Source organism: Streptomyces sp. NPDC056835 (genome assembly GCF_042789485.1).
Taxonomy (GTDB): domain Bacteria; phylum Actinomycetota; class Actinomycetes; order Streptomycetales; family Streptomycetaceae; genus Streptomyces.
Map to the genome: position 1 here is coordinate 170,167 of NZ_JBHUBB010000011.1, position 56,271 is coordinate 226,437.

Here is a 56,271-nt window from a genome sequence, read left to right on the forward strand (position 1 = left end):
GGACACGGGGTGTGGTGACGGCCTGCTGGGCCCAGCCGTCCCAGGACCGGATGTGCAGGTCGGTTCCGCAGATGCCGGTACGGAGCACCTTGATCAGTACGTCACCGTCCCCGTACTCCGGCTCGGGCACATCCATGAGCCACAGCCCCGGCTCGGCCTTCTGTTTGACAAGTGCCTTCATGGGCGCGGCTCCCGGAGGGTGGTGGTGCGTGGTGCATGGCTCTGAGCGGTGATCACTGTTCGGTGGTCGGGCACCAATGTGCCGAGCGGCGGCCGTTCAGTCCATCGAGGATTTCTTAAGCGGCCCAACAGCGCAGCTTCACGCGCCGCGGCGCGCCGGGAAGACGACCGGGTGGCGGGCGGGAGGGACACCTCCGGCCGTCGGTGCGCGCGGCTGTCCGCGCGGGGCTGTCGGTACGTCTATCCGTACGCCTAGCGGTAAGTGGAGTCCCCGCGACGACGCGCGCACCGGCGCTCCCGGAGCGCCCGCCGGGATCTCAGGGGGTGCGGTCGCCAGGACGTCCGCGCCGCGAGCGGGCCGGGCAGCGGGCCGGGGATCGGGCCGCCCTGCGCGGGTACGCGCGCGCCCGGCCATCCGTCCTCGGCGGCGGGGACGGCGGACCGCTGCCCGGGCACCCGAGCCGTGGGCGTCACCGCCGCCGTCACCGTCACCGCCGCCGCTGTCGGTGTCGCGGGTGCGGCCACCGCCGTACGGGTCAGCAGCACCACGCCGCGTGCGGCGAGCACCGCGCCGAGGAGCGCCGCCGTCACACCCAGGACGCCGCCCTGCAGGCGCTCCCCCAGCAGGGTCAGACCGATGACCGCCGCCGCGAGCGGGTTGGCCAGGGTCAGGACGGCGAGCGGGGCTCCGAGTCCGCCGCGGTAGGCACGCTGGGACAGCAGCAGACCGCCCGAAGCGAAGGCCGCGACCACCAGCGCGACGGCCACCACCTGCCACATCGGCAGCGCGTCCGCGTCGCGCGCGGTGGCGGCGACCGTCACCGTCTGGGTGAGGGCCGAGGCGACGCCCGAGGTGATGCCGGAGGCCGCCGCGTGCCGGAGGCCGGACCCGGCTCCCGGCCCGGTCAGCAGGGCGACCAGCGCCATCGCCACGCCCGCGACGCCGAGCGCCTGCGGCAGGCTGAGCGTCTCGTCGGGGGAACTGCCGGCCGCCGCCAGCAGGATGGCCGCGAGGCCGACCAGGGTGAAGGCGGTGCCGCGCCATTCGCCCCGGGTAACCTGCCGCCCGGCGCGCCGGGCGCCCAGCGGCACGGCCGCGACGAGGGTGAGCGCGCCCAGCGGCTGGACGACCGTGAGCGGTCCGTAGGTCAGCGCCACGACATGCAGCAGCGCGCCGGTCGCGTTCAGCCCGACCGACCACCACCAGGCGCCGCGGGTCAGCAGGGTGAACAGCCCGGTGTCCGGTGCCGTACGGGCCGCTAGCCGCTCCTGTGCCACCGCGGCGGAGGCGTACGCGACGGCCGAGACCAGCGACAGCACCACGGCCACGGCCGTCGCCCCGTTCATCGGCCGATCCCTGACGCGACGGGGGCGACAGGTGACACCGGCGGGGCCTGTGCGACGGCGGAGCGCGCGACCAGGGAGCCGCGCCGCGGGGACCCGGAACGTGGTGCCCCGATGACCGCCACGGCGCCCGTGAGCAGGGCGACGGCCACGAGGGCGTCGAGCCAGTAGTGGTTGGCGGTGCCTATGACCACGAGCAGCGTCAGCAGCGGATGGAGCAGCCAGAGCCACCGCCACCGTGACCGCGTGGCGGCGATGAGCCCCACGGCCACCATCAGGGCCCAGCCGACATGCAGCGACGGCATCGCCGCGAACTGGTTCGCCAGCGCGTCGGTGCCGGGGCTCTCGCCGTACACCGACGGCCCGTACACCTGGCCGGTGTCCACCAGATCGGACGAGGCGAGCAGCCGCGGTGGGGCGAGGGGCATCAGCAGATGCAGTGCGAGGGCGGCCCCGGTCAGTACCGACAGGACGCGCCTGGCCCACAGGTAGTGGCCGGGCCGGCGCCAGTAGAGCCAGCCGAGGAAGAGGACCGTCGCCGGGAAGTGCACCGTCGCGTAGTACGTGTTCGCCAGGTGGACCAGCGTCCCGCTGTCCAGCAGTACGCCCTGTACGGCGCCCTCGCCCGGCAGATGGAGGGCGCGCTCCCAGTCCCAGACCCGGTCGGCGTTCCGGAAGGCCTCGCCGGTCCGGCCGGTGGCGGCCTGCCTGCCGAGCTTGTAGAGGAGAAAGAGTCCGGCGACGAGCGACAGCTCGCGCACGAGGGGCGGTCGGGCGGAAGTTTCCGGCTTCCGTGCGGCGGGCCCGGTGCGGGCGTGTATCACCCGACCCCCTTACCTGGTACCTGGACAACACGGCGCGGCGGAACGTCGTGGCGGTGCGGCGGCGCGGTCTGGATCACGCCCTATCGATACGCCAGTGTACCGATACGGATCCGTATCGGTACACTGGCGTATCGGTACACCGACGTATCGCCGCCGGAGCCGCATCGGACCGAGCGACGGAGACGGGGAGAGACGATGACGCCGCAGCGCCGCTCCAAGATCACGCCGGAACGGGAGCTGGAACTCTACGAAGCCGCCCTGGACCTGCTCAGGGAGAGCGGCTACGAGGCACTGACCATGGAGGGCGTCGCCGCCCGTTCCCGCTGCGGCAAGTCCACGCTCTACCGTCAGTGGGGCACGAAACCGCAACTGGTCGCGGCGGCGCTGCGCGGCACGCGCTGCGTCAAGCTCGCGGATGTCGACACGGGCAGCCTCGCCGGGGACCTACGGGCGGCGGCCTGTGCGGCGGTGGAGGGCGCGGGCCGCGACACCGCGCTGATGCACGCGCTCAGCCACGCGGCCTTCCAGAATCCGGAGCTGCTGTGCGCCCTGCGCGAGAACCTCATCGAACCGGAGGTCGCGGCGATCAACGCCATGGTCGAACGCGCCGTGGCACGCGGCGAGATCGCGCCCGACAACCCCGCGGCGGAGTTCGTGGCCGCCCAGCTGATGGGCGTCATGCGTGCCCGGCAGATGGTGGAGGGCCGGCAGGCCGACGAGGCGTATCTCCACCGCTTCCTTGAGGCCGCGGTCTTTCCGGCGCTCGGCCTGCGGGCCACCTCGCGAGTCGCCTCGCACCCCTGACCGGTGGGCCGTCGTCCGAGCGGATGACGACGACTCACCGGCGCCGCACCGTGGGGACGGGAGCGGCGCACTCCATGCCTGTGGGCCTCTTCTCCGGAGGGGGCCCACAGGCATGCCGGGACCGGTACGGGGGCGGCGGACAGCGGGCAGCGGGCAGCCTCGTACATTCGTCTCCGTGCGTCACCGCTCAATGACGTAGTGACAACGATCAGAATGGCGACGGCATCCGGGAGGATCCGTATACGAGCCGTGACGAAAACACCCGGCCGGTAGCGCGCGGCAGGGGCTCGGGGAGGCCGGTGGGCGGCGGCGGAGTGGTGTGGACCACCCGTGCACGACGCGCGTGCGGCCGGTGCGCGAGCTCTGTGGGACTTGTGCGCGGTTGCCGCGGCTCTCGATCGGCGTTGATCAAGTCAGTTCACAATCAGTCAATTTCAGCCAGTGGCACGCCAGTTGCCCTGTTGTTGACGTTCCGACATGGACAGATACGCTCCACCCGAACGGCATCGCCCCTCACCCCCGCAACGTATTGCGCCCTTGCCGCATCAGGAGGCCGATCATGACCTGTGTCTCGGAACAGCGCTTGGTCCAACAGCTTCCGGCTGTGCCGTTCTACTGCCCCGTACCGCCCGCCAGACATCCCTCGGTCGAGGTCCTCAACGACCGGACCGTGCGATGGATGCTCCAACAGCGCCTCGACAGCGACGAGCACCAACTCAAACGCCTGGCTGTCTGCGACTTCGGCGGCCTCGCCGCCTCGACCATGCCGTACGGAGTGCTCGAACCGCTCACGCTGATGGCCAAATTCCACGCCGTACTCTTCTCGCTCGACGACGGCGTGTGCGACGAGTCCGAGGCCACGGCCGATCTGCTGGCCCAGGAGACCTCGCGCATGATGCGCGCCGTGGAGGCGCCGACCGCGCGGGCGCTCGGGGACTCACCGCACACCGCCGCGCTGCGCAGGCTGCGGCTGGAACTGGAGCAGTACGCGTCGCCGCGTCAGGTACGCCGTTTGACGGAGGCCATGCGCGTCTACACCTCGGGGCTGGTGTGGGAGGCGTCCTGGCGCCGTAACGCGGAACTTCCCTCGCTCGACGACTACATCACGCTGTGGATGCGGGCCATCGGGATGGCGCCCTCCACGGCGATGATCGAGGTGGTCGGCGGCTTCTCCGTGGCGGACGAGGACATGCAGGACTCCCGGGTACGCGCGCTCACGGAGATCACCTGGACGCTGGTCAGCTGGGACAACGACCTCTACTCCCGTAACAAGGAGCTGCTGCGCGCCGACGACAATCTGAATCTGATCGACGTCCTCTGCCAGGAGCAGCACTGCGACCCGCGTCGCGCACTCGTACGGGTGGTGGCGATGCGGGACCGCGTGATGGTGCTGTTCGACCGGCTGGCCCAGCAGGTGCTGAAGGAGGCGGACGACGGTCTGCGCCGCTATGTGCGGGGGCTCGGTCAGTTCGTCCGGGGGCATCTCGACTGGGCGTCGATCTGCCCCCGCTACTCCGTGCCGTCGAGTCCGCGGGCGACCCCGGGCGGGTGGTGGAAGGAGCAGCCGGCCGACAACAGCCTGGAACCGCTTCCGATCCCGACGATCGCCTGGTGGTGGGACCAGCTCGCCCCGGCGCGCTGACCGGCCGGTGCGCCGACGCTCCGTCAGTGGCCGTGCCACCAGCGTGTCACTGCCCGCCAGGCCCGTCGCGGGGCGCTGCCCGCGGGCTGTTCCGGGATCACCCCCGTTGCCCGCGCGGGTGTCCCCGCCGCGCCGGTCCCGGCCTCCGCGGCTGACGGGACCGCGGCCTGAGGCCGCGGTCGCACCGCGTCGGGGCGGGGCGAATCCACCTGCCACCGCGGGCGCGGTACGGCGGCCGACGCGTTCGGCGGACCGGTGACATCCTGCGGCGGACGCGGTGCGAAGGACACCGGAAGCTCCAGCAGCTGACGGGACATCAACGCGCCCTCGTACCGCAGTTCACGCTCCTCCACGGCGAGCTGGATGTCGGGCAGCCGCAGCAGCAGCGCGTCGATCCCGGTGTCGGCGATCGCCCGCCCGATGTCCTGCCCCGGGCACTCGTGCGGGCCACCGCTGAAGGCGAGATGGGCCCGGTTGCCCTGCATCGAGGCGTTGAGATCGGGCCGTACCACCGGGTCCACATTGGCCGCCGCGATCCCGACCACCAGCGCGTCCCCCGCCTTGATGCGCTGCCCGCCGAGTTCGGTGTCGCCGACCGCCCAGCGGCCGAAGATGGTGGTGAAGGGTGGCTCGTCCCAGAGTGTCTGCTCGACCGCCTCCGGCAGGGTCATATGGCCACCGCTCAGCTGCGCGCGGAAGCGGGGATCGGTGAGCACCATGCGCAGCACATTGGCGATGAGGTTCGCGGTGGTCTCGTACGCGGCGATGAGCACCAGCCGCAGATGCTGGCTGACCTCGTCGTCGGTGAGTCCGGCCGGGTGTTCGGTGAGCCAGGTCGCGAAGTCCTCCTCGGGTGCGATACGGCGGCGCTTCACCAGCCTGGTCAGTGTGGTCATCACATACGCGTTGCTCTCGTTGGCGGTCGCGGTGCCCTTGATCATGTCGCGGGCGGCCTGCACGAGGCGTTCGTTGTACTCCTCCGGCATACCGAGGATCTGCGCCATCACCATCATCGGCAGATGCTCGGCGAACCTGCTGACCAGATCCGCCCTGCCGGCCCGGCAGAAGTCGTTGACCAGTCGGTTGCTGTAGCGGTTGATATAGCGCCGGACGCCCCGGTGGTCGATTCGCGCGATCGAGTCGGTGACCGCGCCGCGCAGTCGCTCATGGTCCGCGCCGTCGGCGAAGACGCAGATGGGCTGCCAGGTGAAGATGGGCGCGAGGGGATGGTCGGGGGGCGCGGTGCCGTCGTGCAGCGCGCGCCAGCGCCGGGAGTCCCGCGAGAACTGCGACGGCGTGCGCGTCATATGCAGATTGTCGCTGTGGCCGAGCACAAGCCAGGCGGGTACGTCGCCGTGGAGCAGCACGGGCGCGACGGAGCCGTGTTCGGCGCGCAGCTTCTCGTACAGACCCATGGGGTCGTTCTCGGCCTCGGGGCCGTAGAGCCGCCGCAGCCCACTGGCGGCGCGGCCGTCCAGCGCGGTCCCTATGGTGTCCTGGCCGCCGCTCGGGCCACGGGAGTTCAGTTCGCCGGCGGTCATGCCATGGGCCGGGCAGCCGGGGGGCGGCGCCATGGGGCCGTCCGGCCCGGTTCGGTGGGGATAAGGGGTGGTCACGGTCGCTCGCTCCAGGGATCAGGCCGGAAGATGTACGTGCCGGAAGATGTGCGTGGACGTGTGCGTGGACGTGTACGTGGACGTGTACGTGGACGTGTACGTGTACGTGGACGTGTACGCGGGTGGCGCTCGGCGCCTCGGTACGCGTAAGGCCGGGCGCGGTCGGGCGCGGTCGGTCAGGCGGTCGGCAGCGCCAGCGAGTGCAGGTAGTGCATCAGCGTCAGCAGCACATCGCGGCTCGACGCCCGCAGCCGTGCGTCGCAGTCGACCATCGGGACCTCTTCGGGCAGGTCCAGGGCGGTACGCAACGCCTCGACGGGGTGGTGGGGCGCGTCCGGAAAGGTGTTGACCGCGACGACGAATGGTACGCCGCGCTCCTCCAGCCGTCCGATCACATCGAAGCTGACTTCGAGGCGGCGGGTGTCGACGAGCACCACGGCCCCCAGGGCGCCCTCGAAGAGGCCGTTCCACAGGAACCAGAAGCGCTCCTGGCCGGGGGTGCCGAAGAGATAGAGCACCAGCTGTTCGGTGATGCTGATCCGGCCGAAGTCCATGGCGACGGTGGTGGCGGTCTTGGTCTCCACACCGGAGTTGTCGTCCACCCCCACCCCGGCCTGGGTCATGGTCTCTTCGGTGGTGAGCGGACGGATCTCGCTGACCGAGCCCACCATCGTCGTCTTGCCGACGCCGAATCCGCCCACGATCACGACCTTCACCGCGGAGGTGGCCGTGGTGGGCAGGACGTCCTCGCTCCTGGGCCCCGTGATCGTGTCAGAGTTTCTGAAGTCCATGCATCACCGCTTCGAGAAGGGACCGGTCGGGAAGTGCGGCGCGGACGATGGGCGCGCGCGATTCGACCAGCTCGGTCGCGAGGAGTTCGGTCAGCAGCGCGGTCACCACGCTGAAGGGGAGGCTGAGGTAGGCGGAGATCTCGGCCACGGACAGCGGTGCCCGGCAGAGCCGCAGAATGGCGGCCTGTTCCGGCTGCACCGTCGGCGAGGGTTCGTCGCGGGCCACGATCATGGTGACCAGATCGAGCGGCGCCCGCTCGGCGCCGTCGGGGCCGCCAGTGATCACGTACAGCCGTTCCGGATCCCCCACATCCGCCTCGGGGCGTCGGCGTTCTCGTCGGGGAGGCGTGATCATCCGGCCTGCCCGTCATGGCGCGGCGGACTCGTCAGATGCGCTCCGATCCGGACCACCATGTCCCGCATTCGCGCCCCCACCAGCCCCGCGTCCACGGTCTCGTCGGCGAGGACGGCGAGATACGCGCCCGCTCCGGCCTCCATCAGATAGAAGAAGCCGCCCCCGATCTCAATGACGACGAGCCGCATCCGGCCGTCGCTGGAGGGGATTTCGGCGGCGACGGCCGCGGCCAGACTCTGCAGTCCGGCGCAGGCGGCGGCCAGCCGGTCGGCGACATCCGGGTCGCCGCCGTGCCGGGCGATCCGGAGTCCGTCCGCGGAGAGCACCACGATCTGCTGGATCTGCGGTACTCCGTCGGCCAGTTCCTTGAGCATCCAGTCCATGTTCGCCCGCTGCTGGATCACTTCAGATCTCCCTTGCCCCACACATCGTCGGATTCGCCCTGGTCACCGGGGTGGCCCGGCTCCTCCCCCGTCCCGGTCGACGGCTCACGCGGAGTGCCGTTGACCGCCTTGGTGAACGCTTCGAGCCAGATGCCGGGACCAGGCTTCTTCTCCGGCGTACCGCCGTCGCGCTGTGCGCCGTCCGGCGTGCGCCCCGGTACGTCGCCGCGCCCACCGTTGTAGCCGCCGCCGTACCCATTGCTCCCGCTCCGGCCGTTGGCCGGGCCATTGGCCTGGGGCCGGCTGTCGCTCCGGGCGTCGCCCCGTGCGGCGGCCGGCGCGCGGCCGGTGTTCTGGAGGCCGAGGTTGTGCGAGCCGAGCGGGGCGCGGCCCCGGCTGCGGCGCTGCGGCAGCCCGTTCTCCGTCCACTCCGTCACCACGGGAATGTCGTCCTCCATGGGCCCCGCGACCGGGGCCGACGGCTGTGGACCGGTGGCCGGCCGCGGCACCCGGTCCGCGGGCCGCAGTACGTCCGTCGTGGGCAGTCCGGCACCACTGCCGCGGGGCAGCGCCGAGGCGCCGATGCCATGGGCGATACCGGGCGCGGGTCCGGTGGTGATGACATCGCGCGGCACGATGAGAACGGCCCGGACACCGCCGTACGCCGACTGCCTCAACGAGACCTGGAGGTTGTACATCTGGCAGAGCCGGCCGACCACGGCCATACCGAGCCGGGGAGTCTCGCCCAGGTCATTGAGGTCGATACCGGCCTGGGCCCGCGCGAGCATGGTCTCGGCCCGCGCCCGTGCCTCCTCGCTGAGGCTGACGCCGCCGTCCTCGATCTCGATCGCGATCCCGGTCTGCACCTCGACGGCGGTGACATGGACACGGGTCTGCGGTGGCGAGTATCGGGTCGCGTTGTCGAGGAGTTCGGCACAGGCGTGGATGAGCGGTTCCACGGCCGTGCCGATGATGGCGACCTTGGCGATGGAGTGCAGATCGACGCGCTGGTACTCCAGGATCCGGGACATCGCGCCGCGCAACACGCTGAACAGCGGTACGGGCTTGGGCCATTGGCGACCCGGGCGGGCCTTGCCGAGCACGGCGATACTGTCCGCGAGCCGGCCGATCAGCGCGGTGCCGTGGTCGATGCGCAGCAGGTCGTCGAAGACCTCGGGATTGTGGCCGTGCGCCTCTTCCATCTCCCGCAGCTCGCTGGCCTGCTGGTGCACGATGGACTGGACGCGGCGGGCGATGTTCACGAAGGAACGCTGCGCGGACTCGCGCATGGCTTCCTCGTCGTCCACGATCTTCAGTACGGAGCGGAGCAAGGACCGCTGCGCGGTGGGGAGTTCGCGGTAGCGCTCGTCCCCGTTCACCACAGCGCGGATGACTTCATCGGGCGATTCGCCCTGTCGCAGCCGGTGGATCGCGGCCGGCATCAGTTCCTTGCCGAGCCGTACGGTCTCCTCGTCGTGCTGGGCGAGACGCTGTTCCAGCTGCGCGAGGCGGTACGCGTAGTGCTCGTGCAGCGTGCTGACGGTCCTCGCGCGCCGGGACAGTTCACCGGCGCACCAGATGACGACGATCGTCGCGACCGCGCCGTATACCACGAGCGGTATCCGGGCGGCGTCGGGAACGAGGCCCACCGCGCCGGCTGTGGCCGCCACGATCAGGACGGCGGGGAGTACAAGCGCGCGGACGGACGGGGATGCTTGATCACTCGGGGGTGCTTCAACACGAACCATGTAAGCCCTCTGGCGGTCGATTCAGATCAGATAATTCACACGATCAAGGCACATGGGGAACAAGTGCCTTATTACGTATCAACTCGGCGCGCTCCGCGAGAGCTTAGCCCGACGAAATCGGCGCATCGGCATATTCACGCAACCTCGTGCGCGGGCAATGCCGTTGGGCATAGACTCGCGCGTTCGCACGCTGAGCCTCCATGGAGGCACGAAGAGTAACGGAGCTGAGGCATGACAATCGGCCTGATATCGGTGATCATCGGGTGATCGCGCTCGTACGACAGGCTCGCCCGCAGGAGATCGGACAGGGTGAGGCTCCGCGGACCGACCGAGAGATCGCCAACGATCTTCACCCTCAGGGGTGGTTATCGTGGCGGGTCGGAACAGGCGGCGTCGACGCGGCGGCCACAAGGCGGAACGGGGGAACACGGACAGTGGGCGAGGGGCGGGTCGGCTGGGTCCGGGTGCCGGTGGGGGCCGACTCGGCGCGCTGGGCGACCCGGGGGCGTTGCAAGCTCGTGCTGTTCGTCGTGCACAACGTGACCTCGGCGACCCGGCTGCTGGATGTCCTGCCACTGTTCCGCGACGATCTGCGGGTGCAACTGCTCGCCACCTGGACCGGTTCGTCACCCTTCCGGGCCGGGGTCGCCGAGTTGCTGGCGGAGACCGGCGTACCGGTACTGCCATGGGAGCAGGCGCTCGAACTCCCGGTGGATCTGGCGATCTCGGCCAGCTTCGGCGGTCAACTTCACGCGCTTTCGAAGAAGTTGATCGTTCTCTCCCATGGCGTTGGCTACAATAAGAGGCTGGCAACACCGGACACCGGACACCGGACACCGGACACCGGACACCGGACACCGGACACCGGATGCCCTTCGCCCGAAGCGGGAAGCCCTACGCCCGGTACCGGGCAGCCGCCCGTCTTCGGGCTCTCCCCTGACTGGCTGCTCGTCGACGGCTCGCCCGTCGCCGACGCGCTGGTCCTCTCCCACCCGGAACAGCTGGAGCGGCTGCGCGCCGCGTGCCCCGAGGCGGTGCCCACCGCCGTACTCGCCGGGGACCCGTGTTACGACCGGATACTGGCGGGCCTCCCGTATCGCGAGCGCTTCCGCCGGGCCCTCGACGTACGGCCGGGGCAGCGGCTCGTCCTGCTGAACTCGACCTGGAACCCCGACTCCCTCTTCGGGGACGGCGGCGAGGACATCCTACCGTCGCTGCTACCACGGCTCACCGCCGAACTGCCCGCCGACGAGTACCGGTCGGCGGCCGTACTGCACCCCAATATCTGGCACGGTCACGGGCCCGGCCAGATCCGCGTCTGGCTGGACCGGGCCCGGCGGGGCGGGCTGGCGCTGGTGGATCCGCTGGACGGATGGCGGCAGGCGCTCATCGCGGCCGATGTGGTCATCGGGGACGCCGGCTCGGTCAGCTACTACGCGGCGGCTCTCGGCACCCCCGTGCTGATGGGCGCGGCTTCGCCGGACGGGCTCGACGCGCGGTCGCCGGTGGCCGCGTTCGTACGGCAGGCTCCCCGGCTCTCGCCGTACGCCCCGCTGCGGGCCCAACTGGACGCGCTGCTCGACGGAGCGGAACGCCGTCGGTCAGGGACCGGCCCCGGTCCCGGTCCCGGTCCCGCCGAGCTGGTCTCCTCGGCTCCGGGCGAGGCGGCGGCACTGCTGCGCCGCCACTTCTACCGGCTCATCGGTATCCCCGAGCCCCAGGAACCCGCGCTGCTGGACCCGCTGCCGCTCCCTCCGTACGAGCGGGTGACACGGACGTCCCCGATGCGGGTGGTGACCCGGCTGCTCGGGACCGGTGAGATCGAGGTGAGCCGGTACGCGGATCCCCGGTCCGAGCCGACGGGTGACGGAGACGCGCATACGGCCGTGCACGAAGACACCCTGGACCCGGACAGACGCGCGCTCGCCGATGTGATCTTCCGGTACGGCACGGCGGACGATCCCCGGTACGGCACGCCGGAGGAGTGGACGGCGGAGGTACTGGCCCGTCATCCCTACTGTGCGCTGGCCGCGCTGGTCACCGGTCCCGGCAGCTGTACGGTCCGTACGCGCAACGGCACACTGCTGCGGCTTTCCCGCACCCCCGCCGCCGCCGACCCCGCCGCGTATGTCTCGGCCCTGTACGCCTGGCTGGCCGCGGGCAAGACGTGGGAGGAGCTGGCGGCGGGCGGGATGACCGTACGCACCGGCGGCAGCGGCCCGCACCATGTGTCGGTCACACCAGCCACACCCGTCACGCCGGGTGGTCCGGGTGGTCCGAGCTCCCCCCTCACTCCCGCGAGCTGAGGCAGCGCTCCCGCAGCGCCCGCAGATGCGCGAGATGGTAGGCGGCCTTCTCGGCGTCAAGCGCGGCTTCCGCCTCATCGATCAGCGGCAGCGCGCCCCCCGGGTCCCCCTCGGCCAGACAGGTCTCGGCGAGGTCGGTCAGCGTCCTGGCCGTGTTGTACGACTCCTCGGCGATGTCGCGGAAGAACACCAGCGCGGTGTCCAGCCGCTCGTGGGCCTCGGCGTACCGGCCGAGACCGCGCAGGGCCCGTCCCCGGTGCCGGTGCAGCAGGGCACGGGCGCGCGGCAGGTCCCGGGCGCCCTCGTCCCCGGCACCGATGCCGTCGAGAATCGCCCCCGCCTCGTCGAAGCGGTCGTACGCCTCATGGAAGCGCCACTGCCGAAGTCTCAGCAGCCCCAACGACTCGACGCAGGAGGCATGTCCGCGCAGATGCCCGGACCGCTCCTCGGCCCGTGCGGCGGCGGCCAGTTCATGCTCGGTCTCCTCGTAGCGCCGTAGCTCCATCAGATCCAGCGCCAGCAGCAGATGCGTACGCCCGGCCATCCGGGATCCGGGGTCATGGGCGTCGGCGACGCGCGCGCCCGCCCGCAGCGCGGGGAGCAGTTCGTCGTGGTACCCCGCCTTCAGCTGGAGCGGCCAGAGGGCCTGGCACAGTTGGTAGACCGCGTCGGGCCGGCCGAACTCCTCGGCCGCGTGGACCGCCTGGACCAGATTGCCCAGCTCGGCCACCAGCGCGGAAAGCGCCTCGCCCTCGTTGGCGTACGGACCGGGGGTCCGCGCCAGCTCCTCGTAGAGCGCGCCGATGCCCCAGCTCCCCGGCAGGGCGGCGAGCCTGGCCCGTACGGCGAAGCGCAGATACCAGTCCACCGTTCGCTGGACCGCCGCGGAGAACGCCGGGATGCCGTCCACGCGGACGGCGGTCTCCTCGGCATGGCCGCGGACCACGGGACGGTAGCGGTAGCGGTCCGTGTCCACGGACTCCAGCAGCCCGCGACCGACCAGTTCGCCGAGGATACGGACGGCCTCGGCCTCCGGCAGGGATACGGTGGCCGCGACGGCCGCCGGGCCGAACGCGGGCCACTCGCGCAGTGACATCAGCCGATAGACCCGGGCGGCGGCGGGCTCCAGCTCGCGGTACAAGCCCTCGACGGCGGTACGGACCGGGTCGCTGTCGGACACGGTGGGCTCCTCCTCCTGCCGGTTCGGGCCGGGACCCGTGCCGGACAGCCCGTGCGGCTCGGCCAGCTGTGGTGCCACCGCCCGCAGCGCGTACGGCGAACCACCGCACCGCTCCAGCACCCGCGGCAGTACGGCGCGGGCGGCCGCCACCGTCTCCCGGCCCGCGAGGTCGGTGAGCAGCCGACGCGCGTCCTTGTCGGAGAGCGGCCCGACGGGGACCCGCAGGGCGTCCAGACCGCGCAGCGGCCTGGCCGCGACCACGACCGTGAACACCTCCGGCGCGGCCGTCAGCAGGGGCCGGACCTGCGCCGCCGACTGGGCGTGGTCCAGCACGACGAGCAGCCGCCTGCTCGCGACAGCGCGCCGGAACGACTCGCGCCGGCCCGCCGCGTCCGGCGGAATCTCGTCCCGCGCCATCCCCAGCTGGACGAGCAGGCTCCGCAGCACCGTGGACGCGTCCAGCGCGGTGCTCGCGGAGGCGCCGCGCAGATCCGCGTACAGCTGCCCGCCAGGGAAGAGACGCTCCGCTTCCCGGCACCCCCAGTGGATGGCGAGCGCGCTGGTGCCGATGCCCTCGGGACCATGGATCAGCGCGACGCGGGGCCGCCCGTCCGCCGTGCGCGAGGCCTCGCGCTCCAGGAGCTTCATCGGTCCCTGACGGTCCCTGAAGAACCGTATGGAGGCGGGCAGCGCCGGCACGGCGTCGGCCGTCCCCGGGACAGGAGCGGTGCGGGCGAACGTCTCCCAGGCGCGGGCGAGCGCGGGATCGGTCCGTACCGCCTCATGGATCCGCTCGGCCACGGCCGCCAGCTCGGCCGGGTCCGCGGGCGCCGTCACCTCCTGGCCGACGATGCGCCGCACCAGGCCACCGGCCGACTCCCAGGCCCACTTCCCGGCCTCATTGGCCATTCCCGCGCCCACGGCGCTCAGCACCGCGGCGATCGCCGCCAGTGACATCGGCTCCAGCATTCCCGCTCCCCCACTCCCCGTTCTCCGGTCCCCGCTCCAGGTCCCCAGGCACCAGGCCCGGTCCCCCGGTACGATCCGCCGGGCCTGGTCCCCGCGCCCCGGCGAAGGTCCATGGCGAGGCGCCGACGGAGGCCACGCGCCACGTTCCGGATCAACCGTAATCGCGATCACGGCGGTACGGGTGCGGTTGGCGACTACTCGCAACCCCTGTTGCCGAGGGGGACGTTCGGGGAAGGGGCGACCGGTCGGCCGGATGTCACGGCGGGGGCGGCGGGGGCCCTTCGGGAGGGTGGTTCCGGAGGGGGTGCCGGGGGCGCTCCCGGCGGCGGTACCGGGCGCTATCAGGCGGTTGCCGCCGTACGCGCTGATACTGACCCCATGACCCGACACGGAGAGCTGGGCACGGCCCTGCACCGCTGGCGTGACCGGATCGCCCCGGCCGAGGCCGGGCTGCCCGCGGGCGAGCCCGGCCGCGAGGCCGGGCTGCGGCATGAGGAGCTGGCCCAGCTGACCGGTCTGTCCGTGGACTATCTCGTCCGGCTGGAAGAGGGGCGGGCGACCTCTCCCTCGGTCCAGGTCCTGACCTCGCTGGCCCGCGCCCTGCGGCTCTCCGACGACGAGCGCAGACATCTGTTCCTGCTCGCCGGGCAGTCCCCGCCCGCCCTCGGACGGGTCTCGGACCATATCCCGCCCAGTGTGCGGCGGCTGCTCGGACGGCTCCCGGGGACCCCGCTGGGGGTCCACGACGCCGCCTGGAACCTGATCACCTGGAACCCGCTCTGGGCCGCGCTGCTCGGGGATCCGGCGGCGGTCCCCGGGCGGGGCCGCAACGCCGCCTGGCTGCACTTCACGGGCCAGCCGGGAAGGGTCAGCCAGACCGTGGAGCAGGAGGCGCGGTTCGAGGCGGCGCTCGTCGCCGATCTGCGGTCGGCGACGGTCCACTACCCCACCGATGTACGGCTGCGCTTCCTCATCGGGGAGCTGCGCCGGGTCAGCGGCCGGTTCGCGGTGCTGTGGAAATCCCGTATCACCGACTCCCACGACACCGGCACCAGAACCATCCATCACCCGGATGTCGGACCGGTGATCGTGGACTGCGACACCCTCACCGTTCCGGGCTGCGATCTCCGTATCGCCGCGTACTCCGCCGCCCCGGGCACGGACGCCGCCGACAAGCTCAGGCTGCTCGATGTCATCGGCACGGAGATGACCGGGATGATCGAGATGACGGGCGTGACCGGGATGACGCAGGAGCCCGCCCCGGCCGCCGCCACTCCGGCCGCGGCCACGGCCACCGGCTCCGTTCTCGACGACCCCGGCCCCGACCCCGGCCCCGATCCCCGTTCCGGGCCTGGTCCTGGTCCCAGCCCGGCCGCCGCGCCGGAGCCCGCCGACCGATGAGGACGAACAAGGTCTGCACCGGCGCCAGCATGTCGCTCGACGGCTATATCGCGGGCCCGGAGGAGACGGGCTTCGACAAGCTGTTCCCGTGGTACGGCAACGGTACGGTGCGCGTGCCGACCGCCCGTGACGACCTCACTTTCACCATGTCCCCGGTGAGCGTGGAGGCGTGGCGAGCCACGGTCGAGCGCACCGGCGCGCTGGTCATCGGCCGGCGGCTCTTCGATCTCACCTCGGGCTGGGAGGGAAATCACCCGATCGGGTGCCCGGTGGTCGTGCTCACGCACCACGTACCGGAGGACTGGCCGTACGTGGACGCGCCCTTCACGTTCGTCACGGACGGTATCGAGAGCGCCGTGGAACGGGCCAAGGAGCTGGCGGGGCCCGGCAGAACGGTCACCGTCAACGGCGGCACGATCGCGCGGCAGTGCCTGGACGCGCGGTTGCTCGACGAGGTGTGGATCGATCTCGTACCGGTGCTGCTCGGCGCCGGGACGCCGTTCTTCGGTCAGCTGAAGAACGTCCCGGTGGAGCTGGAGGGGCCGCTGTCGACGGCCCAGGGCATCGGCGTCACCCATTTGCGCTATCGGGTCCGCTATCCGTGACGGGTGCGCGCCGGCCGAAACCCGGAAGGGCCGACCGGACAGTAGTACACCCGCTCGGCTCATGTGAGGGGCGCGGGACGCGGTCCGTTCCTACCGTGGCTGAATGATCATCAGATCCGTGACGCGCTCCGCGCTCTCCGGCACGGTGGCTCTCGCCACCGGCCTGCTGGTCCTTCTGCCGCCGTCCCCGCCGGCCGCCGCGGACTCCCGCAGCGATCCGGCCGTACGGGCTCCGGGCCTGCCCCGAGTCCCCGCGGTCGCCGGCTCCCCCGGCGTCCATGGCTCAGCCGGATCTCCCGGGACTTCCGGGGCTCCCGGAACTCATGGATCTCCCGGAGCTCACCGATCTCCCGGGGCTCATGGATCCCCCCGGTCCGTCTCCGCCGCGCACGGGCCGGCCGCCGGCGCCCATGGTCCCGCGAGCGCCCCGGGAGCCGATATCGACCGCGCGCTGCTGTACCGGCCGGGTACACATGCGCGGCCCAAGCCCGGCGTCCCCGCTCCGCCGGAGCTGTCGGCGATGTCCTGGCTGGTCGCGGACGCCGGTACGGGCGAAGTGCTCGCCGCGCGCGAGGCGCATCTCAAACTGCCTCCGGCCTCCACCCTCAAGACGCTCTTCGCCGTCACCGCGCTGCCGCGCCTGGCCGAACACTCCAAGCACACCGTCAAAGAGGAGGAGCTGGACGACATCGGCCCCGGCAGCAGCACCGTGGGAATCGTCAGCGGAGAGTCGTACGAAGTGGCCGATCTGTGGCGGGGCGTGTTCCTCAGCTCCGGCAATGACGCGGTGCGGGCGCTCTCCGCGATGAACGGCGGCTGGGACTCGACGGTCGCTCAGATGCGGAAGAAGGCCAAGCAGCTGGGCGCGCTGGACACCCATGTCGTGTCCCCGGACGGCTATGACGCTCCCGGTCAGGTGTCGTCGGCGTACGACCTGTCGGTCTTCGCCCGTGCGGGGCTGGCCTCCCCGGAGTTCGTACGGTACAGCTCGACCGTCGACGCCGAGTTCCCCGGCGAAGGCGGCATCGTCAACACCAACCGGCTGCTGAGCGGCGAGGACGGCGTCGAGCCCTATCCGGGGCTGATCGGCGTCAAGAACGGCTTCACCTCCGAGGCCGGCTACACCCTGATCGCGGCGGCCAAGCGCGGCGGCCGCACGCTGCTGGTGACGGTGATGAACCCGCAGTGGGGCGGTGTCCACGCGGTGTACGAGGAGGCCAGGGAGCTGCTGGACTGGGGCTTCGCCGCGGGGAAGCGGGTCGTTCCGGTGGGCACGCTCAAGCCGCCACCCCCGCCCGTCCCGCCGATGCCTCCGACCTCGCCCGCACCGGCGGGTCCGGGGTCGAGTCCGATGGCGAAGGTGGCGGGGGCAGCGCCGGGAGCGCGGTCCGTGAGCGTCGCGCGGGCGGAGGGCGATGGTTCCGGGGCGGGCTATCTGGTGCCCGCGGCCTTCGTGAGCTCGGCGTGTCTCGCGGCCGTCGGACTCTTCGTCGTACGGCGTTCGGGCCGGCGGCGGCCGGAGGAGGAAGAGATCATCCACTGAGCGCGATACTCGGCGGGGAGCCGGACACCCGCCCGTCGAGAGGGGCCTGAGCGTTGAGCGGGGCCTACCAGTGAGCGGGGCGGGTGAGTGCCGGCGGGAGTCTGGTCGCGGCGTCCCCCTTCGCCGCGTTGACCTGGGTCTGGACGAGGAAGATGCTGCCGGTCAGATCGGCGCCCCGCAGATCCGCGTCCCTCAGGTCGGCGCCGATCAGATCGGCCAGGCGCAGATCGGCCCCCCGCAGATCGGCGGCGATCAGATACGCCCCGCGCAGATCGGCGCCGCGCAGATCCGCGCCCTTGAGCTTCGCGCCGAAGAGGTCGGCGCCCCTGCGGTTCTTCCGCCTGCCCCGGATCTGGGCCCGCACCAGCTCGCTCGTACGCAGCAGCAGGGTGTTGACGGCCGCGCGCCGCGCCGCCACGTCCAGTTCGAGCAGGGCCTCGGGGGCGCTTCGGGTAAGGCGCTCGGTCTCGTCCAGGGCGCGGCGGATCGCGTCGTGAAGGGTACGGGCGGGTTCGAGCGCGAGGGCTTCGTCGAGGTACCAGAGCAGTTCCTGGAGCTGCCGCATCACGGGAAGCGCGGCGAACATCCGCTCCGCGGTCTCCGGCGCCTGCCGCCAGTCCCGTCCGCCGAAGGTGCGCTGCGAGACCTTCTGGCCCGCGCCGAAACAGTCGTAGACCGTGCACCCCTGGAAGCCCCGCTCCCGCAGGGTGCGGTGGACCCCGCAGCGGAAGTCCGTCCGCAGATTGCGGCAGGGCTCTCCGGCGTCCTTGTCGACGGGGAAGTCCGCCGAGACCGAGAAGGTCAGCGCGACACAGCAGAGCCCGAAGCAGTTCGCGCAGTCGGCCCTTAGATCGAGGCCGGAAGGACCGGGGCCGTGAGCGCCCTCGCGGAGGGCGGAGTCCGAGGGGTCGGGTAGCTCTGACAAGGGGTCCGGTCTCCTGTACGTACGTGACGGCGGTCGCCCGAGGGAGCGTACCTTCCGACGTCGACGCGGGGCCCGCGATCCTCAAGGGACGTCAGCGGGGCGCCGGGCGGGGGTCCATCGCCCGGCGCGCCCGGTCAGCCAGACCGTCCGCGCCACAGCTCTCGGCCAGTTCGAGCCCACAGGCCAGCTCGGCCGGGAAACCGGCGGCGATGCCGTACTCCACCCGGGCGACGGCGAGTTCGTACGCGGAGGGTGAGGCTTCCAGATGAGCGACGGCCTGCGCCAGCAGCCCGACCTTCTCCGCGCCCTCCTTCAGGGACGCGGCGCAGCACAGCGCGACCCCGATGGCGGTGTGCGTGCCGAAGCGTTCCGCCCGGTCCCTGGCGTACGAGGCGAGATGGGCCGCGCGGCGCGGATCGTCGTCGGCGACCGCACGCGCGAGGTCGCACGCCCAGGGAGCCATGACGATGTTGTGACGGCCACGGGCCATCAACGCCTGCCCGGCCGCTTCCAGTTCGACGACGGCCTCCTTCGTACGGCCGAGGGCGAGCAGCAGCCGGCCCCGGACGCACGGCGCGTCGGGGATGACGATCGAGGAGGAGTACGGCGGGGCGAACGCGTGCCGTTCGGCCGCCTCCAGGGCCTTGTCGACATGGCCGCGTGCGAGCAGTGTGTCGATCAGCATGCACGCCGCGTCCCAGTGCATCGGCAGACCGTTGCCGACCCGGTCGGCCAGCCGCAGGCTCTCGCGCAGATACGTCTCGGCGTCCGCGAGCCGGCCGCGTCTGCGGTGGCCGTAGCCGACGAGGGCATGGGCGAAGGCCAGATGGCCACCGCTCCAGCCGGAGATCTCGAAGGCCCGCAGCCCTTCCTGGAACAGGCTCTCGGCGCGGTCGAGCCGGTCGGCGAAGGCATACGAGAGACCGAGCAGCGCCGGTGGCTCGAAGCCCCACGCCGTGTCGGCCCAGCCGACGCCGGGCGGCAACCGGCCGTCGATCAGGGCGCGTTCACCGATCTGGACGTTCTCCTCCGCGCTCTCGCCCCGGGCCGTACCGTCGAACGCGCGCAGCATCAGCAGGACCCGTTCGGTGTTGTCACGTCCCGTGAGGCCGTCCGCCAGCCGGGCGAGCCGGCGTGAGCGCTCAGGGCCGTTCTCCTCGATGGCCTGCACGCCCTCCCACAGGAAGTGTGCGCCCTGGAGCCGCATCCTGGCGGGTCCTTCTTCGGTGCGCGCGACCTCGGTGGCCACCACATGCGCGGCGTCACCGGTCTGGTTGTTGTGTGTCAGCGCCTGGGCGAGCCGGAACACCACATCCACGCGCAGGCCCGCGTCCAGCTGCGCGGTGTCGAGCGCGGCGCGCAGATGTCCGACCGTGGTGGCCGGTGAGGTGAGCAGCGTGGCACAGCCCAGCTCGTACAGCACCTGTGGCCGTACGGACTCCAACGGCGGTTCCGTCAGGGCGCGTTCGAGGCAGCGCCGGGCGGCGTCCGGCGCTCCCACCGCGAGATGTTCGGCGGCGGCTTCGCGCAGCTGCTCGACCAGTTCGGGGTCGCCGTCCGGATGCACTTCGAGGAGGTGCGGCGCGGCCGCCGCGGATCCCCGGCCGCTGCGGGAGACCGCCCAGGCGGCGAGTCCGTGCATCGCGGTGCGCACGCCCGGCGGGATCGCCCGGTAGACGGCGCCCGCGATCAGCGGGTGGACGAACTCCAGCGGGTCCATGCCCACGAGGATGCGCGCGGCCCGCAGCCGTTCCGCGCACTCGGCGGCCTCTTCGTGGCTCATCCCCGACAGTGAGATCGCCAGATCGAGTGAGATGTCGGTGCCCAGGATGGCGGCGGCCCAGGCGAAGCGGGTGGTGGCCGTGCCCAGCTCCTCCAGCCGGGCGATGAGACCGGTGCCGCGTGCCGAAGCGCCGAGGGCGCGCAGCTCGCCGGCGAACTCCTCGACGGGTTCGAGGCCGCTGTCCCGCACCTTGGCGAGCAGTTCGACGGTCTCGTACGCGTTGCCGCCGGTCACCGCCCAGACCTCACGGCAGAACGGATCGTCCGCGTGCTCGCCGAGGGCGGCGCGGGCCAGTTCGGCCGTCGCGTCGGAGGTCAGCTCGCTCAGCGTGACGAGCAGCTTCGCCGCCGCTCCGATCTTCTGGAGAAACCATTCGGTCTCGCCGATGGCCTCCTCGGTGCGGTACGCGACGACGATGAGGACGGGCAGCCCGCCGGCCGGGCGCTCGGCGAAGGAGGCGAGCCAGGCGAGGGTCTCCAGGTCGGCCCACTGCGCGTCGTCCACGAGGAGGACGAGTGGTCCGTGGACCGCGGCGAGCCGTTCCACCAGGGCGTCCAGCCCGTCCCTGACCCCTTGCGGGTCGGCGTGCTGTTCGCCCGGTGGCGCTATACCGAGGGCCGGGCCGACGATCTCGTACCGGTCGCCGAGCAGTTCCCGCGCGTCCGCGGGACCGTCCGCCGGTCCTGACGCCGGTCCTGACGCCGGTTCGGAAGCCGCTCCGGCGTCCGTCAGCGCGGGCTGGAGCAGTTGCCGTACGACATGGAAGGGGACGGAGGTGACGGTCTCGCCGCCGCGCGCGGACCACACCGCGCAACGCCCCGTGGCGAGTCGGCGCACTTCGGAGAGCAGCGCCGTCTTACCGAGTCCGGCGGCGCCCCGGTAGACGAGCAGCCCGCCGGAACGTTTACTTCCGCACAGTGCGTCCACGGCGTTGGCCGCCGCGGCGAGTTCGGGTTCACGCTCCAGCAGCGGGAGGGCGACCGAGTCATCCGGCAGATACACCGGCATCCCTCGCTTTCTCGAACAGTGCGCAGGTCAAGTGTTGAGGGTAGCCCCGGAGCGCCCCGAGTGGACCCGAATCAGCACGAATTCGGCCGTTCGACTGCGCGACGGCGCTTCAAGGAGTAACGAAATTCGACGGCGTGCCGTCCGGACCGGCTGGGAGGATGGCGCCATGGAGATCATGGATCCGGTCCTGGCGGCACGGGAATTGGTGGCCGAGCGCCACCCACGGGCCCATGCCGCCTTTCTCGGCGGCAGCGTGCTCACCCCGAGGCGTACGGCCCTCTCCGATCTGGACGTCGTCGTCCTGCTCGCGGACGGCGCCGACCCGTACCGCGAGTCCCTGCGGTTCGCCGGATGGCCGGCCGAACTCTTCGTCCACACCCGGGACAGCTGGGAAGGCTATGTGGAGCGCGAGATCCTTGAGCGGCGCTCGCCCCTGCTCTTCATGTGCGCGGCGGGCACGCTCCTGGTGGACCGCGACGGCGCGGGTGCGAGCCTCCAGGAGTACGCGCGCCGCCTGGTGACGACGGGGCCGCCGAGGGCCACGGCCGCCGAACTGGACGACCGCCGCTACCCCCTGACGGACCTTCTGGACGATCTGGCCGGCTGCGGCGACCCGGGCGAGCGGCTGTTCATCGTCACCGAAGTGGCCCGCCGCACGGCCGAGTTCGTCCTGCTGGCGGAGGGGGCGTGGCTGGGCGGCGGGAAGTGGCTGTCGCGGCGCCTGGCCGAGGCACGGCCGGGGCTGCCGGAGCGGCTGGCGGCGGCGGTGCGCTCGGCTCTCGACGGGGACGCGGACGCGCTGGTCGCGCTGGCGGAGGAGGTGCTGGCACCGGCGGGCGGGCGGCTGTGGGCGGGCTACCGGCGGCAGGGTGTCACGAGGCGCTGAGCACGCGTTCGCGGGAGGTGACGCGGGCCCTCGAACTCACCCGTCTCAGGCCGGTCGTCGTACGGCGCGCGGTGTGCCGCAGGCCGGGCAGTCCGGTCTGCGCTCGTACCGTTCCTCCACGGGTTCGGAGAGCGCCATCAGATTGAGACCGAAGCGGAAGCCGGGTTCCATCTCGGGTACGCCCGTGAGCAGCGCGATCGCCGCGTGGACCAGGAGATGGCCGGAGAGACCGGCGGTCACGGCGTTGACGGGGTTCCACTCCATCCGGGGCGAGGCGGCCTCCTCGTCCTGTCCGGCGGCGAGCCGCAGATCGCGGCGGTCGACCTCGCCCGCGCGGTGGCACTCCCAGCACGCCCCCCGGCCGGGCGCGTGGACCCCGACCGTGACAAGTGGTCCGCGATAGCCGGCGTCGAGCCACGGGACTCCGGCGGCCAGACAGACGCGGTTGGCCCAGCGGCGGATCTCCGGCGGCCGGTCGGCGCAGAGCAGCAGCAGATCGTAGCCCGGCGCGAGGAGCGCGGCGATGTCATCGGGACCGCGGACCGCGCGGTGTTCCGTGCTCAGCGCCACCCGCGAGTTGACCGCCCGCAGAGCCGCGTCGGCGGCGGTGGCCTTGGACCGGCCGATGTCGCTCTCGTGATAGAGGGGCTGCCGGTTGAGATTGGACAGTTCCACGACATCGCCGTCCACGCAGTGCATCCGGCCCACGCCCGACGCGACCAGGCCCTGGGCGGCGAAGCCTCCGGTTCCGCCGAGGCCGAGCAGCAGGACACGGGCCGAGCGCAGCCGGGCCTGTAACTCCCAGGCGGTGGCGTGCGGTGACAGATCCATCCACCGCAGCAGCGTCACCCCGCGGCTGTACCGTACGCGGTCCTCGTCGGTGAGGGTGTCCGGCGGCTCCGCCTCGGCGTCCTCCAGGAACCCGGCCTCGTACAGCTCGGCGATCGCCTGGAACACCGCGCCCCGTTCGACGCCCGGGTGACGGGCGAGCACCGCGTCGACCGACTCGGCCCGGCCGCGGGTCCCGTCGAGCGCCTCGGTCAGCGTCCAGATCCAGCCGTCGGGGTCGGCGACCTCGGCCCCGATCCCGTACACGACGCTCCCGATGCGTACGTTGCCGTCCACGGTGCGGTAGGCACGGTGTTCGGGCTTGACCCGGGGGCGCCGTAAGCCGGACACCGGCGGTGGCGGCCGGTCCGGTTTCACGCCCGTACCGCCCTCGGCTCCCTGAACCGGGCGGCCAGCTCGGAGGCGGCCAGCACGATTCTGAACTGGTGCTCCACCTGGTCGTGGACCGGGATCCAGCGGGCCCGGCAGTCCGCTTCGAACGCGTCGCAGCGCCGGGTGAGGAACAGGTCCAGGGAGGCGCGTACGTCGGTCACTTCCGCGCCCTCGGTGACGTCGGTGTCGCGACTGCCCGCCGCGTCGTGACCGCCCGCCGTGTCGTGACCTGCGGCGAGCATCTGGTGCAGCATTCCCGCCGTACGGACGACGAGCCGCCGGGCGGCGATCCGGAGGGCCATGATCCGCGCCCGGTTCAGCGGCGGCAGTCCGCCCGTCTCGCGGAGGGCAGCTTCCGGCGCCCATTCGTCCGCCAGCCCGCCGCAGATGGCGAGATACTCCTCGACCGGCGCGAGCAGCGGCGCCACCGTGGCGGGCAGGCCCGGCCGTACCCGCTCCAGCAGCCCGACGAGGAACAGCGCGTCCTGCCGGAGCGTATGGCTGATCGTCTCCAGAGCGCCGGGCGGGTCGGGGTGGACCGAGGTGTCACCGACCTCCTCGACCCCCCACATCGGCGCTTCGACGACCGCGGTGACGGTGCCGTACTCGTGCGGATGGAACCAGGTGGAGGTGGCGGTGGCCGCGGGCAGCGAGTGGAACTGATCCGTCTCCTGGGGCCGTGGCATGTCATAGACACCCGGCCCCGGGCTCGGCCAGAAGAAGGCGTCGTACGGTCCCAGCTCCACCGGTATCCGCAGATCGGCGGCGGACCGGCCGAGCCGTTCCGGCAGGCCGGGCAGCCGGCGGGTCAGCTGGACGAAGCTGCCGCCCACGTCCACGCCGTGCAGCGAGCACTGGAGGTAGGGCCGCAGCTCGTCCTGGAGGTCGAGCAGGGCCCGGGTCTCGGGCATCGGTTCCGTCCCCGGCTCCGTGGGCAGCCACTCGGGCTGTTCCGCGAAGCCGGGCCGGAAGAAGTGGCGGTAGTGCTGGGCGAAGGTCATCGGGCCCTTGAGCCATCGCTCGTTGCGGCGGGCTCCGTCGGGATCGAGACAGAGAACGAAGTGCCAGGTCGTGTCCATGGCCCGGCCCGGCCGGTCGGGCCGGGCGAGATACCGGGCCAGTCGCAGGGCCGTCATGCCGCCGACCGGTTCATTGGCATGCGGCCCCGCCACCACCAGTGCGTGCCGGCTCCCCCGCCCTATGGACAGCAGCCGTATCGGCTCCCCGGCCCGTGAGTAGCCGATACGCCGCAGAACGGCGCGGTCCGGGTGCGCCGCGGCCAGGCCCCGGGCGCGAGAGGTCAGTTCGTCGACGGTGAGATAGCGACCCGGCACAGCGGCCCGTTCAGGAACCGGTCGAGTTGCTGTCGCCCGTGGTCTCTCTCCGGTCGAGACGTCGGATCTTGATGGTGGTCGGCTTGGGACGTGATGCGCTGTCGCTCTTGGCCATTTTCCCCATGGACCGCTCCTTCGACACCACGGTGCCCAACTCCCCGTTGAGCACCCTCATGTGATGGTCCGTCACGGCTCGGGAGCACGTCAACACCTGGGATGACGTGGAATGTGATATGGGGATACATGCCGGAAGCACCTGCCCGGCGGAGGTCCCACTGTGCGCCGACGGGACCTCCCGTCACACGTCGGGGGTCCCGTCACACGTCCGTCAACAGAGCGTCGATCGCGGCCAGTTCCGTTTCTTCGAGCGCGGTGGCGTCCAGCGCTCCCAGGTTCTGGTCCAGCTGCTCGACACTGCTGGCGCCGATGAGGACGGAGGTGACGCGCGGATCACGCAGCACCCAGGTGAGCGCCAGCTGCGCCAGGGTCTGTCCACGCTCGCCCGCGAGCTTGTTGAGCGCGTGCAGCAGGGTCAGCTTCCGCTCGCTGAGCGCGTCCCGCTTGAGGAAGTGGCCCACGGCCATCCGCGAGTCGGCGGGCACTCCATCGAGGTAACGGTCCGTCAACTGCCCCTGGGCGAGCGGCGAGAAGGCGATCACTCCGGCGCCCACCCCGGCGGAGGCGGCGATCAGACCGTTGTGCTCGATGCCGCGGTCCAGGATGTTGTACGGGTGCTGATTGATCAGCAACGGGGTACCGAGGTCCTTGAGTATCCCGGCGGCCCGTTCCATCTGCTCGGGCGGGTAGTTGGACAGCCCGGCGTACAGCGCCTTGCCCTGCCGTACGGCCGAGTCCAGCGCCCCCACCGTCTCCTCCAGCGGAGTGTCGGGGTCGTACCGGTGGGAGTAGAAGAGATCGACGTGGTCGACGCGCATCCGGGTCAGTGACTGGTCCAGGCTCGCCAGCAGATGCTTGCGCGAGCCGAACTCGCCGTACGGCCCCGGCCACATGTCGTAGCCCGCCTTGGTGGAGAGGAACAGCTCGTCGCGGTAGGGGCGGAAGTCCTGTGTATAGAGCGTGCCGAAGTTCGCCTCCGCGCTGCCGTAGGGCGGACCGTAGTTGTTGGCGAGGTCGAAGTGGGTGACGCCCCGGTCGAAGGCGCGGCGCAGCACGGCGCGCTGGTTCTCCAGCGGTGCGGTGCCGCCGAAGTTGTGCCACAGGCCGAGCGAGACCTGCGGCAGCCGTACCCCGCTGTGACCGCAGCGCGTGAAGCGCATGCCGTCGTAGCGGTCGGCGGCGGCGAGATAGGTAGGCTGCTTCAACGAACTCTCCTGCTTTCGTGTGCACGACGAAGGTCCGGGTCACGACGTGGCCGAGGCCACGACGTCATCCGTATGATCGCGCAGCCCGGAGGGGCCGGACTCGGCCGGGGGCCGGGGTACGGGATCGCCGGACGGTCCGGCACTGTCCGCGCCGGATCCGTCACACGCGGTGGCAACATCGGCGACCGCCGGGCCATACCGGTGGGGATACCATCTGATGTATGGCCGTATGCGCCGTATGTCCCGTCCGGCCCGGTCACGCGGTTCGGCAAGGAGGTACCCCACCATGGCTCCCGCGACGCGTTTGTTGACGGTGCTTCCCACCGGCCACAGCGAGCTCCTGATGCGACAGGCCCGCTATGTCTCCTTCCCCCAGGACACCAGGATCTTCGAGGAGGGCGATCCGGCGGACCGGTTCTGGGTGATCCGCTCGGGCGCCGTCTCCCTGGACATGTACGTACCCGGCCGCCGTCGGGTGATGGTCGAGACGCTCGGGGTCGGGGACCTGCTCGGCTGGTCCTGGCTGTTCCCGCCGCACCGCTGGCACTTCGGGGCGGAGGCGTTCAGTCCGGTGCGCACCCTGGAGTTCGACGGGCACGCGGTCCGGGCCCTGTGCGAGGACGATCCGGCGCTCGGCTACGCGCTGACCCGCTCCATCGCGGAGATCCTGGCCCGCCGTCTTGAGGTGGCGCGCACGAAACTGATCGACCAGTACATGCGTCATGGCGGCCCTGGGCTGTGAGAGGCCGCGGGACCCGAGCGCGACCGGGGTCGTCAGGGCCCGGATCGCCGCCGCCCGCGCCGTGACGCTAGCCTGGAGTCTGTGGTGGCCCCGGCGGGCGACCACACGGCGGTGGGGCCCGCCGTACCCGAACCGCGGTGCCATACCGCCAACGGTCCCTACTTGCGAAGGAGCGCGCCCGCGTACGGGTGCCCGGCGAGTAGGAGACGTATGCCGATGGAAAGCCCGCGGCCCCCAGTGGTGAACGAGCCCGGCGAGCCCACCGAACCCGGTCCCGGTTCCGAACCCGATCCCGGTCCCGGTCCCCATCCCGGTCCCGGTCCCCATCCCGGTCCGTCCATGGCCAGGACCGGACAGTGGCGTGCGCGGGCGGGAGCGCTCTGGCCGGTGGTGGCCGTCGTATCGCTCGGCGGTTCGGTCGGCGCGGCGGCCCGCTACGGGGCGTCTCTCCTGTGGCCCACCCCTCCCGGCGCCTTTCCGTGGACGACGCTGACCGTGAACGTGGTGGGGTGCGCGGTGATCGGCGTCTTCATGGTGGTGATCAGCGAGGCGTGGGCCGCGCACCGGCTGGTGAGACCGTTCTTCGGGACCGGCGTACTGGGCGGGTTCACCACGTTCTCGACGTACGCGGTGGACATCCGGCTCCTGGTGGGCTCGGGGCGGCCCGCCACAGGCATGGCGTATCTGGGACTGACGCTGGTGGCGGCCCTCGCCTCGGTGTGGAGTGCGGTGTGGCTGACGCGCCGCGTAGTCGCGTGGAGGCAGACATGAACGGGCTGATGGGCAGCGCCCTGCGGCTGACGGTCCTCATCGGCGAATCCGATGTGTGGCACCACAGACCCCTCTATACGGAGATCGTGCACCGTGCGCACCAGGCCGGGCTGGCGGGCGCGAGTGTGTTCCGCGGGATCGAGGGGTTCGGCGCGTCCTCGCTGATCCATACGCAGCGGCTGCTGTCGCTGAGCGAGGACCTGCCGGTCGCGATCGTGATCGTGGACAGGGAGGAGAAGATCCGGGACTTCCTCCCGCGTCTTGACGAGCTGGTCCGCGAGGGCCTGGTCACGCTGGAGAGCTGCGAGGTCGTCCGTCATGCCGGCCGGCGGGAGGCACGGTGAACTGGCTGCTGGTCGTGGCCGGAGCGGCCATCGGCGCCCCGCTGCGTTTTCTGACCGACCGGAGTATCCAGCGCCGACACGACACCGTCTTCCCGTGGGGGACCTTCGCCGTCAATGTCGTGGGCTGTCTGATCCTCGGGCTGCTGACCGGCGCGGTCGCCGCCGGTGCCGCGTCCTCGCGGACGCAGCTGTTCGTGGGCACCGGCCTGTGCGGCGCGCTGACGACGTACTCGACCTTCAGCTACGAGACGCTGCGGCTCGCCGAGGACGGTGCGAAGCTGTACGCCGCCGCGAATGTCCTCGGCAGCGTGGTGGCCGGGCTGGGCGCGGCCTTCGCAGGGGTCGCCCTCGCCGGGGCGCTGTGGGCGTGAGCCACGTGAGCCGCGTGAGCCGCGTGAGCCGCCACCGATACGGTGCGGTGGTGGTCCCCGGGACGGCCGACGACGACGACGGCGGCTCGACGGGGCCGCGCCGGACGGCCGATCGAGGAGTACGTGAAGGCGATGCCCGCAGCAGACGACGCACCGGTGATCCTGGGCAATGAGCCGGGCTCTTTCGCCCGGGGGGTACTGGCAGACCGCCATCCCGCGCTCATCCAGCAGGTACGCGATGCCTTTCCCTGTACCCCCGCACAGCACCGGGCGCTCGACGCCCTGCTGCGCTCGGTCACCGACGGGGTGATCGGTCCACTCGCCCCGGACGCGCAGGACCGGGCCCAGTGGGAGGCCTGGGGGCGTGACTCCGCCGGGGATTCCTGGTTCGGCCGGTCCTGGTTCGACGTACCGTTCCTGTGGTCCGAGAGCTACTTCTACCGCGTACTCCTCGACGCCATGGGCTACTTCACCGAGGGCCCGTGGCGGGGCGTCGACCCCTTCGCCCCGTTCAAGGACGCCGAGCTGCGCGGCACGGCGGTGGACGACGAACTCGCCGCTCTCGACGGCCTCGCCGGTCGTCCCGCCGACGAACAGGCGCTCGCGCTGACGCACGCCTCGCTCTGGGGCAACCGCGCCGACCTCGGCTTCCGGATCGCCTCGGGCGCCGTACCCGCCGACAGCGGTACGGACCCGCGCCTCGTCGCGGACGACGGCCCTCTGCTGTGGTCCCTGCTGCCCGTCGGCGCGGCGGGTACGGTACATCTGATCGCCGACAACGCCGGCCGGGAACTCATCCCCGATCTCGTGCTGCTCGACCATCTGCTCCACACCGACCGCGCCTCCCGCGTCGTCCTGCACGTCAAGCCGTATCCGTATTACGTCTCCGACGCGACGATGACGGACGTCATCGACAGTCTGCGGCGGCTCGTGGCGTCCTCCGGATACGCGGCCGGGATCGGCGAACGGCTCTGGTCGGCGATGGCGGGCGGGCGGCTCGCGGTGCGCGCGCACGGTTTCTTCCGGGCGCCGCTGCCGTACAGCGCGATGCCGGACGATCTGCGCCGTGACCTCGCGGGCGCCACCGTGACGATCCTCAAGGGCGACCTCAACTACCGCCGTCTCGTGGGCGATCGGTACTGGGCGCCGATGTCCTCGTTCGCCGGACGTACCGCGTACTTCCCCGGTCCCGTGGCCGCGCTGCGCACCCTCAAGTCCGATGTGATCGTCGGCCTCGACGCCCGCACGCTGGATGGCCTGGAGGCGAGCGGGAAGCCGTGGCGCACCAGCGGCACACACGCGCTCGTCCAGGCCCGCCGCTGAGGCGGTTGGCCGGCGCCCGGTGCTCAGCAGCGGAAAAGGGCCGCCGACGGTGTCGGCGGCCCTCCTATGAGCCGATCTCGGGGTCAGCCGCGACGCGCGTCCCGCCGCTCGTCAGCGTGCCGGACCGGTGCGGCGCGGGGTGGCCGTCAGTGTTCCCAGACGGGCAGCCAGATGTCATTGTCGACGCCGGTACAGGTGTACTGGATCAGGGCATTGCCCTTGCCGACACCGCCCCTGACGTTCAGGCACTTCTGGCTGGACTTGACGACCAGCTCGTAGCCGATGCCCTTCCTTACGAACTTCCACAGGGCATTGGCGTCGTTGCCGCAGGTCCACTGGATGACCTCGGTGCCGTTGGCGTTGCCACCGCCCTTGACGTTCAGGCACTTTCCGCTCTCCCGGGAGGCGAACTGGTAGTAGCCGCCGCCCTTGGCCGTGGCCTCCCAGCGCTCGTTCGAGGTGCCGGACCAGGGCCACTGGATGACCGGAGTACCGTTCGCGTTGCCGCCGCCCTTCACGTTGGCCACCTGGCTGGGGTCGGAAGCCAGGCGCAGGCTGAGCTGCTGAACGGTGACCGCCCTGTCCGTGACCGGCCTGTCCGTATCGGGCCGCGCCGACGCGGTCGGCGTCATCGACGCGACAAGCATCGTTCCCGCGAGAACGGCGGCTGCGGCGGCCCAGTTCAGCTTGTATGCCGACATGAATTCTCCTGACACGATTCGGGCCGGACTGTCCGGCACGGGAGGAGACTGCCGGACGCCATCGCCGCGGAAGAGGGGCGCCGACGCCAAACCACCTCTTCGGGTGCCGGGTGTGGGCCGGACGGGTGAGGAAACCGTATACATCCGCCCCAACCGCCCCAATCCGAACGCGCGTTGGGACATGCGTTGGGACATGCGGGGAGCGGAGGGAGCGAGGGGGAGCGACCGTGTCGCGGGGACGGCGGCGGCCTGAGACCGGCGACGCGGCCTCAGACCTGCGACGCGCGAGCCGTTCGCCCCGGCGCCGTGGCGGAGGCCGCCACGTTCTCCCGTACGGCGCTCGCCTTCGTCGCTCCGCCTCTCCGCGCCAGGTCCTGCCTTCAAAGCTGTCTGAGGTGATCGCGCAGGCCACGGGCGACATGCGCCATGAGGGCGTCGGCGCCGGGCTGGGTACTCGCCGGGACCAGTGACTCGGTGAGGACGGCGATGGCGAAGGCCTGACCGTCGGAGTGTTCTACGACGCCGATCTCGTGGCGGAGATTGAGCAGGGTGCCGGTCTTGGAGGACCAGGTGGTGGCATCGGAGCTGAAATCCGGGGTGAGCCGGTGCCGTAGCACGTTGTTGCTCATGAGGTCGCGCACCCGCTCGGCCACTTCGGGGTGGATCGCCGAGGGTGTCCACAGGGCCTGGAGCAGTTCGACGTACGCGCGTGCGCTGCCGGTGTTGGCGCGGGTGGTGTCGAGCTGCGGCACCCGGTGTCCCCGGCCGCTGGTGCCGGCGTCGATGGCCAGGGCATGGGCGAGGTGGGCCTGGTCCGCGTCGAAGCGTTCCGCGGGGGTGTCGGACAGTTCGAGCATGCCGTGCCGGACGGTGAGGCCGCGGACGCCGAGCTCGTGCAGGATGTCGGTGACCCGGGCGGGCGGGGTGAGGTCGAACAGCGCGTCGGCGGCCGTTCCGTCACTCACGCAGGTGCTCAGATAGAGCAGGTCGTCGATCGCGATCCGGGTGGGGTGGCGGAATCGGCTCAGCCCGGTGGGGCCCGGCGTGGTGATCCGCCCGGGTGGCACATCGAGCATCGTCGCCCCGTCGAGCTCGCCCCGTCGGATTCGCTCCGTCGTCGCCAGCGCGAGCGGGACCTTGACCAGGGAAGCGGCGGGCAGCTGGGTGTCCGGGTCGATGCCCAGCTCCTCCCCCGTGTGCAGATCCCGTACGAGCAGGCAGCCGTGCAGACCGCCGTCGCGCAGCTGCCGGCGCATGTCACTGAGCAGTGCCTCGGTGTTCATGCCGCCGCCCCTTCCGGGGTGCCCGCCCGGGTGCCCGCGCCGAGGAGACGGGCGAGGGCGTCGCCCAGACGTGCCTCGATGTGCTGTGGATTGCCGTCCGCGGCGGCGACGAGGGCGAATCCCCGGCTGAGCGTGATCTCACCGATGGGCCGCCAGTTCAGGGCGAGTTCCTCGGCCTGGGCGGGGGAGCACAGCAACAGGTCGCGGGTACAGAGGACTTCCGCCGCGGCGGTCATCAGGTCGGCCGCGGCGACGAGCTGGGCGGGCCGCAGGCCCACCGCGTCACGCAGCCGCGTCAGCGGATCACGGATGTGCGGCACGTCGTCCTCCGGCTGGATCCAGATACGGCGGGCCGGGCCGGCGGTGGCTCGTCCGATCCGCAGCGTCTCGACGTACACGCGTTTGATGCCGGGATCCTGGGCACCGGCGAGGCCGAGCGGAACGGACCATGTCGCCTCGTCGGCGGGCACCGCGAGCACGGCGGCACGTACCTGCTGGGCGTGGATGAGCTCCATGCGCCGGGCCGGCGCCGCGACGCGGAGATCGAGCGTGACACCGTGTCCCCGTGCCTCGGCGACGAGACGGGCGAGACCGACCGTGGAGCAGATGCCGGGCACCGCGAGCCGCCAGGGTTTGCGCTTGGCGGCCGCCGCCTCGTTCAGCAGCACCTCGGCCGTCTGTACGAGCTGCCTGGCCGCCGGCAGCATGTCCCGGCCGAAGGGGGTCAGGACGGCCCGCCGCGACGTGCGCTCGAACAGCTGCTCACCGAAGCGTTCCTCCAGCGCGGCGACGCGACGGCTGGCCACCGACTGGGACATCCGGGCAGCGGACGCTCCGACGGTGAAACTGCCGTGCTCGCTGACGCTGACAAACGCGCGACACGCTCCCACCAGATCCACAGCCCGCACTCTATGCCAGATCGGCATGGAACAGCGCATGAGCGTATTGGACCGCATGGCAGCGCGGAGGCGAGGGTGGTCCCGGCACCGATGACCACGACCACGTACCGGGATGGGGCCCTGCCGCTCCATCCCCCACATCCCCTATGCGCCCTGGCTACGGGGTGCCCTGGAGGTTCGAACCATGAAGCACACGCGTGTCAGGCGCGCCGTTCTCAGTGCGCTGGCCTCGCTCGCGCTCGTCCCGCTCGTGGCCTGCGGCCAAGGCGCGTCCGCGGCCCCTTCGGCACCCTCCGCCGTGGCGTCCTCGTCCGCCGATACGTCGAAGCCGAGTCCGGCCACGAAGCCGTTCACCGGTGAACTCCACGAACTTGAGCGCACGTTCGACGCGCGGCTGGGTGTCTACGCCATCGACACCGGCACCGGGCGCGAGGTGGCGTACAACGATGGCGAGCGGTTCCCCTACGCCTCCACATTCAAGGCGCTGGCCGCCGGTGCCGTGCTGCGGAAGTACTCCCTGAGCGGTATGGACCGGGTGATCACGTACTCCAAGGACGATCTGGTCGCCAACTCGCCCGTGACCGAGAAGCATGTCGAGACGGGGATGAGCCTCAAGGAGCTGTGTGACGCCACCGTCCGCTACAGCGACAACACCGCGGGCAATCTGCTGTTCGCCGAGCTCGGCGGGCCCAAGGGTCTCGAAGCCGTGCTGAGGGGCATCGGCGACGACGTCACCCGGATGGAGCGCATCGAGCCCGAGCTGAGCCGATGGGTCCCGGGCGACACACGCGATACGACCACGCCGCGGGCGCTGGCCAAGGATCTGCGCGCCTTCGTTCTCGGCGACGTCCTCGGCAAGGGCGAACGCGCCCAGCTCACGCGGTGGCTGCGTACCAACACCACCGGGGACGCTCTCATCAGGGCCGGAGTGCCCAAGGGCTGGGTGGTCGGTGACAAGACCGGAACCGGCAGCTACTACGGCGCCCGCAACGCCATCGCCGTGGTGTGGCCCCCCGACAGCGCCCCCATCGTCATGGCGATCATGTCGAACCGCGACGAGAAGGAAGCCGAACACGACGACAAGCTGATCGCGGAAGCGGCCTCCGTGGTGGCCGAGGCGCTGTCGTAGCGGGAGACGCGCGAGGAGACGTCGGCCGCCGTCCGCCGTCCGCCGACCGCCACCAGCCGCACCCACCTGCCACGAGTCATGGCGAGGAGTTCCTTGATGACGGAAGCCGAACACTTCACCGGTCGTGGCAGAAGGCCCGCCAGGTCGCCAACCACCCTCTGCGCCTCGGTATCGACTCCCCGCACGAGATGCGCGCCTGGCGGGACGCGGGCCCCGACATCATGATCGGTATGGAGGGGCGCGCCCGGCGCGCAGGCGGGGGCCTTCCCCGGGTGGGCCGGGCCGAACAGCATCCGCGGCGAATACGTGAACTCCCCCTCCGCGGACTCCTGGCCTGGCTATCCGGCCGCCGCCTATGTGACGTACGGCGGCTTCGACTGGGCGACCGCGACCGTCGGCGGGCTGTGGGACTCGATGCTCGCCGAGGGCCGCCTGTTCTCCATCACGTCCAACTCGGATGTTCACCGTGTCGCGTACGACACCTGGAAGAACGGGGACTGGCTGTCCGGCCGGAACTTCGACAACGTCGGACATCTGCCCGACCCGGTCAACACCAACGAGCCGCAGCCGGGCGGGGACTTCTGGCCGGGGCAGTTCAGCCGGACGCATGTCGGGGTGACCCGGCACGGCTACCGGCAGGTGATGGAGGGACTACGCGCGGGCCGCGTATGGGTCGACCACGGCCAGCTCGTCGACAGCATCGACGTACGGGTCAGCACGGAGCACGGCGCCCGGTCAAGGACGCCGACACCTGGCGCGCGCCCGACACCCGTGTGGTGCACACCTCGGACGTGGAGGGACGCCGCGGCCGGTACACCCTGCGTATCCCGCTGGGGAGGGCCGAGGAGTCCTGCTACCTCCGGCTGCGCGGCAGCGACGGCAAGCGCCATGGACCCGGGTTACTCGGTGCGGCCGTCGACCCGCACGGACCGATTCCTCACGCGCCCGGCGACGGCGACCCGTGGCTGGACACCTGGCTGTACACCAACCCGGTCTTCGTGGACATGGTCCGCTGACCGCTGATCCGGACGGACACGACGCGCACGGTCGCGGGTGTCGCGGGGTCGCGGGGGTCCCGGAGGTCGCGGGGTCCCGAGCGGACGTTTACCGCGCGCTAACCGGCTGAGGGGCGGGCGCTGGGCACGTCGTTTCTAGCGTCGGGGAAGAGGCGGTATTCCGACCGGCTCGTTCCGATCCCCGCGCAGAGGTGTTCCCATGCGTCGAATCTTGTCCGCCGCGCTGACCGGTCTGGTGGTCCTGACCGGAGCCGTGGCGTGTTCCTCCTCCGGAGCCGGTTCCGGTTCCGGCTCCGGCTCCGGTTCCGGCTCGTCATCCTCGTCGGCGTCGGCGGCGGCCCCGGCCCCCGAGTCGAATCCGGCAGGCGACATCCCCGACAACCAGGTGTACGTCGCCTGGACACCGTCGGGCGGCGGGTTCTCCGTCAAGGTGCCCGAGGGGTGGGCGCGCCGGGCCGCCGGGCGGGCCACGGTCTTCAGCGACAAGTTCAACAGTGTCCGCGTCGAGCCGTCGTCGGCCGCCCAGGCGCCGACCGACCGGTCCGTGCGCACGGTCGACCTCCCCGCCGTCGAACGGTCCGCGAAGAACGTGAAGGTGGACAAGGTCAGCACGGTGAAGCGGCAGGGCGGCGACGCCGTACTGGCCACGTACCGCGCGGACTCGGCCCCCGACGGGGTGACCGGCAAGAGCGTCCAGCAGAGCGTGGAACGGTACGTCTTCTGGAAGAACGGCACCCAGGTCGTACTGACCCTGTCCGGCGCCGTCGGCGCGGACAATGTCGACCCCTGGCGCACCGTCACGGACTCCTTCCGGTGGACGCGATGACCGCCTCGCTCAGCGCGGACTCCCTGTACCGGTTCTTCCGGGCGGGTGAGGAGGAGACGTTCGCGCTCCAGGGCGTCGGACTGGAGGTGGCGAAGGGCGAGATCGTCGCGGTGACCGGGCCTTCGGGCTCCGGCAAGACGACCCTGCTGAGCTGTCTGGCCGGGCTGGACGAACCCGACGGCGGCATGGTGCGCGTCGCCGGCCGTCCGCTGTCGCACCAGCGGGAACACCTGCGCAGCCGGCTTCGGGCACAGCACATCGGGGTGTTGTTCCAGTCCGGCAATCTGCTGGACCATCTCACGGTCGCCGACAATGTGCGGCTCGTCCAGCGGCTCTCGCACGTACCGGACCGCGGCCGGGGACAGGACCTGCTGCGGCAGATGGGGATCGACGGACGCGCGGGCGCGCTGCCCCGGCAGTTGTCCGGCGGGGAGGCCGCGCGCGCCGGTCTGGCCGTGGCCCTGGCCAACGATCCGGCCGTCGTCCTCGCGGACGAGCCCACCGGCGAGGTCGACGCGGTGACCGAGCGGCGGATTCTCACACTGCTGCGTGAACGGGCCGCGACGGGAACGTCCCTGGTGGTCGTCACCCACTCGCGGGAGGTGGCCGCCGTCGCCGACCGGGTACTGCGGCTGCGGGACGGACGGTGGGTGTCATGACGGCGAACGGGGTGGCGGTGGCAACGCCCGGCGGCGAGCCACTGGTCCTCTGCACGGACGCGGCGCGTACGTACGGTACGGGCGCCGGCGCGGTGGTCGCCGTGCACGGAGCGAGCTGCGCGGTCGGCGCCGGCGCCGGGATCGCCGTGGTCGGCCCCTCCGGTTCCGGCAAGTCGACGCTGCTGCATCTGATGGCGGGTCTGGACCTGCCGACGGCCGGCCGGGTCGCGCACCCCGGTCTGTCCGAGGGCCCTCTCCCCCGGCACATCGGCGTCGTCTTCCAGGGCCCGAGTCTGCTGCCGCCGCTCACCGCGGTGGAGAACGTCGCCCTGCCGCTGCGCATCGACGGTGTGGCGGACGCGGAGGCGGACGCGCGGGCTTCCGCGGCGCTGGAGGAGCTGGGGCTCGAAGCACTGGCGTGGAAACTGCCGGACGAGCTGTCGGCCGGTCAGGCCCAACGAGTCGCCGTGGCCCGGGTGCTGGCGCGCCGGCCGCGGCTGATCCTCGCGGACGAGCCGACCGGACAGCTGGACCGGGAGAGCGCCGGACAGGTGATGGCGGTACTGCTCTCAGCCGCCGCCACGCTCGGCGCGGCCGTGGTGGTCAGCACACACGACATGCGGGTGGCCGACGCGCTGCCCACCAGGTGGTCCATGGCCGACGGGCGCCTGATGCTGCCGGACGGCCCAGGAAACGGGGTCCGGGCGGAAGAACGTCAGGCCGGGGAGCGTGAGGCGCGATGATCGGAATGTGGCTCTCCGGGCTGCTGCGGGTACGCGGCGGCCGGCTTCTGGCCACCGCGTCGGGCGTCATGGTGGCCGTCGCGCTGCTGTCGCTGCTGGGCGGCTTCCTCTCCCAGACCCGTGCCACGATGACCTCCCAGTCGGTTCGGACGGTGTCCGTGGACTGGCAGGTGCAGGTGGCCGACGGCGCCGATCCGAACGCGGTGCTGTCCACCGTGCGCGGACTCGACGGTACGAAGGCCGCGCTGCCGGTCGGCTACGCGGGCACCAGCGGCCTGGAAGCACGGACAGGAGGCACCCTCCAGACCACTGGTCCCGGGTCCGTGCTCGGGCTGCCCGCCGACTATGCCCGTACCTTCCCCGGCGAGATCCGCGTCCTCGTGGGACACGGCCAAGGCGTGCTGCTCGCCCAGCAGACCGCCGCCAACCTGCACGCGGCTCCCGGCGACACCATCGCGGTCAAGCGGGCCGGACTGCCCGCCGTACAGCTGCGGGTGGACGGTGTCGTGGAACTCCCGCTCGCCGACTCCCTGTTCCAGAAGGTCGGCGCTCCGCCGCAGTCCCAGCCGTCGGCCCCGCCGGACAACATCGTGCTGCTCCCCCAGCGGACCTGGCACACCGTCTTCGATCCGCTCGCGGTGCCGCGGCCCGACCTGGTACGGACACAGATCCATACCCTGCGCGGCCACGGCCTGCCGCCCGACCCGGCCGCCGCGTACACCGCGGCCACGGGCAGCGCGCACAACGCGGAGGTACGGCTCGCCGGGACCGGGCTGGTCGGTGACAACCTGGGCGCCGTGCTGGACGCCGCCCGCGCCGACGCCCTGTACGCGCAGCTGCTCTTCCTCTTCCTCGGCGTACCCGGCTCGGTGCTGGCCGCGGCCCTGACCTGGGCGGTCGCCCAGGCCGGCGCGGGCAGGCGGCGCAAGGAGCAGGCGCTGCTGCGGACCAGGGGCGCGACCGTACGGCAGCTCGTCGGACTCGCGGCGGTGGAGGCTGTCGTCGTCGCCGTGGCGGGGACGGCGGGCGGGCTGGCGCTGGCCGCGCTGGTCGGCCGCGTCGCGTTCCACACCGCCGGGGTGCCCCTGTCATGGGCCCTCGCCGCGTCGGCCGTGGGATGCGTGGTGGCGGGCGCGACCGTACTGCTGCCCGCGCGCTACGACGCCCGCCGCGCGACCGTCGCGTCGGGCCGTACGGCGGTCGCGCGCCGTCCGGCGCCGCACCCCGCGTGGTGGGCGCTGGCCGCCGTCCTCCTGGCCGGTTCGCTGGCGGTCTTCCGCGCGACCAGTACGACCACGTACGCACTTGTCCTCGCTCCCGAGGGCACCGCGTCGCTCTCCGTCGACTACTGGGCCTTCGCGGGACCGGCCCTGCTGTGGGCGGGCGGCGCGGTACTGGCCTGGCTGTCGGCGGATCTGCTGCTGCGGCGCGGAAGGCCACTGCTCCGGCGGCTGTTCCGGCCCGCCGCCGGGGCACTGGCGGATACGGTCGCGGCCGGTGTCTCGCGGCAGCGCGGCGCCGTGCTGCGCTCTGTCGTCCTGCTGGCCCTGGCGTGCGCGTTCGCCGCGTCGACCGCCGTGTTCAACTCCACCTACCGTCAACAGGCCGAGGTGGACGCGGTGTTGACCAATGGCGCCGACGTCACGGTCACCACCTCGACGAGCGGCGCCACCGGGACCGGGGACGCGGCGAAGCTGGCCGGGCTGCCCGGCGTACGGCATGTGGAACCGGTCCAGCACCGGTTCGCGTATGTCGGCGCCGATCTCCAGGACCTGTACGGGGTCCAGCCGAAGAGCATCGTGTCGGCCGGGCGTTTGCAGGACGCCTACTTCTCCGGCGGCACCGCGAGCGGCTTGTTGGACCGGCTCGCGCGGCGGCCCGACGCGCTGCTGGTGAGCGCGGAGACCGCGCACGATTTCCAGCTCCGTCCCGGGGATCAGGTCCGGCTGCGGCTGACGGACGCGCGAACGGGCGGGCCCCGGACGATCCCGTTCCATTTCGCCGGTGTCGTGAAGGAGTTCCCGACCGCGCCCAAGGACAGCTTCCTGGTCGCCAACTCCTCGTACATCGCTCGTACGACGGGCAACGCGGCCGTCGGCACGCTGCTGGTCGACACGGGCGGCACGGCCCAGCGATCCGTCGCGGCGCGGGCCCGGACGCTTCTCGGACCGAACGCGCACGTCACGGATCTGCCGTCGTCGCGTACGGTCATCGGCTCCAGCCTGACGGCGGTCGATCTCGCCGGGCTCACCCGGGTCGAGCTGGGCTTCGCGCTGGTGATCGCGGCCGCGGCGGGCGGTCTGGTCCTGGCTCTCGGGCTGGCCGAGCGGCGGCGCACGCTCGCCCTGGCATCGGTGCTGGGGGCCAGGGGCCGTCAGCTGTCCGGGTTCGTGTGGAGTGAGGCGGCACTGGTCGCCGTGGCGGGCGGCGCCTGCGGCACGGTCCTCGGGTGGTCGCTGTCGCAGATGCTGGTGAAGGTGCTCTCCGGGGTCTTCGATCCGCCGCCGTCCCAGGTCGCCGTTCCCTGGGCGTATCTGCTGGCGACGGCCGGTGTCACGACGGCCACGCTGGCCGCGGCGGCCTGGGCGGCCGTACGTCATGCGCGACGTCCTCCCCTCACCGAGCTACGGGAGTTGTGAGGCCCGCCCGGTACCCGGAGGGCCCGCCGGTACCCGGGGGCCGCGGGCGGCGACGCGCCGTCCGCGGCCCCCGGCCATGTCCACAGGTCAGCGCCCCCGCCCCGCGGCGCGGGCTCAGCCGGGGGAGCCGAGTCCGGCGTCCCTGGCCAGCAGGGCGGCCCGAACTCGGTTTCCGGCGTCGAGCGCCGTGAGGATCCGGCTGATGTGCGCCTTCACGGTGCTCTCCCGCATACCGAGCGCGGTCGCGGGCGTGGTCTGGGGCAATGTGCCCCCGGCGCGCGTCTGGCAGCTGAGCGCGCCCGCGACGACCGCTGACGGCTGACGGCTGACGGCTGACGGCTGACGGCTGACCGCTGACCGCTGACCGCTGACCGCTGACCGCTGACGGTACGTGGCCTATCCGTCGGTCGCGGTCGCGCCATCGTCCGGCGGCGCGGCGATGAGCCAGGTGAAGCGGGGGTGCGGGTACGGGCGGGAGGCGAAGAGTCTGCCGCCCTCCGCCTCGGCCAGCGAGCGGGCCAGCGCGAGGCCGATGCCGTGGCCCGTGGCGTCCTGCGGGCGGCGCTCGAAGAGCGGCCGGTCATCGGCGATTCCCGGCCCCTCGTCCTCCACGTCGACGGCGAGTACGCCGCCCGTGTCGCGGACACGTACGGTCACGGTCCCCCTGCCGTGGCCGCACGCGTTGGCCAGCAGGACATCGAGGATCTGCCGGGCCGCGCGGCCCGACCCGGCGCCCTCGGGCAGGTCGTCCTCCGCCAGAAGCCGCAGCCGCCGGCCCTGGGCGGCCAGTTCGCCGTGCCAGCGGCGTGCGATGTGATCGAGGAGCGGCGCGGGGTCCAGAGGGGCCCGCTCGGGGGTTTCGCGCGCCAGGATGAGCAGATCGGCCAAGGTCGTCTCCATCGATCCGAGCCGCTCCAGCGCGGACGTCATCGCCCCGCACGGGTCGCCGTCGGCGCCCGCCGCCAACGACGTCTCAAGATCGAGACGTACCCCCGTCAGCGCCGTGCGCAGCTGGTGCGACACATCGGCGCTGAAGGACCGCTCGCGCCGCAGGAGCTGATCGACCCGTCCCGCCGTGCGCGCCAGGGCGCTCGCGACCGCGTCGGTCTCCGGTATCCCCGACGGCTCGGCCCGCGCCCCGAGATCTCCGCTCTCCATCCGGCGTGCCGTACCGGCCAGTTCTTCCAGCGGACGGGCCAGGCGTCTGCTGGAGCGGAGCGAGAGGACCACTCCCGTACCGACCGCGAGACCGGCGAGTGCCAGCATGCCGCTCCAGGTCAGCGCGGTCCGCCGGAGCGGCTGCGAGGCCGGGGCGGTGACCCGGACCATGGCCCGTACCCGCTCCGCGCCGCCGACGGGCACCGCCACCACCAGGCTGTCGTCCATCCGCCGCGAGGAAGCCCGGCCCTGTGCGGCGGCGCGCACCGGACCGTCACCCGCCCGGGGGCCGTCGCCGAGGACGCGCCGCGCGCCGGGGTCGTAGACCGCGATACGGGTGCCGCGCTCGGCCCGGGGCAGCTCGACCGGGTCGGAGCCCCGTGGCCGCGCGGGTTGCACGGCGGGTTCCACGGGCAGGCTCACCGCGACCTGTTCGCCGAGCTGCTGCAGCTCACGTACCTCGTCCTGCTGGTAGAGCCGCGGCACCACCATGCCCAGCGGCACGGCGAACAGCAGCACCGCGCACACCACCGCCAGCACGGTCGCTCTCAGGATGCGACGCCGCACGGCCCGCTCCTCCCTACGACGAGGCGGCGCCCAGGAGAATCACGGACCGGCCGGAGGACCCGTCGGAGTACCGGGTGGTTCGAGCCGGTATCCGAACTGCCGCAGCGTCGTGATCCGTACGAGGTCGCCCAGCTTCCGGCGCAGCGCCGCCACATGCACATCCAGTGTCTTCGTGGGGCCGAACCAGTTCTCGTCCCACACATCGTTCATCAGCTCCTCGCGGCTCACCGCCTGCCCCGCGCCGAGCGCGAGGCGCACCAGCAGGTCGAACTCCCGTGGCCTGAGGGGCACTTCGCCCCGCGTGGCGGTGGTACAGCGCCGTGCCGTTCTGTCGATCAGCAGGGGTCCCAGCCTGATCCGCGTCGGCCCTTCGTGCTCGCCCGGCGCGGCGCGCCGCAGATGGGCCGACACCCGCGCCTGGAGTTCGGCGAGCCGAAACGGCTTGGTGAGGTAGTCGTCGGCGCCGCACTCCAGGGCCTGGATGACGTCCATCTCGGCGGTACGGGCGGTCAGCACGACGAGGACCGCGTCCGGCGCGCGCTCGCGCAGCCGACGGCAGAGCGCGAATCCATCGATGTCGGGCAGCCCGAGGTCGACGAGAAGCAGTTCGGCGGGCCGCCGCGTGACGGTGTCAAGCGCGGACTCCCCGTCGGGGCACCACCGGGTGTCATGGCCCAGTACGCGCAGTGTGCCGATCAGCCCGGTTCCGATGGCCGGGTCGTCCTCGACGACCACGATGCGTGCCGCCATGTCACCCACTGCCTCGTGTCCGGGGGAGGAAGCGGCGCGTGACGCCGAGCCGACGAGCCCGCCCTGTCCGTGCCGCACTCGGGGCCGGTGCGGCCCCGGCCACGATGGTGGACCCGCGAACCTGAACGCCACCTGAACGTCTCGCCGGGGGCTGGGCCCTGTCTGACAAATACGCCGTCCGCCCGTGGGGCGGGGCTCGCGGCGTCCGGTGCGTGCGATCGCGAGGCGGAGGGTCGTCCGCGTACTGGACGTACGTGGACGAGCCCGACAACGGAGGGGGTCCCTCCCGTGCCCTTGAGGCAACGGGGGAAAGCATGCGTGCCAGGCGTCGCGAGCCAGGCGGGATTTGTCAGACAGGGCCTGGGGCAGGGCTCCGAACGGGGTACGCCCGTCCGGTGGCGTCCGGGGCATACTGGCCGGGTGACCACCCACCGTGTCCTGATCGTCGAGGACGACCACGGCCTGCGCGATGTACTCGCCCGGGGCCTGCGCGACGAGGACTTCGAGGTCGCCACGGCGGCCGACGGCGCCGGCGCGCTGCGCCGCGTCGATGCCCGGGTGGACGCCGTGGTGCTGGACATCGGACTGCCCGACTCCGACGGCCGCGATGTCTGCCAGGCCATGCGTGCCGCCGGGATCACCGCGCCGGTAGTGTTCCTGACCGCGCGCGACCAGCTCACCGACCGGCTGTCCGGGTTCTCCTCGGGCGGGGACGACTATCTCGCCAAACCCTTCCACCTGGCCGAGCTCGCGGCGCGTATCCGTGCGGCCCTGCGTCGTGCCGGACGGGACCCGTCGATCGATACGGGCGGGCTGCGGCTGGATCCGGTACGGCACGAGCTGACCGCGGGCGACGCGGGCGTGTCCCTGACACCGACCGAGTTCCGGCTGCTGGCCTGTCTGATGGCCGCTCCCGGCACGGCGGTGCGTCGCCGGGCTCTGCTGCGGGCCGGATGGCCGGAGGGCGCCCAGGTCAGCGAGAACACCCTCGATCAGTATCTGACCCGGCTGCGCCGCAAGCTGCGCGAGGCCGGTGCCTCGCACGGCATCAGCACGGTACGGGGCGTCGGCTACCGGTTCACGGCTACCCCGGCAAGCGCGGAAAGCACCGCATGAGAAGGCCCGGCGGACGCGGATGAGCGTACGGACCACCGCGAGGCGCCCGCGCGGACTCCCGCGTGGGTTTCCCTCGCCCCGCACCCTGCGGGGCCGGCTCGCCCTGGTCGCCCTCGTCACCAGCGCGCTGTGGGTCGCCGTCCTGACCTCCGCGTTCAACCTGGCCCTGAACGGCAGACTGCACGCGCAGGCGGATGACGTCCTGCGGACCCGGGCGGAGGCGGTCGCCGCGACGATCGAGCCCCGGCCGGACGGCCGCTTCGTCATCCACGAACCGTCCGAGGATCAGGCGCTCGACACCGGAGTGTGGATCTACCAGGGGCGGCAAGCCATCGAGAAGCCGCCCGGCGCACCGGCGGCGCTGCGGCAGCGGGCCGATCGGCTGGCCGGACAGGCAGACACGTTCACCGACGTCACCGACCCGAGCGACACGCGGCTCTACGCCCTGCCGGTCAAGGACGCCGACGGCCACAAGCAGGTGGGCACGGTCGTCACGTCGGTCGGCCTCGATCCGTACCGCAGTACGGCCGACTCGGCCCTCACGGCGTCGATCGTGCTCGCGGTACTGCTGCTGGGCACGGTCTATCTGCTGACACGGCTGGTCGTACGCCGCGCACTGCGGCCCGTGGGGCTGATGAGCGCGCAGGCCGCCCTGTGGAGCGAGGAGGGCACCGCCCGGCGCTTCGGCACCGAGAGCCGTCCGGCGGAACTCGCCTCGTTCGCGGCCAATCTCGACGAACTGCTCGACCGGCTCGCGGCGGTGCTGCGCCATGAGCAGCAGCAGAGCGCCGAGCTCTCCCATGAGCTGCGCACCCCGCTGGCGCGGATCACGGCGGAGACGGAGTGGCTGGTCAAACGCCCGCGGGACGCCGCGGAGCAGCGCGTCTCGCACGAGGCGATCGCGAGCGCCGCGGCCACCATGCGGCAGATCTGCGAGAGCCTGCTCTCCGAGGAGCGCACCCGGGGCTCGGCGGTCCCGGGCCGCTGCCGGCCGCTCGATCTGGCGCGGACGCTCGCGGAGCGTACGGCCGCGGATCACCCGGGCTCACCGCCGGTGCTGGTCCGTGGCACCCCCGCGACGGCCGGTGTCTCGGAGGCCGTCGCGGAGCGCATCCTGATGCCGCTCCTCGACAACGCCCGGCGCTATGCCGTGCGCTCCGTCGTGATCGAGTGCGCGGCGGTGCCGGGCGCGGTCGAGGTGAGTGTCGCCGACGACGGACCGGGGGTACCGGAGTCGTTCGTGGACTCGCTCTTCGAACCGGGCCGCCGCGCCGCCCCCGGCGACGGACACGACGGCGCTGGTCTGGGCCTGGCGCTCGCCCGGCGGCTGGCGCGCGCCGCGGGCGGGGAGATCACGTCGGCGTCCACCGCGACCGGGTCCGGTTCCATGCCGGGAACCGGACCCGGCGCGCGGTTCACCGTGCGTCTTCCGGCAGGGTGAACCGGTCGCGTACGTGCTCCCCGGCGTTGCCGCCTCCGCCGACGCCGTCACTGTCGTCGCCGAGCGGCGCCACGTCCCTCTTGCTGCGTGTGAGATAGACGACCAGCCCGAGGATGACGGCCAGAAAGAGCAGGCTCGTCCCGACCGTCCCGAGGCCGAGCCCGCCGTCCGCGTGCGCCTGGGAGAGATAGTCGCCGAGGGAGGCGCCGAGCGGGCGGGTGAGGACGTACGCGATCCAGAACGACCAGACGACGTGGAAGTCGAGCGTGAAACGGGCGACCGCCACCGCGGCGATCAGCACCGCGAACATGATGGCGGACACCCAGTACCCGAGACCGAGGCGCTCGGCCACGAGATCGCCCGCCGAGGTGCCGAGCGCGAAGGTGAAGAGGATCGCCGACCAGTAGAAGGCCTCCCTCCGCCGGGTGTGAATGGTGTGGATGGACAGCGACCGCTCGCTCGCGTACCAGGCGATGAAGGTCACGGCCAGTGCCAGGGCGAACATCCAGGTGGTCGTCTCCAGCGGGACGCCGAGATTGTCGGTGAGGTTGTCGCTGACCAGCGTCCCGACGACGCTGATCAGGACGACGGACAGCCAGTACAGGGACGGCACGTAGGCGCGCGCCCGGAACTGGAAGAAGAGCGCGACGACCAGCAACGCCCCCATCACATAGGAGGTGTTGGTCAGGCCCAGGCCCAGATTGGCGTTGAGCAGGTCCGCCGCGGTCTCCCCCACGGTGGTACAGAGGATCTTGATGACCCAGAAGTACAGGGTGACCTCGGGGACTTTGTTCCTCGTCCGGCGGTTTCGCGGCCCGGCTCCCACCGCGTGCTTGTTGGTTGTCATGCTCGGGAGGCTGGCAGTTCCTACCTGAACGCTTCCTGAGTGAGCCGTCGGCCGCCGGCCGAGGAGACGTACGGCCCGGGGTGTGTCGCGGTGCCCGCTTGCCGCGGGTCGCCCTGCGCCGCAGGCTGGAGGTATGGCTGTTCCCGCGTCCGCCGCGCCCGCCACAGAGACCATGGACGGCTGGGCCGTCGAGACCCCAGGACCGATCAGCACCGGACGGCCGCTGGTCCCTGTCAGCCGCCGCGTGCCCGTCCCCGGCCCCGGCGAACTGCTGCTTCGGGTGGAGGCGTGCGGTGTCTGCCGTACGGATCTGCATCTGACCGAGGGCGATCTCACCCCGCACCGCCCGGCGTCCATCCCCGGCCATGAGATCGTCGGCCGGGTGAGCGCCGTCGGCGAGGCGGTGACCCGGTTCCGTACCGGCGACCGGGCCGGCGGGGCCTGGCTGCGCGGCACCTGCGGGACCTGCCGCTACTGCCGGGCGGGACAGGAGAATCTCTGCCCCCAATCCCTCTACACGGGATGGGACGCGGACGGCGGCTTCGCCGAACTGGCCATCGTCCCCGAGGCGTTCGCCTACCGGCTGCCGGAGAACCAGGACGCCGCGCTGCTCGCGCCGCTCCTGTGCGCCGGGATCATCGGCTACCGCTCACTGCGCCGCAGCGCGCTGCCTCGCGGCGGGCGTCTGGGGATCTACGGTTTCGGTGCCTCCGCCCATCTGGCCGCGCAGGTGGCGCTGGCCGAGGGCGCCACCGTCCATGTCCTGACCCGGTCGGAGCGGGCACGTGAACTCGCCATGGAGCTCGGCGCCTCGTCGGCCGGTGACGACCGGGACCGGCCGCCGGAGCCGCTGGACTCGGCGATCCTGTTCGCGCCGGTGGGTGACCTGGTGCCGGTGGCGCTGGAGGCCCTGGACCGGTCGGGCACGCTCTCGATCGCCGGGATCCATCTCTCCGACATTCCCGCACTGAACTACCAGCGCCATCTCTTCCAGGAGCGGAATCTGCGCAGCGTCACCTCCAACACCCGCCAGGACGGGTACGACTTCCTCGACCTGGCCCGGCGCATCGGCATCCGCGTCACCGCCGAGCGCTATCCGCTGAGCCAGGCCGACCGGGCGCTCGGCGACCTCGCGGCCGGGCGGGTGAACGGCGCCGCGGTGCTCGTACCCGGCTGACGCGGGTACGTACAGACGCGGGTACGTACACAGGCACGCACCGGGCGGTTCGAGCTCACCTACCGGGCAGTTCGAGCCGGCGCGTGGTGCCGGGGACGATAATGGACTCGACCCCGCCGAGCACCACACGTACCGGACCGTCGCTCCCGTCCGGCACGGCGATCCGTACCCGCTCGGCGCGGATACGCAGATCCACGTCCCAGTGGCTGCGGTAGCGGATGCCGACCCCGAACTTCGACAGCTGGGGCAGCGGCGCCGGATCCAGCCACAGCGCGTTGTCCCGGGTCTCCAGCCCGGTCAGCCCGCGCTGTACGAAGTCCAGGGTGCCCGCCATGGCGCCGAGATGGATGCCCTCCGCCGTGGTGCCGCCCTGAACGTCGGCCACGTCCCCGGCAAGCGCCTCCTCGGCGAAGGCCCACGCCTCGTCGCGGCGGACCCGGGCCAGCACCCACGCGTGGACGAGGGAGCTGAGCGTGGATCCGTGGCTGGTGCGGGCGAGGTAGTAGTCGACGGTGGCCCGCCAGGAGTCGTCGTCGAGCCGGTGACCGAGCTGCCGGAAGAGCCCGGCGAGTTCCCGGGGCGAGAAGAGATAGCCGAGCATCAGCACATCGGCCTGTTTGGACGCCTGATAGCGGTTGGCCGTGTCCCCCTCCGCCTCCAGGATCCGGTCCAGCCGCCGGATGTCGCCGTAGCGCCGCCGGTAGCCCTCCCAGTCGAGTTCGGCGAGGTCCCCGTATCCGGCGAACTGGCTGATGACCCCCGCGTGGTACGGCACATGGAGCCGGTGGGCGATGTCGTCCCAGCCCTCCTGTTCCGACGGTGCGAGCCGGATGCGGTCGAAGAGCTGCTGGCGGTGCGAGAGGGGCAGGGTCCGGCAGAGTTCGAGGGCCCGGGTCAGTACCCACGCGGCGGTGACGTTCGTATAGGCGTTGTCGTCCAGTCCCGGCACGGTGGCATCCGGGTAGCCGTCGTGGTACTCGTCGGGACCGACGACACCGCGGATGCGGTACCGCTCCAGCGCCGGGTCCCAGACCGCGCTGCTCGCCCAGAACCGCGCGATCTGGAGCAGCGTCTCCGCGCCGTCGGTGTGCAGGAACTCCGTGTCGCCGCTGGCCTGGCAGTACTGCCATACGTTGTACGCCACCGCTGAGCCGACATGGTGCTGCAACCGGGAGTGGTCGGGCAGCCAGCGGCCGGAGCGCGGATTGAGATGCAGTTCCTGGGTCTCCTCGCGCCCGTCGCTACCGCTCTGCCAGGGGTACATCGCGCCCCGCCTGCCCACGCTCCGCGCCGCGTGGACGGCCGCGGGCAGCCGCCGGTAGCGGTAGCCGAGCAGGGACCGGGAGACCTCCGGGAAGTGCAGGTTCAAGAACGGCAGGACGAACAGCTCGTCCCAGAACACATGCCCGCGGTACGCCTCGCCGTGCAGCCCTCTGGCCGGCACGCCGGCGTCCAGTCCCGCCGTGTGCGGGGAGAGGGTCTGGAGTACGTGGAAGAGGTGCAGCCGCAGGATCCGGCCCGCCTCGCCGGGCACGTCCAGCGCCGCCTCCCGCCAGACGCGCTCCCAGGCGCGGTGGTGCGAGGCCAGCAGCCGGGGGAAGTCGGCGGCACGCCGTACCTCCTGGACGGCGGTGGTCCACGGGCCGCTGATCGCCGGGTCACGGGAGGTGTACAGCGCGACCGTCTTGTCGACGGTCACCGTCTCGTCGCGCCCGACGGGGATCGTGAGGGTCTGGACGGCCTGTCCGGCGGTGAGCCGCGTACGGGGCGCGGCGGCACGGCGGTCGGTGACGCGGGTACGCGCGGCGAGCGCGATCCGGATGTCGGAGTTGACGGTGCGGCACCGCAGCCACACCACGGTGTCGTCGCGCTCGGCTCCGGTGCGCAGATGGGTCAGATGCCGGTTCGCGAGATCGCCGTACCGCTCCACTCCCGCGTTGCGCACATCGCCGTCGAGACCCGACTCCACCTCCACCGTCCCGGCCCAGCCCTCGGCGGTGAACGAGGTGCGCTGCGCGGCGAGATGTGGTTCGCCCATGTGCACCAGCCGGCACTGCTCCACGCGCAGCCGGCGCCCGGCGCCGTCCTCGTACACCGACCAGCGGGTCAGGGTGCCGTGCCGCAGGTCCAGGCTCTGCCGGTGGGTGAGGAGATGGGGGCCGTCGGGTGAGAGCCACGGTCCCGGTGCGCCGCCTTTGGGGCGTACGCGGTAGCGCAGCGGGAGCCAGTTGGGCAGATTGACCATGTCCTCGTTCTCGACCTGACGGCCGGCCACGGTGGAGATGAGCCGGTTGTAGCAGCCCGCCGCGTACGTGCCGGGGTAGTGCGCCGGTCCCTCGGACGTCTCCGACGCGGCGCCGCGGGTGCCGAAGTAGCCGTTGCCCAGCGTGCACAGCGCCTCGCGCAGCCGCTCCGCTTCGGGGTCATAGCCCTCGTAGGTCCAGGTCCAGGCGCGTGTGGTCACCCGCTTTCCCCGTTCACGCTTCTCCCGTTCACACCTTTCCCGTTCACGCTTCCCCCGTTCACACTGCTCCGGCTTTCCTCTTCGGTCAGCAGCTCTCCGGGGTCGGCGACCACCACATCGGCGCCGTGCCCGCGCAGCTCGGCCGCGCTCGTGCGCCCGGCCGTCCGGTCGACGCCGATCACCAGGCCGAACCCGCCGCGCCGGCCGGCTTCGACACCGGCCGGCGCGTCTTCCACGACGGCCGTGTCCCGGGCCGGAAACCCGAGGCGGCGCGCGGCCTCCAGGAAGAGCGCCGGGTCGGGCTTGCCCGGCAGCCGCAGCCGGCCCGCCTCGTTGCCGTCCACCACGGTCCGCAGCAGACCGAGCACACCCGCCGACGTCAGCAGCTCCGTCGCGTGCCGGGACGCCGAGACGGCGGCGTACGGCACCCGCGCGGCGGTCAGCGCGTGGAGCAGGCGTACGGTCCCCGGCCAGGCCTCGACGCCGTGCTCACGCAGCCGCCGTGTGAACAGCTGTCCCTTGCGTGCCGCGACGGCTCGGACGGTGGCCGTTCCCGGTCCGTCGGCGGGATCGCCGAGGGGGAGGTCGAGTCCGCGCGCGTTCAGGAACGCCACCGCCCCGTCCTCGCGGGACTTGCCGTCGACATAGCGGCGGTAGTCGTCCACCGCGTCGAAGGGCTCTCGAACGCCCGCGGCGGACAGACACGCGTCGAACGCGCCCTTCCAGGCCGCGGCGTGCACTCCGGCGGAGTCGGTGATGACCCCGTCGGTGTCGAAGACCACGGCCCGCACGGAGCGCAGACACGGCGCCAGGGCCGGCGCGCCGGTCATGGCCCGGCCCGTCCGTGCCCGGTCCGTCCGTGCCCGGCCCGTTCGTACCCGGTCCCTTGGAGGAGGTGGCCCATGGATCCATGGCACCACGGCTGACGGTCACGAGCACGGCAGGACCGGGCGGAGCACGCACATGCCGCACGGTGACGACCGCGTCCCCCAGCAGTGGTCCGGCCGGGGCGGGCGGGTCCGTCCCACGACTACGGCAGGAGCCTCCAGACCCAGGGCAGCCGAGTGAAGCGGATGGTGTCGTGATAGGTCCGCAGCCCCGTCTCGTACAGCAGGCCGACCGTCCCCGAGCCGGTCTGCACCAGGTCCGAATAGCCGGCCCGCTCCCGCGACACCGTCCACACCGGTCGCCATGACCACCCGCCGTCGCCGCTGGCCCGCACCTGCATCCGGATCCGCTCCTCCGCGTCCGAAGGACCGGAGTACAGCAGCGGCTCGTGCCGCGTGAGGCCGCGGACCTGGAGCACGCTGCCCTGCACGACGGGCCCTTCGATCAGCGGCTGGGGCCGGAACGGGACGGAGAGGGTCAGGCCCCCGTCGTCGCTGTAGGCGTCGGCCCGTGAGCCCTCGGTCGTACGGTCGTGATCACGGGCGTTGATGTAGACGCGGCCGTCCGGCAGCTCCGTCAGCGTGCTCTCGTTGAGCGCCAGCGGCTCGGCGGCCCCGGGGCTCAGATAGCCGACGCGCCAGCTGCGACCGCCGTCGTCGCTGACGATGGAGTGCGCGCCGCTGCGGGCCGCGGGGCCCGCGCTGTGGTTCGCGGGCACCAGCAGCCGTCCCCGGTGGGGGCCGTGGCGCAGCGCCACCGCGTGCCCGGGACCCACCGCGTACCAGCGCCAGTCCGCGGCCTTGACCGACGCCGTGATGTCCTGCTGCGGTGACCAGCTGAGCCCGCCGTCCGTGCTGCGCTGTACGTACACCCGGCGGACGGATCCGGCGACCGCGCCCGCCACCACCTGGCTCTTGGTCGCGCCGCCGATCGTCCGGCAGGTCACGAGCACCACGTCCCCGCTGTACGGATCGATCACCGGCGCGGGGTTGCCGACGGTGTCCTCGCCCGCGTCGGCGACCACTTGGAGCGGCTGCCAGGTGCACCCTCCGTCCAGCGAGCGCCGGAGCACCAGATCGATGTCGCCGTCGTCGGCGGCCGAATCGCGCCGCCCCTCGGCGAACGCGAGCAGCGGCCCGCCCGGCACCTGGAGAGCGGCCGGGATACGGAAGGTGTGATAGCCGGAGGTCCCTGACTCGTACGGCACGGAGAACTCGCAGGACGAGGGCCGCGCGGCGCTCGGGGCGGCGGGCCACAGCGCCATCGCCGTACTGATCAGGAGAAAGAGCGGGAGAAGCGGCGATCGGCTGATTCTGACGGCACGGAGTCTCATCGCGTCCCTCGGCTGGTGTGGCGGATGCGTGCGCGGGTCCGCGAGGAACATAGCGGCACGAACAGCACGCCTTCCGGTCGCCACGCGTGCCGGGACACCTACAGGTGAAGGTCGCGGGCCGCCGCCGAGGGTGCGGCGGGCGGCTCAGCCGGTGGTGACGTCGTCGTGGTCCGTGCTCGTGGCCACCTTCCGCCATGTCTCCAACTCGTCGTGGACGAAACGGAGTTTGTCTTCCACCCGGGCCACGCTGTCCGCCCCCAGCTGGATTCGCAACGGGGCCCGTTCGCTGCCGCCGAGGTCGACGATGACGCGGGCCGCCTTGACCGGGTCGCCGGGCTGGGCGTGGTTGTGGTCCACCGCGCCGGTCCGGGTGCCGCCCGAGGTGGCGGCGTAGTCGTGGATCACGTTCGCCTCGGTGTGGAGGCTGGAGCCGTCCAGGAAGTCCGTACGGAAGCGGCCCGGTTCGACCACGGTCACCTTGATGCCGAGCGGCGCGACCTCGGCCGCCAGCGCCTCGGACAGGCCCTCGACGGCGAACTTCGTGGAGGCGTAGACGCCCCAGCCCGGCCCGGCGGTGAAGCCGCCGACCGAGCTGATGTTGACGATGTGTCCCGACCGGCGCTCACGCATCCCGGGCAGCACCGCGCGCAGCACATTGAGCGTGCCGAACACATTGGTCTCGTACACCGCCTTGGCCGCCGCGTCCGAGACCTCCTCGACCGCGCCGAGCAGTCCCCGGCCCGCGTTGTTGACCAGTACGTCGATACGGCCGAACCGCTCCGTCGCGGCGGCGACGGCCGCGTGCGCCGCGTCCGCGTCGGTGACGTCCAGGGGAAGCGCGAGCAGGGCGTCGCCCGCGTCCGGGAAGAGGGACCGCACGGTCCGTGGATCACGGGCGGTGGCCACGACGTCGTACCCGGACGCCAGGGCGGTGCGGGCGATCTCCGCACCGAATCCGCGCGAGGCACCTGTGATCATCCAGACGCTCATGGCTGTGGCTCCTTACCCGCGACCGCGACCACGACCGGGACCAGCGGCCGACGGTCATCGACAAGTGGAGCGTACGAGGCGCCGGAACAGCCCGCGAATCCAGCGGCAGATGGACGAGATCAGCGCGCCCTGACGCCCTGACCTGACGCCTTGACGCCCTGACGCCTTGACGCGGGCCTAAGACGTCTCCCCCGCCCCCTCCGCGTCGGCAGCGGTACGGCCGGCCAGCCGTTCGTATCGCTGCCTCGCCGCTTGCGGAGTGCCGAGACCGAGACCGAAGGCGATCTCCTGCCAGGTCATCTCGCGACCCCGGGCCATCTTGAGGAGTCCGGCCTCCAGTTCGTCCATGTCACCGCGCGCCAGGGGGATCAGGCTCAGAGCGGCGGTGATGTCGGCGTGGTCCACCGCCGGCTCGCCGTCGTCCGGCCGCGCCGCGCCGCTGAGCAGGAACGACACCAGCCTGATGGCCTCGTGCGGCGCGATGACGGAGGGATGGACCTGTCGCCGGCGCTGCTCGTCGGTGGCCGCGTGCCGCTCGGCGATACGGAACAGGGAGGCGGCGGCGCGGTGCGCGCGCGCCTGCTCCGGGTGCGGAGGGGTGAAGGGGTCGGTGGGCTGACCGGAAGTCGATGACATACGACCAGGATCGGCGACACACAAGTTGATGTCAACCAGTCGTTGTAAACGTTCTGTTCACGCAGGGCTGGTGGAGTGAGCGAATTCCGTTCGTGAGGGAGGAGCTTCGGGGATCACCCCCAAGGGGAACGCCTCGAAGGGGAACGCCCGAATGGGAACGCCCCGAAGGAGAGCGTCCGCCGAGGGTGAGGTACGACTTGCCGTCAGGTCCGTGAATCCGCTCACGTCCGTCGCTCAGCAGGAGGCAGCTCATGTCACGTCCGGTCACCATCGTCACAGGCGGCAGCCGAGGGATCGGCGCCTCGACGTGCGTCCGGCTGGCGGCCGACGGGCACGATCTGGTTCTTGGCCACGTCAGCAACGACGCGGCGGCCGAGGAGACGGCGGCGGCCGTCCGTGCGACGGGGGCGCGCTGCGTCACCGTACGGGTGGACACCTCCGAAGAGGCGGACGTGGAGCGACTGTTCGACACCGCCATGACCGAACTCGGGCCGGTGACGGGCCTGGTCAACAACGCCGGTGTGACGGGCCCGCTCGGCAGACTCGCCGATACGAGGACCGCCGACCTGCGACGGGTGATCGACGTGAACCTCCTGGGCTATCTGCTGTGCTGCCGGCGCGCCGCCCGGGACATGGCGGCGCTCGGCTCCGGCGCCATCGTCAATGTCTCCTCGGCGGCGGCCACCCTCGGCGCCCCCGGCGAATATGTGCACTACGCGGCGACCAAGGCGGCCACCGACGCCCTGACCATCGGTCTGTCCAAGGAACTCGGCCCGAACGGCATCAGGGTCAACGCGGTCGCGCCCGGCGTCATCAACACGGAGATGCACGCCGCGATGGGGGATCCCGACCGTCCGGCGAAGGCCGCCGCCGGGATCCCGCTCGGGCGGCCCGGGGAACCCGCCGAGATCGCCGCCGCCGTCGCGTGGCTGCTGTCGGACGACGCCTCGTACACGACGGGGACGGTACTGAGGGTGTCCGGGGGCCGGTAACACCCGCCGCCGACCGCCCCCGGCCCACCGCCCCGGCCGACGGCGCCGACCTCGCCATGCTCGACGGCGCGGAAACGACCGCCGTCAGCCTGTCTTCCCGTCCAGCCGGAACGCGCGGATGTCCGTCCCTCCGGAGACCGTGTACACGGCACCGCCGAGCGTCATCGGGCGGCTCTCACCGGCGCTCTCCGCGATGTTGCCCTTCGGTTCCGCGGTCCACAGCGGCCTGCCCGTGGTCGCGTTGAGCACCGCCACCCTGCCCTTGCCCACGGGTACGAGAAGCCGGTTGCCGGGCGCGGGGGCGGGGGCGGCGAAGCCGACGCCCTTGGGCAGTGGGCGGCGCCACATGAGCTTGCCCGTACGGAAGTCGTAGGCGTACGCGGCCGATTCGTCGGAGGCGTAGAAGACATCGTCGGCGAATGTGCCGGTGCGGACCTCACCTTCGACGTCAATGGGGTCGAGGTCGCTCTTCTCCGGACTCTTCGGGTCGTACCGCACGACGCGACGCGGCCCGTCGTCACCGTCCGCCACCAGGCAGTACACCTTGGCCGAGGGCACTTCGCAGCGCAGAACGGAGCCCCGGAAGCTGATCTTCCAGAGCTGTTTGCCGCTTTCCGCTCCGTACCCCGCGGCGATGGTGCTGTCCCCGTACGCCTCGGTCGTGACGAGGACGCCCTCCCCCGCCCACAGCGCCTGTCCCACGCCCGGCGAGGGACCGTCCACGGTCCACTTCTCCTTGCCGGTGGCCGCGTCGAGGGCTCTGAGCGCCGTCGCCCCGCCTTGGGGGGCGTCGGCCATGAAGACCGTGTTCCGGCCGTCGTAGGCGGGGTTGGCGAACTGCCTGTAGTGCTTGGCCCAGCGTGGCTCGCCGTCGGTGGTGGCGAGTCCCGTGAGCCGCGACTGAGCACCGGAGAACCGGACGGAGGTCCAGCCGATCACGGTGTCACCGCTGACACCGGCGATGCCCTGGTCCATGTAGCCATGGCCGTCGGGGTAGTCCCGCTTCCAGCCTTCGGCGCCGGTGGAGGGGTCGAGCTCGACCGCTTGGCGGTAGGAGGTCGCGCAGTAGACGCCGCTGCTCGCCGCCGCGCAACTGCCTGTGCCCAGCTCGTATATGCGCCCTTCGAGCGTGATGCGCCTGGTCCACTCCCGGAATCCGCCGGGCGGGTCGGGGACGGGGCCGAGGGCGTCGGTTCTGGGCGACGGGGAGGGCGTGGCGGAAACGGAGGAGCCGGGCGACGCGGTCCCGGCCGCCCCGCCCTTGTCGCCGGCCCCTTCGCCTTGGCCGTCGCCCTGACTCACGACCCACAGCGAGCCCGCCACGACGGCCGCCAGCGTGACGAGGGCGAGGGCGGTACGCCGCCGGGGGAAGGTGGCCGAGGGGCGTTCCGGGGCGGGCGGCTCGGGGGACGTGGTCGCGGGTGCGGGTGCGGGTGCGGGTGCGGGTGCGGGTGCGGGTGCGAGGTGTGTATCGGCCCGCGCGAAGGCGGTCAGCCGCGGCGCCGGGCCGGGCTCGGCGACCGGCGGAGCGGCCGACCGGGCGGCCCGTTGAGCGGCCGGCTCGGTGACCGGCTGACCGGAGGGCTCAGTGACCGGCCCGGACTCCCGCGCCGGTGCGCTCGCGGTGGTGACCTCCGCCTCCGGCCGTACCTCGGGAAGCGGCTCCTCCGGCGCCTCCGGCTCCTCCGGCTGTGCCGGTGATCCCGTACCCGCCGTCCGCGACATCCCCTCCTCCGTCTGTTTGAGGAGCCGGCCCACCGTGGGGCGTTCGCCCGGGTCCTTCGACAGACAGGGGACGATCAACTCCCGCAGCTCGTCCGGGAGTCCGGCGAGGTCCGGCTCCTCGTGCGTGACCCGGTAGCCGCACACGAACGGGTCGGTCGCGTCGAAGGGGCCGTGCCCGGTCGCCGCGAACACGAGGACCGAACCCAGCGCGAAGACATCCGTGAACGGTCCCGTCGCTTCGCCCGCGCGGAACTGCTCGGGCGCCATGAACGGCGGTGTGCCGACCACCAGACCGGTGCGGGTGAGCGGATCGCTGTCCACCGCCCGCGAGATCCCGAAGTCGATGACCCGCAGCCCGTCCTCGGCGAGCAGCACATTGGCGGGCTTGAGGTCACGGTGCACGAGACCGGTCCGGTGGATGTCGCGCAGCGCCTCCGCCAGGCCGGCCGCGAGGATCCGTATCTCCCCCGCGGGCAGCGGACCGTCGTCCGCCACGCGCGCGTGCAGCGTACGTCCGGGCACGAACAGCGTGGCCAGCCAGGGCTGTTCGGCCTCCGGATCGGCGTCAAGC

General features: G+C 72.0%; 48 protein-coding genes and 2 pseudogenes (2 of these 50 cut by a window edge). 22 read left to right on the forward strand and 28 right to left on the reverse strand.

Annotation, left to right across the window (positions count from 1 at the left end; genetic code table 11):
- The 3 genes from tdh to ACFRMN_RS15205 form a co-directional block, all read right to left on the reverse strand.
- A protein-coding gene (tdh, locus tag ACFRMN_RS15195) for an L-threonine 3-dehydrogenase (protein ID WP_383018893.1) crosses the window boundary here: on the reverse strand, nt 1–181 show its start. The gene continues 863 nt to the left of window position 1, outside the view; 181 of the gene's 1,044 nt are visible here — the first part of the coding sequence; its start codon is at nt 179–181; its stop codon lies off the left edge, out of view.
- A 251-nt stretch (nt 182–432) separates the two neighbouring features.
- Nucleotides 433–1,527 carry a hypothetical protein gene (locus ACFRMN_RS15200; protein ID WP_383018895.1) on the reverse strand — a complete coding sequence of 365 codons (1,095 nt, stop codon included), beginning with the start codon at nt 1,525–1,527 and terminating at the stop codon, nt 433–435.
- Nucleotides 1,524–2,345, reverse strand: coding sequence for a phosphatase PAP2 family protein (locus ACFRMN_RS15205; RefSeq protein WP_383019087.1), 822 nt, complete (start codon nt 2,343–2,345; stop codon nt 1,524–1,526). Before ACFRMN_RS15205 ends, ACFRMN_RS15200 begins: the two co-directional genes overlap by 4 nt.
- A gap of 198 nt (nt 2,346–2,543) precedes the next feature.
- Between ACFRMN_RS15205 and ACFRMN_RS15210 the strand changes: the two genes are divergently transcribed.
- Nucleotides 2,544–3,152, forward strand: coding sequence for a TetR/AcrR family transcriptional regulator (locus ACFRMN_RS15210; RefSeq protein WP_383018898.1), 609 nt, complete (start codon nt 2,544–2,546; stop codon nt 3,150–3,152).
- 559 nt (nt 3,153–3,711) lie between these two features.
- Complete coding sequence (locus tag ACFRMN_RS15215) at nt 3,712–4,794, forward strand: hypothetical protein (protein ID WP_383018901.1); 1,083 nt, start codon at nt 3,712–3,714, stop codon at nt 4,792–4,794.
- 23 nt (nt 4,795–4,817) lie between these two features.
- Here the strand turns inward: ACFRMN_RS15215 and ACFRMN_RS15220 are convergent, their stop codons facing one another.
- The 5 genes from ACFRMN_RS15220 to ACFRMN_RS15240 form a co-directional block, all read right to left on the reverse strand.
- A complete protein-coding gene (locus ACFRMN_RS15220; protein ID WP_383018903.1) occupies nt 4,818–6,410 on the reverse strand; it encodes a cytochrome P450 in 1,593 nt (530 codons plus the stop codon).
- Between the two features lie 176 nt (nt 6,411–6,586).
- Nucleotides 6,587–7,201, reverse strand: coding sequence for an ATP/GTP-binding protein (locus ACFRMN_RS15225; protein WP_383018906.1), 615 nt, complete (start codon nt 7,199–7,201; stop codon nt 6,587–6,589).
- On the reverse strand, nt 7,182–7,553 hold the full coding sequence (locus ACFRMN_RS15230) for a DUF742 domain-containing protein (protein WP_030350306.1): 372 nt from the start codon (nt 7,551–7,553) through the stop codon (nt 7,182–7,184). The genes ACFRMN_RS15225 and ACFRMN_RS15230 overlap by 20 nt, the downstream gene beginning before the upstream one ends.
- Nucleotides 7,553–7,960 carry a roadblock/LC7 domain-containing protein gene (locus ACFRMN_RS15235; protein ID WP_030350307.1) on the reverse strand — a complete coding sequence of 136 codons (408 nt, stop codon included), beginning with the start codon at nt 7,958–7,960 and terminating at the stop codon, nt 7,553–7,555. Before ACFRMN_RS15235 ends, ACFRMN_RS15230 begins: the two co-directional genes overlap by 1 nt.
- The gene (locus ACFRMN_RS15240; protein ID WP_383018909.1) at nt 7,957–9,687 is read right to left on the reverse strand and encodes a sensor histidine kinase; all 1,731 of its coding nucleotides are present in this window, start codon (nt 9,685–9,687) and stop codon (nt 7,957–7,959) included. The genes ACFRMN_RS15235 and ACFRMN_RS15240 overlap by 4 nt, the downstream gene beginning before the upstream one ends.
- A 434-nt stretch (nt 9,688–10,121) precedes the next feature.
- On the opposite strand from ACFRMN_RS15240, the gene ACFRMN_RS15245 reads away from it, so the two are divergent.
- Nucleotides 10,122–11,993: a hypothetical protein gene (locus tag ACFRMN_RS15245; RefSeq protein WP_383018912.1), complete on the forward strand. Its 1,872-nt coding sequence runs from the start codon at nt 10,122–10,124 to the stop codon at nt 11,991–11,993.
- Here the strand turns inward: ACFRMN_RS15245 and ACFRMN_RS15250 are convergent.
- Nucleotides 11,977–14,142, reverse strand: a complete 2,166-nt coding sequence (locus ACFRMN_RS15250) for a tetratricopeptide repeat protein (RefSeq protein WP_383018914.1) — start codon at nt 14,140–14,142, stop codon at nt 11,977–11,979. The two genes, ACFRMN_RS15245 and ACFRMN_RS15250, sit on opposite strands and share 17 nt — an antisense overlap.
- A 378-nt stretch (nt 14,143–14,520) precedes the next feature.
- Between ACFRMN_RS15250 and ACFRMN_RS15255 the strand changes: the two genes are divergently transcribed.
- From ACFRMN_RS15255 to ACFRMN_RS15265, 3 genes are all read left to right on the forward strand, one after another.
- Nucleotides 14,521–15,543: a helix-turn-helix transcriptional regulator gene (locus ACFRMN_RS15255; RefSeq protein ID WP_383018916.1), complete on the forward strand. Its 1,023-nt coding sequence runs from the start codon at nt 14,521–14,523 to the stop codon at nt 15,541–15,543.
- Nucleotides 15,540–16,148 (forward strand): dihydrofolate reductase family protein, encoded by a 609-nt coding sequence (locus ACFRMN_RS15260; protein WP_383018918.1) that lies wholly within the window; start codon nt 15,540–15,542, stop codon nt 16,146–16,148. Before ACFRMN_RS15255 ends, ACFRMN_RS15260 begins: the two co-directional genes overlap by 4 nt.
- A gap of 103 nt (nt 16,149–16,251) precedes the next feature.
- Complete coding sequence (locus ACFRMN_RS15265; RefSeq protein ID WP_383018921.1) at nt 16,252–17,691, forward strand: D-alanyl-D-alanine carboxypeptidase; 1,440 nt, start codon at nt 16,252–16,254, stop codon at nt 17,689–17,691.
- 64 nt (nt 17,692–17,755) lie between these two features.
- Here the strand turns inward: ACFRMN_RS15265 and ACFRMN_RS15270 are convergent, their stop codons facing one another.
- Nucleotides 17,756–18,616 carry a pentapeptide repeat-containing protein gene (locus tag ACFRMN_RS15270; RefSeq protein ID WP_383018923.1) on the reverse strand — a complete coding sequence of 287 codons (861 nt, stop codon included), beginning with the start codon at nt 18,614–18,616 and terminating at the stop codon, nt 17,756–17,758.
- Between the two features lie 91 nt (nt 18,617–18,707).
- Nucleotides 18,708–21,407 (reverse strand): ATP-binding protein, encoded by a 2,700-nt coding sequence (locus ACFRMN_RS15275; RefSeq protein ID WP_383018926.1) that lies wholly within the window; start codon nt 21,405–21,407, stop codon nt 18,708–18,710.
- Nucleotides 21,408–21,582: 175 nt separating this feature from the next.
- On the opposite strand from ACFRMN_RS15275, the gene ACFRMN_RS15280 reads away from it, so the two are divergent.
- Nucleotides 21,583–22,293: a nucleotidyltransferase domain-containing protein gene (locus ACFRMN_RS15280; protein ID WP_383019089.1), complete on the forward strand. Its 711-nt coding sequence runs from the start codon at nt 21,583–21,585 to the stop codon at nt 22,291–22,293.
- Between the two features lie 45 nt (nt 22,294–22,338).
- Here ACFRMN_RS15280 and ACFRMN_RS15285 read toward each other — a convergent pair whose 3' ends face one another.
- From ACFRMN_RS15285 to ACFRMN_RS15300, 4 genes are all read right to left on the reverse strand, one after another.
- A complete protein-coding gene (locus ACFRMN_RS15285) occupies nt 22,339–23,499 on the reverse strand; it encodes a HesA/MoeB/ThiF family protein (RefSeq protein ID WP_383018929.1) in 1,161 nt (386 codons plus the stop codon).
- On the reverse strand, nt 23,496–24,848 hold the full coding sequence (locus tag ACFRMN_RS15290) for a M14 family zinc carboxypeptidase (RefSeq protein WP_383018932.1): 1,353 nt from the start codon (nt 24,846–24,848) through the stop codon (nt 23,496–23,498). The genes ACFRMN_RS15285 and ACFRMN_RS15290 overlap by 4 nt, the downstream gene beginning before the upstream one ends.
- A gap of 10 nt (nt 24,849–24,858) precedes the next feature.
- Nucleotides 24,859–25,023, reverse strand: coding sequence for a hypothetical protein (locus ACFRMN_RS15295; protein WP_249947521.1), 165 nt, complete (start codon nt 25,021–25,023; stop codon nt 24,859–24,861).
- Between the two features lie 142 nt (nt 25,024–25,165).
- Nucleotides 25,166–26,125, reverse strand: coding sequence for an aldo/keto reductase (locus ACFRMN_RS15300; protein ID WP_383019092.1), 960 nt, complete (start codon nt 26,123–26,125; stop codon nt 25,166–25,168).
- Nucleotides 26,126–26,456: 331 nt separating this feature from the next.
- Here ACFRMN_RS15300 and ACFRMN_RS15305 point away from each other — a divergent pair, with 331 nt between their 5' ends.
- The 5 genes from ACFRMN_RS15305 to ACFRMN_RS15325 all read left to right on the forward strand — a co-directional run bounded on the left by ACFRMN_RS15305 (nt 26,457) and on the right by ACFRMN_RS15325 (nt 29,721).
- On the forward strand, nt 26,457–26,912 hold the full coding sequence (locus ACFRMN_RS15305) for a cyclic nucleotide-binding domain-containing protein (protein WP_383018934.1): 456 nt from the start codon (nt 26,457–26,459) through the stop codon (nt 26,910–26,912).
- 339 nt (nt 26,913–27,251) lie between these two features.
- On the forward strand, nt 27,252–27,683 hold the full coding sequence (locus ACFRMN_RS15310) for a fluoride efflux transporter FluC (protein WP_383018936.1): 432 nt from the start codon (nt 27,252–27,254) through the stop codon (nt 27,681–27,683).
- Nucleotides 27,680–28,027 (forward strand): DUF190 domain-containing protein, encoded by a 348-nt coding sequence (locus ACFRMN_RS15315; protein WP_383018938.1) that lies wholly within the window; start codon nt 27,680–27,682, stop codon nt 28,025–28,027. Before ACFRMN_RS15310 ends, ACFRMN_RS15315 begins: the two co-directional genes overlap by 4 nt.
- Nucleotides 28,024–28,398: a fluoride efflux transporter CrcB gene (gene crcB / locus ACFRMN_RS15320; RefSeq protein WP_383018941.1), complete on the forward strand. Its 375-nt coding sequence runs from the start codon at nt 28,024–28,026 to the stop codon at nt 28,396–28,398. The genes ACFRMN_RS15315 and crcB overlap by 4 nt, the downstream gene beginning before the upstream one ends.
- A 132-nt stretch (nt 28,399–28,530) precedes the next feature.
- The gene (locus ACFRMN_RS15325) at nt 28,531–29,721 is read left to right on the forward strand and encodes a damage-control phosphatase ARMT1 family protein (protein ID WP_383018943.1); all 1,191 of its coding nucleotides are present in this window, start codon (nt 28,531–28,533) and stop codon (nt 29,719–29,721) included.
- A 146-nt stretch (nt 29,722–29,867) separates the two neighbouring features.
- Here ACFRMN_RS15325 and ACFRMN_RS15330 read toward each other — a convergent pair whose 3' ends face one another.
- From ACFRMN_RS15330 to ACFRMN_RS15340, 3 genes are all read right to left on the reverse strand, one after another.
- Nucleotides 29,868–30,422, reverse strand: coding sequence for an RICIN domain-containing protein (locus tag ACFRMN_RS15330; RefSeq protein WP_383018946.1), 555 nt, complete (start codon nt 30,420–30,422; stop codon nt 29,868–29,870).
- 380 nt (nt 30,423–30,802) lie between these two features.
- Nucleotides 30,803–31,705 carry a serine hydrolase gene (locus ACFRMN_RS15335; RefSeq protein ID WP_383018948.1) on the reverse strand — a complete coding sequence of 301 codons (903 nt, stop codon included), beginning with the start codon at nt 31,703–31,705 and terminating at the stop codon, nt 30,803–30,805.
- Nucleotides 31,702–32,631 (reverse strand): LysR family transcriptional regulator, encoded by a 930-nt coding sequence (locus ACFRMN_RS15340; protein WP_383018950.1) that lies wholly within the window; start codon nt 32,629–32,631, stop codon nt 31,702–31,704. The genes ACFRMN_RS15335 and ACFRMN_RS15340 overlap by 4 nt, the downstream gene beginning before the upstream one ends.
- Nucleotides 32,632–32,788: 157 nt before the next feature.
- On the opposite strand from ACFRMN_RS15340, the gene bla reads away from it, so the two are divergent.
- From bla to ACFRMN_RS15370, 6 genes and pseudogenes are all read left to right on the forward strand, one after another.
- A complete protein-coding gene (bla, locus tag ACFRMN_RS15345; protein WP_383018952.1) occupies nt 32,789–33,733 on the forward strand; it encodes a class A beta-lactamase in 945 nt (314 codons plus the stop codon).
- Between the two features lie 143 nt (nt 33,734–33,876).
- Nucleotides 33,877–34,749 (forward strand): annotated as a pseudogene (locus tag ACFRMN_RS15350) (histidinol-phosphatase); the annotation flags it as partial.
- A gap of 199 nt (nt 34,750–34,948) precedes the next feature.
- Nucleotides 34,949–35,575 (forward strand): hypothetical protein, encoded by a 627-nt coding sequence (locus ACFRMN_RS15355; protein ID WP_383018955.1) that lies wholly within the window; start codon nt 34,949–34,951, stop codon nt 35,573–35,575.
- A complete protein-coding gene (locus tag ACFRMN_RS15360; RefSeq protein WP_383018958.1) occupies nt 35,572–36,234 on the forward strand; it encodes an ABC transporter ATP-binding protein in 663 nt (220 codons plus the stop codon). The genes ACFRMN_RS15355 and ACFRMN_RS15360 overlap by 4 nt, the downstream gene beginning before the upstream one ends.
- Complete coding sequence (locus ACFRMN_RS15365; RefSeq protein WP_383018960.1) at nt 36,231–36,977, forward strand: ABC transporter ATP-binding protein; 747 nt, start codon at nt 36,231–36,233, stop codon at nt 36,975–36,977. The genes ACFRMN_RS15360 and ACFRMN_RS15365 overlap by 4 nt, the downstream gene beginning before the upstream one ends.
- Entirely contained in the window at nt 36,974–39,616 is a 2,643-nt protein-coding gene (locus ACFRMN_RS15370; RefSeq protein WP_383018962.1) for an FtsX-like permease family protein, read from the forward strand. Before ACFRMN_RS15365 ends, ACFRMN_RS15370 begins: the two co-directional genes overlap by 4 nt.
- A 114-nt stretch (nt 39,617–39,730) precedes the next feature.
- Here ACFRMN_RS15370 and ACFRMN_RS15375 read toward each other — a convergent pair.
- The 3 genes and pseudogenes from ACFRMN_RS15375 to ACFRMN_RS15385 all read right to left on the reverse strand — a co-directional run.
- Nucleotides 39,731–39,862: pseudogene (locus tag ACFRMN_RS15375) on the reverse strand (LuxR C-terminal-related transcriptional regulator); the annotation flags it as partial.
- A gap of 150 nt (nt 39,863–40,012) precedes the next feature.
- Nucleotides 40,013–41,341, reverse strand: a complete 1,329-nt coding sequence (locus tag ACFRMN_RS15380; RefSeq protein ID WP_383018965.1) for a sensor histidine kinase — start codon at nt 41,339–41,341, stop codon at nt 40,013–40,015.
- A 39-nt stretch (nt 41,342–41,380) separates the two neighbouring features.
- The gene (locus ACFRMN_RS15385; protein WP_383018967.1) at nt 41,381–42,091 is read right to left on the reverse strand and encodes a response regulator transcription factor; all 711 of its coding nucleotides are present in this window, start codon (nt 42,089–42,091) and stop codon (nt 41,381–41,383) included.
- A 420-nt stretch (nt 42,092–42,511) separates the two neighbouring features.
- Here ACFRMN_RS15385 and ACFRMN_RS15390 point away from each other — a divergent pair, with 420 nt between their 5' ends.
- The gene (locus tag ACFRMN_RS15390) at nt 42,512–43,207 is read left to right on the forward strand and encodes a response regulator transcription factor (protein ID WP_383018969.1); all 696 of its coding nucleotides are present in this window, start codon (nt 42,512–42,514) and stop codon (nt 43,205–43,207) included.
- A gap of 19 nt (nt 43,208–43,226) precedes the next feature.
- Nucleotides 43,227–44,648, forward strand: coding sequence for an ATP-binding protein (locus tag ACFRMN_RS15395; protein WP_383018972.1), 1,422 nt, complete (start codon nt 43,227–43,229; stop codon nt 44,646–44,648).
- Here the strand turns inward: ACFRMN_RS15395 and ACFRMN_RS15400 are convergent.
- Nucleotides 44,623–45,495 carry a hypothetical protein gene (locus ACFRMN_RS15400; RefSeq protein WP_383018974.1) on the reverse strand — a complete coding sequence of 291 codons (873 nt, stop codon included), beginning with the start codon at nt 45,493–45,495 and terminating at the stop codon, nt 44,623–44,625. The genes ACFRMN_RS15395 and ACFRMN_RS15400 overlap by 26 nt on opposite strands.
- 172 nt (nt 45,496–45,667) lie before the next feature.
- Here ACFRMN_RS15400 and ACFRMN_RS15405 point away from each other — a divergent pair, with 172 nt between their 5' ends.
- Nucleotides 45,668–46,672: a zinc-dependent alcohol dehydrogenase family protein gene (locus ACFRMN_RS15405; RefSeq protein ID WP_383019094.1), complete on the forward strand. Its 1,005-nt coding sequence runs from the start codon at nt 45,668–45,670 to the stop codon at nt 46,670–46,672.
- A 55-nt stretch (nt 46,673–46,727) separates the two neighbouring features.
- Here ACFRMN_RS15405 and ACFRMN_RS15410 read toward each other — a convergent pair whose 3' ends face one another.
- The 5 genes from ACFRMN_RS15410 to ACFRMN_RS15430 form a co-directional block, all read right to left on the reverse strand.
- Nucleotides 46,728–49,136 (reverse strand): glycoside hydrolase family 65 protein, encoded by a 2,409-nt coding sequence (locus ACFRMN_RS15410; RefSeq protein ID WP_383018977.1) that lies wholly within the window; start codon nt 49,134–49,136, stop codon nt 46,728–46,730.
- Nucleotides 49,133–49,966 carry an HAD family hydrolase gene (locus tag ACFRMN_RS15415; protein ID WP_383018979.1) on the reverse strand — a complete coding sequence of 278 codons (834 nt, stop codon included), beginning with the start codon at nt 49,964–49,966 and terminating at the stop codon, nt 49,133–49,135. Before ACFRMN_RS15415 ends, ACFRMN_RS15410 begins: the two co-directional genes overlap by 4 nt.
- A 200-nt stretch (nt 49,967–50,166) precedes the next feature.
- Nucleotides 50,167–51,288 (reverse strand): exo-alpha-sialidase, encoded by a 1,122-nt coding sequence (locus ACFRMN_RS15420; RefSeq protein WP_383018981.1) that lies wholly within the window; start codon nt 51,286–51,288, stop codon nt 50,167–50,169.
- A gap of 213 nt (nt 51,289–51,501) precedes the next feature.
- Entirely contained in the window at nt 51,502–52,347 is an 846-nt protein-coding gene (locus ACFRMN_RS15425; RefSeq protein ID WP_383018984.1) for an oxidoreductase, read from the reverse strand.
- A gap of 177 nt (nt 52,348–52,524) precedes the next feature.
- Nucleotides 52,525–52,983, reverse strand: a complete 459-nt coding sequence (locus tag ACFRMN_RS15430) for a DNA-binding protein (protein ID WP_383018986.1) — start codon at nt 52,981–52,983, stop codon at nt 52,525–52,527.
- Between the two features lie 251 nt (nt 52,984–53,234).
- Between ACFRMN_RS15430 and ACFRMN_RS15435 the strand changes: the two genes are divergently transcribed.
- A complete protein-coding gene (locus ACFRMN_RS15435; RefSeq protein WP_383018989.1) occupies nt 53,235–53,975 on the forward strand; it encodes an SDR family NAD(P)-dependent oxidoreductase in 741 nt (246 codons plus the stop codon).
- An 84-nt stretch (nt 53,976–54,059) separates the two neighbouring features.
- Here ACFRMN_RS15435 and ACFRMN_RS15440 read toward each other — a convergent pair whose 3' ends face one another.
- Nucleotides 54,060–56,271 carry the 3' portion of a PQQ-binding-like beta-propeller repeat protein gene (locus tag ACFRMN_RS15440; protein ID WP_383018991.1) on the reverse strand. The gene runs 227 nt beyond the window's last position, so 2,212 of the gene's 2,439 nt are visible here — the last part of the coding sequence; its start codon lies off the right edge, out of view — the gene reads right to left on this strand; its stop codon occupies nt 54,060–54,062.

What these genes read in the sequence shown, in the direction of transcription:
- ACFRMN_RS15395 (WP_383018972.1), top strand. Translation starts at nt 43,227, where the DNA reads ATGAGCGTACGGACCACCGCGAGGCGCCCGCGCGGACTCCCGCGTGGG.
- bla (WP_383018952.1), top strand. Translation starts at nt 32,789, where the DNA reads ATGAAGCACACGCGTGTCAGGCGCGCCGTTCTCAGTGCGCTGGCCTCG.
- ACFRMN_RS15325 (WP_383018943.1), top strand. Translation starts at nt 28,531, where the DNA reads ATGCCCGCAGCAGACGACGCACCGGTGATCCTGGGCAATGAGCCGGGC.
- ACFRMN_RS15420 (WP_383018981.1), bottom strand. Translation starts at nt 51,288, where the DNA reads ATGGCGCTGTGGCCCGCCGCCCCGAGCGCCGCGCGGCCCTCGTCCTGC.
- ACFRMN_RS15335 (WP_383018948.1), bottom strand. Translation starts at nt 31,705, where the DNA reads ATGAACACCGAGGCACTGCTCAGTGACATGCGCCGGCAGCTGCGCGAC.
- ACFRMN_RS15300 (WP_383019092.1), bottom strand. Translation starts at nt 26,125, where the DNA reads ATGCGCTTCACGCGCTGCGGTCACAGCGGGGTACGGCTGCCGCAGGTC.
- ACFRMN_RS15400 (WP_383018974.1), bottom strand. Translation starts at nt 45,495, where the DNA reads ATGACAACCAACAAGCACGCGGTGGGAGCCGGGCCGCGAAACCGCCGG.
- ACFRMN_RS15260 (WP_383018918.1), top strand. Translation starts at nt 15,540, where the DNA reads ATGAGGACGAACAAGGTCTGCACCGGCGCCAGCATGTCGCTCGACGGC.
- ACFRMN_RS15225 (WP_383018906.1), bottom strand. Translation starts at nt 7,201, where the DNA reads ATGGACTTCAGAAACTCTGACACGATCACGGGGCCCAGGAGCGAGGAC.
- ACFRMN_RS15310 (WP_383018936.1), top strand. Translation starts at nt 27,252, where the DNA reads ATGGCCAGGACCGGACAGTGGCGTGCGCGGGCGGGAGCGCTCTGGCCG.
- ACFRMN_RS15360 (WP_383018958.1), top strand. Translation starts at nt 35,572, where the DNA reads ATGACCGCCTCGCTCAGCGCGGACTCCCTGTACCGGTTCTTCCGGGCG.
- ACFRMN_RS15435 (WP_383018989.1), top strand. Translation starts at nt 53,235, where the DNA reads ATGTCACGTCCGGTCACCATCGTCACAGGCGGCAGCCGAGGGATCGGC.
- ACFRMN_RS15405 (WP_383019094.1), top strand. Translation starts at nt 45,668, where the DNA reads ATGGACGGCTGGGCCGTCGAGACCCCAGGACCGATCAGCACCGGACGG.
- ACFRMN_RS15355 (WP_383018955.1), top strand. Translation starts at nt 34,949, where the DNA reads ATGCGTCGAATCTTGTCCGCCGCGCTGACCGGTCTGGTGGTCCTGACC.
- ACFRMN_RS15240 (WP_383018909.1), bottom strand. Translation starts at nt 9,687, where the DNA reads ATGGTTCGTGTTGAAGCACCCCCGAGTGATCAAGCATCCCCGTCCGTC.
- ACFRMN_RS15210 (WP_383018898.1), top strand. Translation starts at nt 2,544, where the DNA reads ATGACGCCGCAGCGCCGCTCCAAGATCACGCCGGAACGGGAGCTGGAA.
- ACFRMN_RS15215 (WP_383018901.1), top strand. Translation starts at nt 3,712, where the DNA reads ATGACCTGTGTCTCGGAACAGCGCTTGGTCCAACAGCTTCCGGCTGTG.
- ACFRMN_RS15295 (WP_249947521.1), bottom strand. Translation starts at nt 25,023, where the DNA reads ATGAGGGTGCTCAACGGGGAGTTGGGCACCGTGGTGTCGAAGGAGCGG.
- ACFRMN_RS15430 (WP_383018986.1), bottom strand. Translation starts at nt 52,983, where the DNA reads ATGTCATCGACTTCCGGTCAGCCCACCGACCCCTTCACCCCTCCGCAC.
- ACFRMN_RS15315 (WP_383018938.1), top strand. Translation starts at nt 27,680, where the DNA reads ATGAACGGGCTGATGGGCAGCGCCCTGCGGCTGACGGTCCTCATCGGC.
- ACFRMN_RS15365 (WP_383018960.1), top strand. Translation starts at nt 36,231, where the DNA reads ATGACGGCGAACGGGGTGGCGGTGGCAACGCCCGGCGGCGAGCCACTG.
- ACFRMN_RS15255 (WP_383018916.1), top strand. Translation starts at nt 14,521, where the DNA reads ATGACCCGACACGGAGAGCTGGGCACGGCCCTGCACCGCTGGCGTGAC.
- ACFRMN_RS15200 (WP_383018895.1), bottom strand. Translation starts at nt 1,527, where the DNA reads ATGAACGGGGCGACGGCCGTGGCCGTGGTGCTGTCGCTGGTCTCGGCC.
- ACFRMN_RS15305 (WP_383018934.1), top strand. Translation starts at nt 26,457, where the DNA reads ATGGCTCCCGCGACGCGTTTGTTGACGGTGCTTCCCACCGGCCACAGC.
- ACFRMN_RS15425 (WP_383018984.1), bottom strand. Translation starts at nt 52,347, where the DNA reads ATGAGCGTCTGGATGATCACAGGTGCCTCGCGCGGATTCGGTGCGGAG.
- ACFRMN_RS15370 (WP_383018962.1), top strand. Translation starts at nt 36,974, where the DNA reads ATGATCGGAATGTGGCTCTCCGGGCTGCTGCGGGTACGCGGCGGCCGG.
- ACFRMN_RS15275 (WP_383018926.1), bottom strand. Translation starts at nt 21,407, where the DNA reads ATGCCGGTGTATCTGCCGGATGACTCGGTCGCCCTCCCGCTGCTGGAG.
- ACFRMN_RS15265 (WP_383018921.1), top strand. Translation starts at nt 16,252, where the DNA reads ATGATCATCAGATCCGTGACGCGCTCCGCGCTCTCCGGCACGGTGGCT.
- ACFRMN_RS15250 (WP_383018914.1), bottom strand. Translation starts at nt 14,142, where the DNA reads ATGCTGGAGCCGATGTCACTGGCGGCGATCGCCGCGGTGCTGAGCGCC.
- ACFRMN_RS15340 (WP_383018950.1), bottom strand. Translation starts at nt 32,631, where the DNA reads ATGCCGATCTGGCATAGAGTGCGGGCTGTGGATCTGGTGGGAGCGTGT.
- ACFRMN_RS15415 (WP_383018979.1), bottom strand. Translation starts at nt 49,966, where the DNA reads ATGACCGGCGCGCCGGCCCTGGCGCCGTGTCTGCGCTCCGTGCGGGCC.
- ACFRMN_RS15385 (WP_383018967.1), bottom strand. Translation starts at nt 42,091, where the DNA reads ATGGCGGCACGCATCGTGGTCGTCGAGGACGACCCGGCCATCGGAACC.
- ACFRMN_RS15280 (WP_383019089.1), top strand. Translation starts at nt 21,583, where the DNA reads ATGGATCCGGTCCTGGCGGCACGGGAATTGGTGGCCGAGCGCCACCCA.
- ACFRMN_RS15330 (WP_383018946.1), bottom strand. Translation starts at nt 30,422, where the DNA reads ATGTCGGCATACAAGCTGAACTGGGCCGCCGCAGCCGCCGTTCTCGCG.